The organism is Photorhabdus tasmaniensis (assembly GCF_011189505.1).
Taxonomy (GTDB): Bacteria; Pseudomonadota; Gammaproteobacteria; order Enterobacterales; family Enterobacteriaceae; genus Photorhabdus; species Photorhabdus tasmaniensis.
In genome coordinates this window covers 57,672-115,342 of sequence record NZ_PUJU01000008.1, presented here as the reverse complement: position 1 = coordinate 115,342, position 57,671 = coordinate 57,672, and the positions used below count along the sequence as shown (strand labels likewise).

At 49.1% G+C, this 57,671-nt stretch carries 47 protein-coding genes and 2 pseudogenes (2 of these 49 cut by a window edge); 7 read left to right on the top strand and 42 right to left on the bottom strand.

Annotated features, from left to right (window positions below):
* From C5471_RS24220 to C5471_RS05405, 18 genes are all read right to left on the bottom strand, one after another.
* Window positions 1-1,023: the beginning of a phage tail-collar fiber domain-containing protein gene (locus C5471_RS24220; RefSeq protein ID WP_242688585.1), read on the bottom strand. Its footprint begins 1,086 nt before the window's first position; 1,023 of the gene's 2,109 nt are visible here — the first part of the coding sequence; the start codon lies at window positions 1,021-1,023; its stop codon lies off the left edge, out of view.
* Complete coding sequence (locus tag C5471_RS05480; protein WP_133815725.1) at window positions 1,024-1,581, bottom strand: phage tail protein; 558 nt, start codon at window positions 1,579-1,581, stop codon at window positions 1,024-1,026.
* Window positions 1,562-2,749 (bottom strand): baseplate J/gp47 family protein, encoded by a 1,188-nt coding sequence (locus tag C5471_RS05475; protein WP_133815726.1) that lies wholly within the window; start codon window positions 2,747-2,749, stop codon window positions 1,562-1,564. The genes C5471_RS05480 and C5471_RS05475 overlap by 20 nt, the downstream gene beginning before the upstream one ends.
* Window position 2,750: 1 nt before the next feature.
* Window positions 2,751-3,077 carry a DUF2590 family protein gene (locus C5471_RS05470; RefSeq protein ID WP_133815727.1) on the bottom strand — a complete coding sequence of 109 codons (327 nt, stop codon included), beginning with the start codon at window positions 3,075-3,077 and terminating at the stop codon, window positions 2,751-2,753.
* On the bottom strand, window positions 3,074-5,194 hold the full coding sequence (locus tag C5471_RS05465; RefSeq protein ID WP_133815728.1) for a phage tail tape measure protein: 2,121 nt from the start codon (window positions 5,192-5,194) through the stop codon (window positions 3,074-3,076). Before C5471_RS05465 ends, C5471_RS05470 begins: the two co-directional genes overlap by 4 nt.
* Before the next feature lie 12 nt (window positions 5,195-5,206).
* The gene (locus C5471_RS25240; protein ID WP_422630905.1) at window positions 5,207-5,350 is read right to left on the bottom strand and encodes a DUF6890 family protein; all 144 of its coding nucleotides are present in this window, start codon (window positions 5,348-5,350) and stop codon (window positions 5,207-5,209) included.
* Window positions 5,351-5,394: 44 nt separating this feature from the next.
* Entirely contained in the window at window positions 5,395-5,655 is a 261-nt protein-coding gene (locus C5471_RS05460) for a putative phage tail assembly chaperone (protein ID WP_133815729.1), read from the bottom strand.
* A gap of 119 nt (window positions 5,656-5,774) precedes the next feature.
* Entirely contained in the window at window positions 5,775-6,143 is a 369-nt protein-coding gene (locus tag C5471_RS05455; RefSeq protein WP_207627217.1) for a hypothetical protein, read from the bottom strand.
* The gene (locus C5471_RS05450) at window positions 6,143-6,484 is read right to left on the bottom strand and encodes a M15 family metallopeptidase (RefSeq protein ID WP_133815731.1); all 342 of its coding nucleotides are present in this window, start codon (window positions 6,482-6,484) and stop codon (window positions 6,143-6,145) included. The genes C5471_RS05455 and C5471_RS05450 overlap by 1 nt, the downstream gene beginning before the upstream one ends.
* A complete protein-coding gene (locus C5471_RS05445; RefSeq protein WP_133815732.1) occupies window positions 6,471-6,773 on the bottom strand; it encodes a phage holin family protein in 303 nt (100 codons plus the stop codon). The genes C5471_RS05450 and C5471_RS05445 overlap by 14 nt, the downstream gene beginning before the upstream one ends.
* 17 nt (window positions 6,774-6,790) lie before the next feature.
* Complete coding sequence (locus C5471_RS05440) at window positions 6,791-7,246, bottom strand: phage protein (RefSeq protein ID WP_133815733.1); 456 nt, start codon at window positions 7,244-7,246, stop codon at window positions 6,791-6,793.
* Between the two features lie 3 nt (window positions 7,247-7,249).
* Window positions 7,250-8,428: a DUF2586 domain-containing protein gene (locus C5471_RS05435; protein ID WP_133815734.1), complete on the bottom strand. Its 1,179-nt coding sequence runs from the start codon at window positions 8,426-8,428 to the stop codon at window positions 7,250-7,252.
* A gap of 1 nt (window position 8,429) precedes the next feature.
* Entirely contained in the window at window positions 8,430-9,134 is a 705-nt protein-coding gene (locus C5471_RS05430) for a hypothetical protein (protein ID WP_133815735.1), read from the bottom strand.
* Window positions 9,131-9,625: a phage tail protein gene (locus C5471_RS05425; protein ID WP_133815736.1), complete on the bottom strand. Its 495-nt coding sequence runs from the start codon at window positions 9,623-9,625 to the stop codon at window positions 9,131-9,133. The genes C5471_RS05430 and C5471_RS05425 overlap by 4 nt, the downstream gene beginning before the upstream one ends.
* On the bottom strand, window positions 9,622-10,095 hold the full coding sequence (locus C5471_RS05420) for a head completion/stabilization protein (protein WP_133815737.1): 474 nt from the start codon (window positions 10,093-10,095) through the stop codon (window positions 9,622-9,624). The genes C5471_RS05425 and C5471_RS05420 overlap by 4 nt, the downstream gene beginning before the upstream one ends.
* A 97-nt stretch (window positions 10,096-10,192) precedes the next feature.
* Window positions 10,193-10,906, bottom strand: a complete 714-nt coding sequence (gpM, locus tag C5471_RS05415) for a phage terminase small subunit (protein ID WP_133815738.1) — start codon at window positions 10,904-10,906, stop codon at window positions 10,193-10,195.
* Window positions 10,907-10,909: 3 nt separating this feature from the next.
* Window positions 10,910-11,989: a phage major capsid protein, P2 family gene (locus C5471_RS05410; RefSeq protein WP_133815739.1), complete on the bottom strand. Its 1,080-nt coding sequence runs from the start codon at window positions 11,987-11,989 to the stop codon at window positions 10,910-10,912.
* Between the two features lie 40 nt (window positions 11,990-12,029).
* Window positions 12,030-13,061, bottom strand: coding sequence for a GPO family capsid scaffolding protein (locus tag C5471_RS05405; RefSeq protein WP_133815740.1), 1,032 nt, complete (start codon window positions 13,059-13,061; stop codon window positions 12,030-12,032).
* A gap of 167 nt (window positions 13,062-13,228) precedes the next feature.
* Between C5471_RS05405 and C5471_RS05400 the strand changes: the two genes are divergently transcribed.
* The 3 genes from C5471_RS05400 (at window position 13,229) to C5471_RS05390 (ending at window position 16,393) form a co-directional block, all read left to right on the top strand.
* Window positions 13,229-15,031 (top strand): terminase large subunit domain-containing protein, encoded by a 1,803-nt coding sequence (locus C5471_RS05400; RefSeq protein ID WP_133815741.1) that lies wholly within the window; start codon window positions 13,229-13,231, stop codon window positions 15,029-15,031.
* Window positions 15,031-16,053 (top strand): phage portal protein, encoded by a 1,023-nt coding sequence (locus C5471_RS05395; RefSeq protein ID WP_133815742.1) that lies wholly within the window; start codon window positions 15,031-15,033, stop codon window positions 16,051-16,053. Before C5471_RS05400 ends, C5471_RS05395 begins: the two co-directional genes overlap by 1 nt.
* A gap of 73 nt (window positions 16,054-16,126) precedes the next feature.
* Window positions 16,127-16,393 (top strand): Ogr/Delta-like zinc finger protein, encoded by a 267-nt coding sequence (locus C5471_RS05390; protein WP_133815743.1) that lies wholly within the window; start codon window positions 16,127-16,129, stop codon window positions 16,391-16,393.
* Window positions 16,394-16,555: 162 nt separating this feature from the next.
* Here the strand turns inward: C5471_RS05390 and C5471_RS05385 are convergent, their stop codons facing one another.
* The 10 genes from C5471_RS05385 to C5471_RS05340 form a co-directional block, all read right to left on the bottom strand.
* A complete protein-coding gene (locus C5471_RS05385; RefSeq protein WP_133815982.1) occupies window positions 16,556-18,871 on the bottom strand; it encodes a replication endonuclease in 2,316 nt (771 codons plus the stop codon).
* 2 nt (window positions 18,872-18,873) lie between these two features.
* Window positions 18,874-19,878: a phosphoadenosine phosphosulfate reductase domain-containing protein gene (locus C5471_RS05380; protein WP_133815744.1), complete on the bottom strand. Its 1,005-nt coding sequence runs from the start codon at window positions 19,876-19,878 to the stop codon at window positions 18,874-18,876.
* Entirely contained in the window at window positions 19,871-20,683 is an 813-nt protein-coding gene (locus tag C5471_RS05375; RefSeq protein ID WP_207627215.1) for a DNA adenine methylase, read from the bottom strand. The genes C5471_RS05380 and C5471_RS05375 overlap by 8 nt, the downstream gene beginning before the upstream one ends.
* Window positions 20,684-20,693: 10 nt before the next feature.
* The gene (locus C5471_RS05370; protein WP_133815745.1) at window positions 20,694-20,915 is read right to left on the bottom strand and encodes a TraR/DksA family transcriptional regulator; all 222 of its coding nucleotides are present in this window, start codon (window positions 20,913-20,915) and stop codon (window positions 20,694-20,696) included.
* Window positions 20,908-21,162, bottom strand: coding sequence for a DUF2732 family protein (locus C5471_RS05365; RefSeq protein WP_133815746.1), 255 nt, complete (start codon window positions 21,160-21,162; stop codon window positions 20,908-20,910). The genes C5471_RS05370 and C5471_RS05365 overlap by 8 nt, the downstream gene beginning before the upstream one ends.
* A 66-nt stretch (window positions 21,163-21,228) precedes the next feature.
* On the bottom strand, window positions 21,229-21,573 hold the full coding sequence (locus tag C5471_RS05360) for a DUF5347 family protein (protein WP_133815747.1): 345 nt from the start codon (window positions 21,571-21,573) through the stop codon (window positions 21,229-21,231).
* A gap of 165 nt (window positions 21,574-21,738) precedes the next feature.
* Window positions 21,739-22,326 carry a hypothetical protein gene (locus C5471_RS05355; protein WP_133815748.1) on the bottom strand — a complete coding sequence of 196 codons (588 nt, stop codon included), beginning with the start codon at window positions 22,324-22,326 and terminating at the stop codon, window positions 21,739-21,741.
* A gap of 13 nt (window positions 22,327-22,339) precedes the next feature.
* Window positions 22,340-22,633 carry a hypothetical protein gene (locus C5471_RS05350; RefSeq protein WP_133815749.1) on the bottom strand — a complete coding sequence of 98 codons (294 nt, stop codon included), beginning with the start codon at window positions 22,631-22,633 and terminating at the stop codon, window positions 22,340-22,342.
* A gap of 210 nt (window positions 22,634-22,843) precedes the next feature.
* Window positions 22,844-23,047: a DNA-binding protein gene (locus C5471_RS05345; protein ID WP_133815750.1), complete on the bottom strand. Its 204-nt coding sequence runs from the start codon at window positions 23,045-23,047 to the stop codon at window positions 22,844-22,846.
* On the bottom strand, window positions 23,029-23,268 hold the full coding sequence (locus C5471_RS05340) for a hypothetical protein (protein ID WP_242688581.1): 240 nt from the start codon (window positions 23,266-23,268) through the stop codon (window positions 23,029-23,031). Before C5471_RS05340 ends, C5471_RS05345 begins: the two co-directional genes overlap by 19 nt.
* Before the next feature lie 60 nt (window positions 23,269-23,328).
* On the opposite strand from C5471_RS05340, the gene C5471_RS05335 reads away from it, so the two are divergent.
* Together C5471_RS05335 and C5471_RS05330 are read left to right on the top strand one after the other, a co-directional pair.
* A complete protein-coding gene (locus tag C5471_RS05335) occupies window positions 23,329-23,691 on the top strand; it encodes a helix-turn-helix domain-containing protein (protein WP_133815751.1) in 363 nt (120 codons plus the stop codon).
* Window positions 23,692-23,774: 83 nt separating this feature from the next.
* Window positions 23,775-24,779, top strand: coding sequence for a phage integrase (locus tag C5471_RS05330; RefSeq protein ID WP_133815752.1), 1,005 nt, complete (start codon window positions 23,775-23,777; stop codon window positions 24,777-24,779).
* A gap of 330 nt (window positions 24,780-25,109) precedes the next feature.
* Here C5471_RS05330 and C5471_RS05325 read toward each other — a convergent pair.
* Window positions 25,110-25,250: pseudogene (locus tag C5471_RS05325) on the bottom strand (tail fiber assembly protein); the annotation flags it as partial.
* A gap of 27 nt (window positions 25,251-25,277) precedes the next feature.
* Here C5471_RS05325 and C5471_RS05320 point away from each other — a divergent pair.
* Window positions 25,278-25,562, top strand: coding sequence for a tail fiber assembly protein (locus C5471_RS05320; protein ID WP_339959204.1), 285 nt, complete (start codon window positions 25,278-25,280; stop codon window positions 25,560-25,562).
* Window positions 25,563-25,731: 169 nt separating this feature from the next.
* On the opposite strand, the gene C5471_RS05315 is transcribed toward C5471_RS05320, so the two are convergent.
* From C5471_RS05315 to C5471_RS05270, 10 genes and pseudogenes are all read right to left on the bottom strand, one after another.
* Window positions 25,732-26,610: a tail fiber protein gene (locus C5471_RS05315; protein ID WP_133815754.1), complete on the bottom strand. Its 879-nt coding sequence runs from the start codon at window positions 26,608-26,610 to the stop codon at window positions 25,732-25,734.
* 479 nt (window positions 26,611-27,089) lie between these two features.
* Window positions 27,090-27,686, bottom strand: coding sequence for a tail fiber assembly protein (locus tag C5471_RS05310; RefSeq protein ID WP_133815755.1), 597 nt, complete (start codon window positions 27,684-27,686; stop codon window positions 27,090-27,092).
* Window positions 27,686-28,162 (bottom strand): annotated as a pseudogene (locus tag C5471_RS05305) (phage tail protein); the annotation flags it as partial. The pseudogene C5471_RS05305 and the gene C5471_RS05310, both read right to left, overlap by 1 nt.
* Before the next feature lie 23 nt (window positions 28,163-28,185).
* Entirely contained in the window at window positions 28,186-28,365 is a 180-nt protein-coding gene (locus C5471_RS23910; protein WP_207627213.1) for a hypothetical protein, read from the bottom strand.
* Window positions 28,366-29,046: 681 nt separating this feature from the next.
* Window positions 29,047-29,898, bottom strand: coding sequence for a 3-hydroxyacyl-CoA dehydrogenase family protein (locus tag C5471_RS05295; RefSeq protein ID WP_133815757.1), 852 nt, complete (start codon window positions 29,896-29,898; stop codon window positions 29,047-29,049).
* 70 nt (window positions 29,899-29,968) lie between these two features.
* The gene (locus C5471_RS05290) at window positions 29,969-30,697 is read right to left on the bottom strand and encodes a GNAT family N-acetyltransferase (RefSeq protein WP_133815758.1); all 729 of its coding nucleotides are present in this window, start codon (window positions 30,695-30,697) and stop codon (window positions 29,969-29,971) included.
* 49 nt (window positions 30,698-30,746) lie between these two features.
* Window positions 30,747-31,085, bottom strand: coding sequence for a thioesterase II family protein (locus tag C5471_RS05285; protein ID WP_242688580.1), 339 nt, complete (start codon window positions 31,083-31,085; stop codon window positions 30,747-30,749).
* A complete protein-coding gene (locus C5471_RS05280; RefSeq protein ID WP_133815759.1) occupies window positions 31,078-32,193 on the bottom strand; it encodes a cupin-like domain-containing protein in 1,116 nt (371 codons plus the stop codon). Before C5471_RS05280 ends, C5471_RS05285 begins: the two co-directional genes overlap by 8 nt.
* Before the next feature lie 14 nt (window positions 32,194-32,207).
* Window positions 32,208-37,232 (bottom strand): type I polyketide synthase, encoded by a 5,025-nt coding sequence (locus tag C5471_RS05275; protein ID WP_133815760.1) that lies wholly within the window; start codon window positions 37,230-37,232, stop codon window positions 32,208-32,210.
* A complete protein-coding gene (locus tag C5471_RS05270) occupies window positions 37,229-43,072 on the bottom strand; it encodes an AMP-binding protein (protein ID WP_242688579.1) in 5,844 nt (1,947 codons plus the stop codon). The genes C5471_RS05275 and C5471_RS05270 overlap by 4 nt, the downstream gene beginning before the upstream one ends.
* A 158-nt stretch (window positions 43,073-43,230) precedes the next feature.
* Between C5471_RS05270 and C5471_RS24205 the strand changes: the two genes are divergently transcribed.
* Entirely contained in the window at window positions 43,231-43,464 is a 234-nt protein-coding gene (locus tag C5471_RS24205) for a hypothetical protein (RefSeq protein WP_242688578.1), read from the top strand.
* Between the two features lie 282 nt (window positions 43,465-43,746).
* Here the strand turns inward: C5471_RS24205 and C5471_RS05265 are convergent, their stop codons facing one another.
* The 3 genes in view from C5471_RS05265 to C5471_RS05255 are tightly spaced (each overlapping or abutting the next) and all read right to left on the bottom strand, a layout consistent with a single transcriptional unit that may run on beyond the window.
* Window positions 43,747-48,987: a non-ribosomal peptide synthetase gene (locus tag C5471_RS05265; RefSeq protein WP_133815762.1), complete on the bottom strand. Its 5,241-nt coding sequence runs from the start codon at window positions 48,985-48,987 to the stop codon at window positions 43,747-43,749.
* Window positions 48,977-52,138 (bottom strand): serine hydrolase, encoded by a 3,162-nt coding sequence (locus tag C5471_RS05260; RefSeq protein ID WP_133815763.1) that lies wholly within the window; start codon window positions 52,136-52,138, stop codon window positions 48,977-48,979. Before C5471_RS05260 ends, C5471_RS05265 begins: the two co-directional genes overlap by 11 nt.
* Window positions 52,131-57,671, bottom strand: the 3' portion of a protein-coding gene (locus tag C5471_RS05255; protein WP_133815764.1) for a type I polyketide synthase. Its footprint extends 1,008 nt past the window's final position; only the last 5,541 of its 6,549 coding nucleotides appear in the window; its start codon lies off the right edge, out of view; the stop codon is at window positions 52,131-52,133. Before C5471_RS05255 ends, C5471_RS05260 begins: the two co-directional genes overlap by 8 nt.

Here is a 57,671-nt window from a genome sequence, read left to right as displayed (position 1 = left end):
GTTTTTTGCTAATTTGCTGTTGGCATTATTATTTATATCTGTAACTAATTTTTGAGTTGCAACCAGAGTATTGCTACTGCCGGTCATATCGGTAAGCTGAACAAAACCTGGCTCGGTCAATGTAGCATCGGGATGTCGGCGGGATTGTTCATGCTTTTTAATCGCATCACTGATTTGATCATGCAGTGAGCCTTTTGGACGTAAGTCGGTAATGTTTCCGCGGGCGTCAATGCGGGCAACCGCAAACACATAATGCGCAAAGCCCGCATCATCCGTGTAATCAAATAAACTTTCCGCCACAGTGAGCTTGACTGCTGTTTGCCAGCGACTGGTTAAGTCGCCCATGTAGCTGACATCAACAAATACGTTAACCGCTTCCGCGGGTACACTGATGTTTTGATTGCCCTGCAATGTCGCACGCAATCCTTTGATGTACCCTGTGCCATATTTTACAAAAAACTGATCGCCGAGTTTGGCAACTAAAAAAGCGTCACCAAAGAAAGCAACCTGCCCGGCGAAGTCACAAGTGATTAACCGCTGCATTTCATCGATACCACCCAACCGGGCGGTAAAATCAATCTGCCACATCTCGGCCGGGGTGTTGATAGCCGTTTCTTTTGCCGCGCCGACAAATTCCAGTAAAAATGAACGGGTTAATACGTTCCCCTGTTCGCCGCGGGCGGTTCTGATTTTGCGCTGTGGTGGGGTATGCGCAATCATAGCCACGGTGCCGCTCGCTTTATTGATCAGCCCTATCCAATTAAAATCAAAATCGCCGGTATCAGCACCGAGGGTGACGGAATAAGCGACGGTGTTATCATTCACCGCGCCAACTTTATTCACTGCCTGCCGGCACACGATCTGACTGTCAGGCGGTAAACCCTCTTTCCGATAAATCGGCGCGGTAATGTCAAGGCCCGGAATATTGGCGAGCACAAATTCATCAAGCGCGATAATCCTCCCCTCTTTCACCTCTTGCGCTTTCCATTTCTCAAACGCCAGCGTAATGATTGACTGAGACATTTAATTTTCTCCCTGTAATTGTGCACAGAAAATGTGATAGTCAGCGGTGACATGACCGACACGCATCAGCAATGATTTGCTGGTCAGAACTTCAAAGCGATATCGGCGGCATGTGCGGCCATATTGCGAAACAATATTCATTAACAAATCGGGATAGCCGGATATCTGGCTATCGGTCACCCGTAAAATAATTACATCCCAGTCAATATCGGGTTGACGCTCCAGGATTTCGATATAACCGATCCCTAATCGCTCAAATATTCGAATGAAGCCGGCGACGCTACCGGCATCCTGGGCATTAATAAACGCGTATTTCACCCGCGCCCGGAACAACGAGAGCGGTTCATCTCTGAAACGCGTGATATCACGCTGATAAGCCAGGATCGGCAGTAACGATTCTGCGCAAGTCATGGGGTCAGACTGATGCGACGGCCACATCAACCAGCTCAACACTTTTTGCCAGAATGTGGCGCAGGCATTTTGTAGCGCCAGAGGTTCGCCTTTATCCATCCATACAGGTAACTGAAATTTCGGTAATTTATTCATGGCTGTGTTCATTCACCACTAATGTTTTCAGTCTCGGCACCGACAACGCACTCTCAATATCGTCCAGCGATAACTTGACTGACTCAATTTCTGAAAAATGGTTATGCAGTTCTTCCGCCAGTCTTGACATAGAAAATACGCTGTTCGGCCAGGTTTTTTGTACGTCATAATCCCCATTTTCACGAAAAGCACACCGGATCAGATTTTCTATATTTTTGAGCAATAACGTCCGGTGCTCCGGGTTCAAATGCTGATCGGCAGAAAAACGAACAGTGATTATCAGATCATATTGAGTTTCCGGCATTGGCAAACACAGCACATCATCGCCGTGGCCGTGGTGACCTTTTGACATGACATAATCGTTGACTACATCAATAAATGGCTGGCTGGCAACACCGGACTCCAGCAACAGATAAACATTGGCAGTACCGGGCCCACGGGGCGCATCATGCAAAAAGAAAATACGATCTGTGGTTAATTCGGCAATGCCGGCTATCATGCTGCGGTACACCGCATCAATATGATACTGACTGGGTAAATTAAACTGATTGCGCGTTCGGTCGCGTAATTCATCGTCAGTTTCCGTATCCGCCCCCGGTGTCGTTAGCCAGTTTTCTTCATTAACGGCGGAATCAATACCGGCAATCGCGCCGGGTAATATTCGGTAATAACCCGGTGCCAAGTTGTAACCCTTACCGGGATTTTCTGCTGTGACAACAACAAGTGCGCTGGATAAACCGGGCGCGATAACAACCGCATCATTTGTCAACAGTCGGTAAACCGTATTATTGATACGCTCTGTTTCGATAATTGTTTTTGCCGGAACGGTAATGTCTTGTGTTGGGTCACTTTTTGTAAAGCGGATAACACCCGCTGCGGGCTGTGCGCCTTTTCGTTCCAAATTAACCGCACGGGCAAACAGATCGATAAACGTTCCCGTGGCGGTGGCCAGATACATATTTTTCATCACGACATTAATGAGCGCGCCCTTTAGCCATATCACTGGCTGAACAACAATCGAGCTAATCAACCGCCAAAATGGCGACATCGGTGATGTGTTAGTGATGAGTCCCGACTTTTTCACTTCAGCATCAAATTCAGCCAGAATTTCGTCTTGGGTCGTCGGCATACCCTGCTGCGCTAAAATAGATTCGTAATCGATATCGGGTTTTTGCATCATGTCAATAGTTTCCTGAAATACGGCCAAAGTCGTAAGTCTCTGCTTCAATCATAAAATGGCCGCGGCCCTGATCAGTGATGATGACGGTACCGGGTACCAGTCTCGTGTCTTCTTCCGTCAGCAATTCCATTCTCAATAAAATATCGCTGCGCAATACCACGCTGCGTTCTGCTATCAACTCTTTCACGATGCCGGACTCCATGATCCGATGCACAACATCTTGTGAAATGCTCACCCGGTTATCACAAGTCACGGGCTCGTTACCGGAATTCAGCGTAAAATTGCCGTGAGTTATCAATAAATCAATATATTGGTGTTGCTTATTCATCCTGCGGCCAGTTCCTGTGATTCCATGATGCTGCTAAATGACGCGCCATTCGGCGGATAAATATTGACTTCACGCACTTCGGTTTTGCGATTGTTATTCATGTTTTGCTGATTGTGTAAAATCTGCCTGTTAATGCCCCCAGGCGGAAGCGCGGGCACTGACATTCCTGCCGGCACCGGTAACGCTGATTTATCATCCGGGATCGGGGCGGTTTTTAACTCAATATCCACGCCGGGAATAGTATTCAGTTTTGAGATAATCCAGTTGTATGAGTCTGTGAATGACTTTTTCAGCCAATCCCATAACCCGGCAAACACGCTGCCAATATCGTCCACAAAACCCAAAAATGATTCGACTGGAGATAACCCGGAAAAGAAATCCACGACGGATTGCCAGCCCGCTTTCAGTGTGTCCCACGCCCAGGCGTAAGTGTCAGCAACCTGCCCGGCGATTTTGATGATCCAGCGAAATGCAGCGTATTCCATGAGCGCGGCTTTTAGCTCATCCCAGTTTTTGATGACATACCAAACGCCGAGCGCGAGAGCGGCCAGCGCAATGATAATTAAGGTGACAGGGCTTAATAAGATTTGCATGGCAACGCCGGCGAACATCGTTGCCAGTCCATACGCGCGCATTGCGATTGCACCGACACCTAATACCAGATTCCAGGCCACGATCCCGACACGGCAGATGGCCGTCCATGCCGCCATCAGCTTGGCTTTCAGGTTAAAATTGGCAATCGCGATGGATGCCGCCAGCACGGCACCGCGGAAAAATCTCAATGCCACGGCGGTAGCGAGCAGCGTGATACGATACGCTTTGGTAAAAAACGTTACGATTTTCAAAACGCGTGCATTGATATTCAGCAACCAGATTAATGCCTTAAAGCCCGCCCTCAAGCCAACAAGAATAAAACGCATCATCCCCAACGTGATATTCAAGATGGCCCCCGCCGCGGCAACCCCCAATGTGAAGGTCGAAATGTAGCCGAGCCAGCGTGTGATATTCGGAAACATATCCAGCCATTTTGCAAACTGAGTACCGGCAGCAATAGCTATCTCAACCAACGGCGAAATAGCCGGGATTAACTGCATTCCGAGTGAAACCCGGATGCGTTCCCATACGGCACCGAGCCGTTCCCAAATATCCGCCATTTTCTGCGCCATTTCCGTGGAACGATCCAGACCGTGAGTGTTGCCTAATTCATTAATATGTTTACGCAACTTATCTGCCTGGCCCCATGACGCGGTTAGCGCTTTAGCGCCGTCGCCGAACGCGGCATTTAATGCCTTTTGCGCTTTAACATTACCGTCAATGGTATTGCCGAATTTGGTTTGCAGTTTTTGCAGAATGTCCGGAAAAGCGAGCAACACCCCTTTGGCATCAGTTAGCGTCACACCCAACTGACGGCCACCGCGCACGGCATTTTGTAAAAACGCGTCGTAATAGTTGCCGGCATCAGCGCCATGTTTTTGGCTGATCGCACCGAGTGCGGCAAATTGCTCATCCATGCCAATGTTCAATTTGCCGGGTGTCGGTGCAGACTCCAGCATAGCCTGTATATCCGACATGCCCGAGCCGAAATTCCGGGTCATGTAAGCGGTTTTTGAGGCCATCATCTCAGCAAAAGGCACCTGCCCGATTTGCCTGACGGTTGAATCAAAGCGTTTCACCAGTGAGGTCATATAGGTTGCGGCTTCGTCAGCGCTGGTTTTCGTTGCCACGGCCAGTGTGTTAATCGCTGTGGTGTATCGCGGCAATTCAACATCAGTCAATCCGGCGATAGTGCCCTTAATAACCGTCGCCGAGGCAACAAACTCGGCAGCAGATTTGCCGTAAGCGGTACTGAATGCCAGTGAGGCGCGATAGACTTTATCCAAGCTTTGCGTGCTGACATTGCGCGTAGACAGCTCATCTAACGCACTGCGCACCTGTTGAGCGGGAGACAGCAAGGCTTTCATTCCTTCCGAAACCCCCCACAGCCCTGCTGCCCCGACCGCAATTTTCTGAAAGGATTCCTGCGATTTTTTCGCAAACTGTTCAACGGATTGTTGAGCCCGCCCAAGCGGCGCGCTTAAGTTATTTTTCAAGCTCAACAAAAATGACAGTTCTTTCATGTAATCACTCGGCTATTTCCCGTTAAACGCCAGCGCAATGCCCTCTGCCGCGCTATTCACTTCACGTTGATAAAAATATTCGGCCAACCAGATAGCCCGCGCCAAATCCTCTTTATCGTCTGTGCCGTGCGGCAGAAAATGCCGCCGTAAGGTCAGATACTGTTCCAGTGGATTAGCACGGATAACCGCGGCGAGGGCGTCTATTCCTTTACTTCGATCTCAACGACCGGGGCGTACAGTTCATTCACTTTTTGTGCAATTTGTGCGGCGACACCCGGCAATTGCAGTAAGCCGTTTAAGGCTTCCCGGTGGTCTGGTACCACAATCCGTTTTAAGTAGGTATTAATCGCGCCGATCACGTCTTGCCCGGAGGCGGATTCATTCAGGCATTTGTTATAAGCCACAAGGGTGGGTGCAAACTGCACATCAGTACCGCTTACGGTCAGTGAAATTGTTTTCATCGTTCCAGTCCTCTCTCTTTTCTATTTCTGTGACTAACTGATTATGCCGTGCGGCACATGCTGCATACCCTGTGCGATACCGCCGCAACGTCTTATCAAAATCCGCCCCGGTGACCCCGTCAAGGCGCGGCAGGTTTACCGGGCAGCGCGTTTTCAAATTTTCCTGATAGGGCACGCTCTGTCTCTGTTGTCGCTTGATTGAACAGCCGGACATACTCATCAGTAGCGCAAACATGGCTAAAAACAGGCTTAACCACTTCTTTTTGAATAACGGTTTCGGTATGTACTTCATTGGCCCGAAGTGTCTCCAGCTTATTTTCGAGTTGCCGCGCCGACTGACGCGCAATGTTTTCCATATGCTGCCGGGTCTTTTCCGTGTTTTGCTGTATTGCCCGCTCAATTTCCGCCTGATGTCCGCTATGCGCCCGCCAGCCCAGCCAAAAACCACATAACGTCAACAAAAAAGCGGGGGCAGTCCGGCGCAACATCAGCGAACCCCTTGATGTTCAAGGCTGAAATGATTCCCATCCGGGCGCGATTTGAAACGCCCGCCCCACGTTCCGCCGAGGGACTCCCAGTATTCACCGAGGGGCAGATAATCCGCTGTTTGTGTCTGATAAACCCCATTAATAAATAAATTCAAGTCAACCGCCAGGCGTTGAGTATGAAGACTGTTAGCAATGCCTGCGCCCGTCTGTGCATTGATAGCAGCCTGCGCCGGTGTGCGATAGGCTTCACCAAACGTCAGCCGGTAACCCTTGTCACCTGCCCAGGTAATCAGTTGGGCTATCAGTTGGGTGAACAACTGTTGTTTTTCACTGAGTGTCATTTTTGACTTTTCCTGTCAATAAGTCGCTGCCACGTCTTCGCAACCACAATTCAACCCCCTGATGACCGGCAATCCCCAGTGCCGCCCCCAAGCCGATGACGGCAAGCGGGGATAAACCCGGTATCCAGATCAGTATTGAACCTGCGGCGACAGAGACCGCCGAACCCAACACAATCCGGCCAACAAAAAGCCGCAGGGTAATGGGCTCAGTACTGGTCAACATTTTACCGAGCGTGATGATTGCGCCCATCAGCAACAAACTTAATAAGGTCTTTTCATGCTCCTGCATCACACCTTCCTATCCAATTATCCAATGAGATCGCGCACATCCTGTGTTGACAACACCGGTACCCCGTCGATGCGGACAAAATCCGGACTGGTGACCAGATACTTCACTTTCTGTGATGCGGTATCGCCGCCTTTCACGTCGAATGATACGGGCGTTGTGACAACTAACTTCACACCAAAAACTTCCACTTTCAGTTCTTCACTGCCGGTATTGGCATAAAACAGAATGTCAGTAGTCGGAATGGCCCGGTAACTGCCTGCCGACCGTGCTGACGCCGTAATTTTTTTAAAGTTACGCGGATCAAGCTCAATCTCACCCTCGGCGCTAACGTCACCGGCTACCCAGCCATCCGGAATACCGCGCGTCTGGGTTGTGGCGGTGTTATCGGTGATATCGAGCGAAATAGTTTTGACATGGATTGTTTCGGCACCGAGTGTAATATCAAAGCTTTGGCCGCTAATGCGTTGTGACATGTTTTACCCCTCCAAAGTGGCATCTAACATAATGCCTACACTGATCGATTTAGGGCTGCCATAAGGTGTGATAACCAAATATACGGCCACTTCTTCTTTATTTGTCCAGACGATAGACACCGCATCATCCTTCGGTGGCTCAATCTCGCCAGGGAACGTCACACCATTGATCTGAGTACTGCGGGACATTTCACGCAATGTTGCAGCAAAATAGGTCTTGTGCGCCGCGATACTGGCCGGCGTACTGTTCATTGAGCGATCAGCGATTTTTGCAATCGCGCGGAGACGAATACGGCGCGCAGCTTTATCGACAATGCGCAAGTATTCAATGGCCTGAAAATCACCGCCTTTGGCATCCAGTGTTAAACCGTCTGACCAGTAATAGCCTTCATAATCGGAATACCACATCGGGACCGAATAGCGCAGGTCATGCATGGCTCTGAGTGTCGCCAGCGTCAGTTCTGTGCTTACTGCGTCAGCCGGTAAATCCGCGCTGTCAGCCCCCAGGCCAATTAGCGCGCCGGTCTTTACACGGGCCGGGCTGTCAGCAATCGTCACAGCCCGGTGGCACAAACGCCCGCCCAGTGCGCCGGCTTCATTGCCCCACAGCGACGGCACTAACTGTACACCTGGGGCCGCCATGCCGTTTTCCAGATTGGCTAAAAAAGTCAGGTATTGCGCCCAGGTTAAGCCTGGATCTTTCCCTTCGGTGGACGGGGGCATTTTAGCCGCCGCACAGACGGTCAAAATAAACCACATCCAACGCCCTAACTTGCCAATCAGCTCATTGCGTAATGTTGAAAAAGCGTTAATCAGATCGCGTCCGGTGCTGAGGTTATTGATATCAGCGACAACAACACAGCCCTCGACTGAAATCACGTCTTGTACCGCTAAGACTTCGGGCACCCAATTTTTAAGATCGCTGTCGGGTGACATTAATACCGCATAAGCCTGCCAGTTCTGGCCGGCATTGCGCTGGGCCGCAAGCACATTCGCCCGTAACGCCGGACTCGCATGACTCAATAATCCGCTGATATCAGATTGCGAATTAAGTGTAATGAGCTCGCTGGACTCGTTGAGATCGGTTGTTGCATACCCGATAAAGAGCAATGTTCGCTCAATCTCATTAATATGCCCCTGCTGCTGATTTAACTGATTAATCGTGACGGTCGGCCAAGTCATTTTATTGTTTCCCTTTGATATCTTGCGCTTTCACATCCCAGCCAAACCCGATGGCCTGGAGTTGACGCGCCAGAATTTGATTCAGTTCATCATCACTGACACCCAGAAATACCCGGGCCGGGATGTCAATTTGCCAACGGGTTTTGGCCGGCTTCTGACTCAGCTTGCGGATAAGCAAACCGGCTTGCGCCCGGCTCATCGTGTCTATAATGATTTTGCTCGGCACCGGCACATATCGCTTACCGTTCCAGCGTTTGTAGCCCAATTTGCGTAACTTTTTCGCCTGTCGGGGCAACGCGGTCAGCCCGCGTTGATCCGGGCGAGGTGCCTGGCTGGCATTCATCGTAAATGACGCGCCGTATTGCTGAACCGCACCAATTAACCCGGCAGCCACCGCTTTATTGCCGTTTTTGTAATGTCCGCCCTTAAAATAAATTCTGACGGCCTGATGTTCAGGCAATTCTTTGACATGCATCAGTTTTGGTAACTGGCGCAACATCTTTTTTTTGCCGCGCTTACGCTTCGGCCACGGATTGCCATTCGGATCGGCTTGATTACGCTGATGGCGAACCGCGGCTTTAATAATGCCGAGTTTGGCAATACGCCAGAGCAAGCGCTGGCGCTGCTTCGGCTGTAAATCCCGTTTGCTCAGTGCTTCGCGTAACTGTTTGTGCTGCTTTTTATCCAGACCGCCGGTTATTTTCATGATTTTTTATCCAACGGAGCGCCGTTCTGGTCAGTGGCATATAACCAGCCCCGGGTTGCTGTCCACAACGCGGGATTTGCCAGTGAATAGCGCTTTTCATCAATCAGAATGTCACCATCTTCACTAAGGCAAATATCAACGCTGTCGGCCAGCTCCAGAGTGATCTCAAGGGGTGATGTGAATTCTTCATCAAATTCGATATCAACAGTCGGGGCCGCCACATCCAGCTCTTCATACAATTCATTGCTGAACTGCTCAATCCATATCAGCACCAGCGCATAAAGCCGCGCAGGCGGGCAAATCCGGTACGGGAAATCCCCCCAATTCAACACCGCGGTATAGCGAAAAATCCCTAAGCGGCGCTGATCCAGTCCGAGATTTTTTGCTGCGGGGATCAGTGACGCATTGTCCACCGCACTACTGAATTGCTGCATTGCCCGGGGCGGCATGTGTTCAATTAAAAACTCAGTCAAGCTTTCAATCTGGCTCATAACAAGTACACTCCCACCCGCGGTAACTTCTGCATGTTGCGCAGCACGGAGGCGGTTTCAGCCAACAAATTCCCGCGCGAATCGGTTGATTCCTGCCCCGGGTGCGTTTCGCGCCGGCCGATAATGGCAAACTCGCCCATCAGATCGGCTTTTGCGCGGGCGTAAACGGCTTTTCTGTATTGTGCGGTCAGTTGATTTTCATCACCCATTTTTGCCCCGGGAACATCACACGCCCGGCTTACCCCGCGTGAGCACCAGTATTCTACAACCTCGGTCAAGCTGTCGTTGATTTCAGCTATGGCGGCGAGAATAGCCTGACCCGCGGTATCAGCCGGGAGCTCGGGCGGAATAGTGCGCGCCCGCTGGAACTCCGCTAAATCCAGATCAGGCCAAAAATCCACGCCATTGATGATCGGGGTATGCTGATAGTCAATCGGTTTGCCACTAAATCCCAGACTCGGTGCCGTCATGATTATTTATCCTTGGTAAAAAAGCGGGCTAACGGTTTCCACGGCGAGAAAGCCAAGGCTGTCCCCCTCCACCGCGCCCGCTTGGCCTGCGGTGTTCTTATGATTGTGAGGTTAATGCGCGAATGCGGGCCGCAATTTTCTGGCGCTGGGTATTCACCCCGATTTTCCGATCAAAGGCGGCGGCTTGAGCCAATAAAGCCTCGGCTTTTTCCAGTGTCGCCACATCATCAACTGCCGTGACGCCAGACACACCCTGGCAATTCTTATCACGAAGCAGCATCAACCCGGCGAATTTGAACCATTTGGCGTTAATTTCTTCGTGTAAGCGCCATTTTTCCCTGACATTGTTGAAGGTCCGGCTAAAATACGGCTCTATGCTGTGACCCTGCTCGGACTGAGTGCGCGCCCAGTCCAGCACGGTATCCGCAGCGAACGCCGCAAATTCACGCCGAATGTTGCCCGGGGTTTTTTGCCCTTGCGAAATCGCGATATCAACCCAATCCAGCGCCTGATCATAACTCCCGACATCAAATAACCAGATGACGCACCACGCAAATACCGGATTGGCGTAAACGTTGCTGCTGTTGATGTAACATTCGACAGTCGGCGTCCATTTCGGCAACAGTTCATCACGTTTCATCTCAACACGTGCCGCATTATTAGGCAGATCACTTAGCCGCAATACATCCGCTTCCAGCTCATAAATCTGTAAATGCAGGCTGGCGGGCTCCGGGGCTAACGCCTCACACTTTTCCAGTGCTTGTTGTGCACGGTGGCGTTGGCGGTGACGCTGGCACGGAGTTAATACCATGATTTAGCCCAAATCCGTGTTTGCCTGGCTTTCGATAGCGGCCAGTTCATTTTCTGTGAGTGACTTCTCAGGCTCTTTAATCAGACCGTCGCCGATCGTGACTTTATCAATCGACGCATATAATTCATCGTATTCAACGGCATAGCCTTCCATGCGCAAGTAGTTATTCTCAAATTGCTTGCGGTCATCAATCCAATCCGACCGGCGTTGCCGGGTACGTGCCTGGGTGTATAAATGCAAATTTTTGAGTGTCGTGACGATAATCCGGCCTTCGGGCATGAACGGCGGGGAATAAGCTTTTCGCCCCGCTATTTCTCGATTAATCAACTGTGCGGCGACTTTTTCGGTCGGGCGGTCAATGCGATTCATCATGCTTGTCGTATCCGCCCCGATTAAATCAGCTGACACGAGTACAACTAAACGCGGGTCTTGTCGAAACTGTTCGGGAATAAGCGTATGAATCAAATCAGTGGCTACGGCATCTATTGAAACGAAATCCGCGCCCGTTCCGACGCGATCCAGGACCACTTTGTCGGTGACAATCTGACCGGGGCTGCGGACTTTCACAATTTGATGCCAGCCGATGTTCACATCCTCGCCACTGGGATATTTCTCCGGGTCGGTATCTTCCGCGATAAGCGTACCGTTAAACCCGACTCGCAGCATATCGAGCGCAAATGATTCGGTACTGAACGACTGAATGCGCTCAAAAAATTCATTCTCACTGCCGGCGTTGGCCCAGGTCACTAACGTGTCATAGGGCAAGAACGAACCGGAGTCTGTTTCGACTAATTTATAGTCATTTCCCGTGGGGCCCATTTCGCGCATAAAACGCCCGCCTTTTTTACGCCCGGTGAACAAACCGGGGTTACCCGTCGCGATAACCGAGCCACTGATTTGCTCAACGTCCATCACCGTGATCAAACCCAAAAATGTCGATTCTTGAAGTAACGCGTCCCGAAACTGAATTTCGTGCGGCTCGGTCAGAGAGAAAAACCGCGCTGTTGAATCGACATGAGACGTTTTTGCGAGTCCGGCAGTGTATTTTCGTAATAACGCTTCCGCTTTCGGTGTTAATCGCATTGCTTTACCTGCTTAAAATTGTAAGTGGTTCCGGTGCCAATCAAAGAAAAGAAAATTTATCGCCAGTGCCGGGGGCACCATGAGGTTTGAGTGTCTGACGATTTTCCATCACGCTAAATTTTTGCAAAATTGTACTGAGCTGGCCTTTGATGTCAGTCAGTTCGTTATCTTTTGCCGTCGCGGCGGGCTTACGCGGCGGATGTGAATATTTACGCACGCGTTTGGCGGGTTTTTGATGTGTATAACGCCGAATAACCCGATCTAATTTCGACTTCGCAACAGAAAATTCAGCGGCTTTCACTTCGTCTTCGGGGTTTTCTGCCACTTCATCCGCCAGATCAGCGACTTCGCCAGCCACATCTGAAATTTCCTCAGCGATATCCGCAACATCCGCCGCGGCCTGCTCAGGGTTTTCGGCTTCACCGCCCGCTTTCGCTTCCAGCGCGTCAATGCGGGCCATCAATGTTTCAATCAACTGTTTTAATTCGTCCATTTTGGCTTTATCCTCACCTGTAGGTTGTGTTTCTTGTGGGTCTTGTAGGTCTTTGCCCAGGGCGGAAAAGAAACGCCAGAAAAAACCCGTTTTCTCTTCTTTTGGTCTGGTTTCACCCAGATCTAAGATTTCAATATTCCCGCCAATACAGTCTTGTTTTTTGCCATTAATAGAAAACAGGAACCTTTGTGTACCCAGACTGGCGGGCACATCTGTGGCGGCCAAACCCACCAAATAATTGCGTTCAGCATCACCAAAATTCGGCCAAATCTCGACAGAAGAAAATAATTTCTGTCCTATCTTATTCGCTTCAATTAAAAACTGGTTCGGGATGACTTTGGCAAACAGTTTAATTTTTCCATCGTGCTCTTCATATTTCAGGGTGTCTACTTCACCCAAATTAAATGTAAAATCCCGCACTTTCGGATCTTCTTCGTGACGCGGCCAAATTAAAGCCGTATAAGTGTCACGATTATACGTTTCGGCACAGTCAATCAGCCACTGCGGATCAATGATACGACCGTCGACTGTCGGGCCGGATGTCGCAATACAAATCCAATCCGAAATTACTTGCGCCATAATCCCTCTATTTTAAAAGAGTCGTTTTATTTGTCTGATTGATTATTGCCGCTATTTTTTTATTGTGCACGCATCACTATTTTGTTTTATTCGGTTATCACCGGTTATCCGGATTTATCAACATTAAAATTATGAATATTGCTTATTTGAACCTTCATAATAGAACAATGAGCCGATATTCCGATGAAATAATAGAAGCCGCCAAGACTTTATATATTAAAGGCTGGCCAGCAAAAGATATTGCGCGGGAATTAAATATTCCGGCGCGAACAATCTACCATTGGTGTGATAAACATCAGTGGGCTTCACTATTGCCGCTTGAATCGGTTGAAACGGCGCTTGCCCGTCGTATTCATATTTTGTCAAAACGGGACAATAAAACCGCGCTGGAACTTGAAGAGCTGCGCGATTTAGTGGCGCAGCATGTCAAACTGATGGCACAACGCAATAAGCACGCGGAGAAAATGGCTGAAATTCAGGCGCGGGCGGTTTCATCTTCGTTAAGCGGTGATGAAGAAGGCCACGAGCAGACGGGCAAGCGTCGCTACAAAAAAAATGACGTGGCGAGCGTCACGGCTGACATGATAGAAGAAGCCGCACAAAACCATTTGTTTGATTATCAGCTGCATTGCCGGGCCAATAAATGTCAGGATTTCCGCTTTATTTTGAAATGCCGGCAAGCGGGTATGACTTATTATTTCGCCTGGGAAGCTCTCGAAGATGCGATCCTGACCGGCGATAATCAGGTCTTTTTCTCTGCGTCGCGCAATCAGTCCGAAATCTTTCGCTTCTATATCGTAGAAATTGCGCAACGGCATTTTGGCATCACGCTGACGGGCAATCCGATTAAGCTATCCAACGGCGCTTTACTGCGCTTTCTATCGACAAATGCCAGTACTGCGCAAGGCTTTAACGGCCATTTGTACGGTGATGAAGTGTTCTGGATACCGAAATTTGCCCGGTTCCATGAAGTAGCGTCAGCAATGGCGACACATGACAAATTCAGAACCACCTATTTTTCCACCCCGAGTGCCAAAACCCATCAAGCCTATCCGATTTGGACCGGGGAGGAATGGCGCGGCGATAACCCGAAGCGGAAGAAAGCCCGCTTTCCCACAGTCAGTGAAATGCGAGACGGGGGGCGGCTTTGTCCCGATGGCGTTTGGCGTTATGTCCTCACGATGGAAGATGCGATCAAGGGCGGACTGGGTGCGCTGGTCAGTATTGAGAAGCTACGCAACAAATACAGCGAGACGGCGTTTGCCATGCTCTATATGTGTGAGTTTGTCGATAGCAAAGACGCAGTATTCAAATTTTCAGAATTGCAAAAATGTGCGGTAGAGGCCGCACTTTGGCAGGATTTTGACCCCAGCGCCGCCCGGCCCTTCGGCAACAGAGAAGTGTGGGGCGGGTTCGACCCGTCCCGTTCCGGGGATAACTCAACGTTTGTGATTGTGGCACCGCCGATGTATGACGGCGAACGGTTCCGGGTACTCGCTATTTATTACTGGCAAGGACTGAATTTCAACTGGCAAGCAGAACAAATCAAGCAATTAATGCGCCGATACAACATGACGTATATCGGGATAGACGTCACCGGCATCGGGCGCGGCGTCTATGATTTGGTGACGCGTTTCGCTGTCCGTGAAGCTTCCCCTATTTTGTACAGCGTCGAAAGCAAAAACCGGCTGGTCATGAAGATGATTGACCTGATCACACGCAAGCGGATTGAGTGGAGTAAAGACGCAGTAGACGACATCAGCAAAGAACGGGCTGAAATTATCCCGAGTTTTATGGCAATACGCCGGACCGTCACACAATCCGGTAATGCGCTGACGTTTGTGGCCGAACGCTCCGAAGCGACCGGGCACGCGGATGTATTTTTTGCCATTTCACATGCGGTGATAAATGAACCGATTGATTATGAATATGACCGCCCGTCAACATGGGCATTTGGGAAAGCGGCATAATGACCAAAAAACGAAAAAACAGCAGAAATAAAAATAACCAGGTGGAACAAAACTACAGTATTCAGCGTCCGGGGGTCATCTCGTTTGGTGAACCCGAACCCATTTTAACGACCGGCACTGACTATAACCATGTTTACTATGATAACAATTACGATTACTGGCAATTACCGATTGACCGGTTGTCACTGTCACAGTTACCAAATCTAAATGGGCAGCATGGCGGCGTGATTTATGCCCGGCGCAATATGATAACCTGTGATTATCTTGACGGCGGACTATCTGCCGAACAGCTCGAAGGCTGCCTGCTTGATTACCTGCTCTTTGGTGACGTTCCTATATTAAAAGTGCGCAATGGGTGGGGAGAAGTGATCGGGCTTGAACCCCTACCGTCGCTGTATATGCGTCGGCGCAAAACCGAGGAATTTGTGATCTTGCAAAAAGGGCCGCCGCTGGTTTACCCGCCAGAGGATATTATTTTTCTGAAACAATACGATCCGCAGCAACAGATTTATGGCTTGCCGGATTACATCGGCGGTATTCATTCCGTTTTACTGAACAGTGAAGCGACTATTTTCCGGCGTCGCTATTATCACAACGGGGCGCATATGGGGTTTATCTTGTATGCCAATGACCCAAATATCAGTAACGAAGTGGAACAGGAAATCAAAAATAAAATTGAACAAAGTAAAGGCGTCGGTAATTTCCGTAATATGTTTATCAGTATTCCGAAGGGCGATCCGGATGGCATAAAAATTATCAATATTGGTGATGTCAGCGCGGCTGATGAATTCAGTAATATCAAAAGCATTACGGCGCAAGATGTGTTTACTGCGCACCGATTCCCTGCCGGGCTGGGCGGGATTATCCCAACCAATGGGGTGGTCATGCCGAACCCGGAGACCGTTCGCGATACCTACAGAAAAGATGAAGCTATCCCGGTACAGCGCAAATTTGCTAATGCTATCAAATCCGATCCTGAAATTCCGGCCAGCTTGCACCTGTTGTTTAAAATTACTGATTAAACCGGGATGAAAAATGCGTCATAACGCGCTAAAATTGAAGAAATTCACTGAATTATGTTTCGGGGTTGTAAATATGCGCGTATTTAAAATCCATTGCCCGGAATGTCATGCCCCCGCCATCATCAGAAAAACAGAGTGGAAAGATAAAAAAGTGGCCGATCTCTATTGTGCCTGCACCGAAGTTGAATGCGGTCACACTTTTGTCTTCAATGCCACTTATTCACATACACTAAGCCCCAGCGGGTTAACGGGTAATCAACTGGTCAAAACCCTGCTTGAACGGCTACGACCGGAAGAAAAACAAATGGCCCTGGATCTGCTGCAAAGGCAGCCGGTGTAAATGAACAAAACCCGCTAAAATGCGGGTTTTTTAGTTTCAGTCACCCGGTTTTAGATGAGCAAACTGCTCAATATGTTTCATCACTTCAGCGCGTACCGCAGGGTGCTCCCAGTTGATATGAATCATTAAGTGTTTCATTTTTACCTCATCATGTTAAGTAATTTACAACAACGCATTGTGACCAATGTCTTTTAACCTATTCATGATTGCTTTTACGCTTTTTCTATGTTGTTTGGTTTCTCTCTGCAAATAACCAAACATAGATAAAGAATAATATTGATCACGAATGATGATACTTCCCCCATTAAGTAATGAGCGGGCTAAAAAATCGTCCATTTCGATGTTATTGAGTGCTGCCGACTCATAAATCCGTTTCACTTTTTCATCAAAATGCATCATCGGGTAGTTTTGATGAAATTCATTCACCAATAGATCATCGTAATGTCTGTCAATTTCTCGCTTAATTTTGTTTGAATTTTGAACCACCGGAGAGTTATTGACAGAACTCCAAGGGGCGGCGGGGCCGCTAAAAGACAAAGACCCAAAAGACAAACCTACTGAACCCGAATCAGCGTCGGCGTTGTGATTAATATTCTTCTTAGAAACAATTTTCCATTTTGTAACCCGGGTACATACGCGTGAATCTTCGCCCAACCGTGGCGAATAAATACCATAAATCTTATCGACGTTTTCACCATAAGCGTTGGGTTCATCATTTTGCTGATACGCAAGATGAACCGCGTAATCTTTACGCGGGATTAGCACGCCGCCTTGTTTCATAATATATGTTGCAAAGCACCCCGCGTCGGCGGCAGCAGTGACTGCATCCATTAGCGGATCGCTTAACAGTGCCTGCCCGCGCTTAAACTCACCCGAAATTTTTAATACTGATGTCAATTGATTGCTGAGTTTTCTCAGTTCACGCCAGACAGTAATAGGTGGAGTACCGATAGCCTGGTACTGACGAATGCGATAACGTGACGCCCACGCCATAGCGAATTTGGCCGTCTCTTTTAGTGGCTTACCCGTTTCTTTATCGCGCTCTCCGTCAAGTGCGTAACCGTCGATATTTTTCGAAATATACTTAGCCACGTAAGCAGTGGCACTGCCTTTCTTCGGATCGAGTTTCTTTGCGGTAAACCGGGCGCTTGTTCGTTTACCCAGTTCTTGCCGGTCTTCTTTGATGGCATAGCTACGCATAATATCCGTAATAGCTTTACGCTCATCCGGGCGCATAAACAGCAATAAATGCCAATGCGGGGTACTGTCATGATGCGGCTCAACAACCCGGAAGCCATAAATCCGCAATCCGTCTCGATCCAGTTTTGAACCAATATTGGCCCACACTTTGCGTAAATAGCGTTGTGCCTGAACCGGTGTTGAATGATCCCACTTGGGATTGGCGTGGCCGCTGTGATTATTGGCGTGATACTTTGACGGGCAAGTGATGGTATAAAAAACGCCAACGTCGCCACGCTCTTGTGCGACAAATTCAATGCCCTGCATTCTGTTCATCAATTCATGGCGACGCAAAACCGGATTACTGATGCTTGCATAAACCATGCTTTCTAACGAAACCACGTTACCGGCTTCGTCAACCAAATCGTGCGCTTTAAAGAACTCAGTATTGCGGCGACGTTGTTCCTGCCAGTCTGATACCGCTTCGTAACTTAAGTAGGGATGGGCCTTTTTATTCACCTGATTTGCGGCGCGTAACTGACTTTCTCGCCAGTCACAGCGCAGACGCCAGAGCTGACGCTCCCACCACTTTGCATCAATCATCCTTGCCATTGCAGAAAACGGCGATAGCAGCGGCGGGGTAATATGCAAAGAATAGACTTCTGCGGCAATATTGCGATAGATCAACAGGAAATCATCATGAGATATCTCTGCCGTATTGCCGTTTTCGTCTTCGGTTTCAGTACAAAACATCTCATTGACGCGTGCCGCAATTTCATTCGCCAGCGACTTAATCCGGCGCTTATTCATTTCCGCGAGATGGCGGTAAACACCCTGATAATAAGCAGCGAGTTCACAGTAAGGCTTGACGCCTTGCTTTTCGCTAACCGCATCTAAACGCAGCAATGCACTCTTAACTGTTCCCAATAAAAATGCATTGCTGTGTTTAATACCGCGATTTTTTCGCAGCCAGATTATTTTTTTCTGAAAATACGATTTAATAAAATGCGGCTGTTCGTTTAAGTAAGACTCAACACCCGCGGCAGTTTCCTGCCACGAGTGGTGGCTTTCTTCATAAGCCTGTTTCTCTTGCAAAGCAAATAGGCGGCGAGATTCTTGTTGAGCGGGCGTTAAGACCTGGCTGTGCAGTAAATCCCGCTCGATTAAGCGGGTGAGATACTTTTTCACATGTGGATGCTCGGACGTCATTTCACCCTTTGATGACAAAACATCATCAAGATAAGGTGACGCTATCGCCGGACGAGGTTCATTCCACGGAAACGCCCATTCACATTGCATACTCACTCACACACCCCAGCATAAACAGAACTACACGCCTGATGTAAATTTTCTTCGGCCAATAAATCAAACTGACGCCCCCCCCTAGAAGTCATCGCCCAGTCACGGTATGTTTCAATACCGTGGGATTCCAAAGTGACGCACTCAATGCGGCGTTCCCGTTTTACGGGGTCTTGATGGGAAGGAAAAAAGGTTGAGTTGCCGCGGCGGGAACAAGCCGCAACCATGCGTTCCCATCGTGCGACACGAGCAATCTCATCAGGGAAACGAACGAATATCTCCGCCAGTTCAGATTTACGGACATGGATGCACGGCATACACCCAACCCGGGAGCAGCCTTGCTGATATAAAGGATTAGGTTTAATGCCGTGCTTTTTCGCCAATGCAAAAACTTGCTCATGCGTCCATGACAGGATCGGGCGATAAACAGATAGTCCCGCAGTATCATCAATATCCGATTCCCAAACAGGTAAATCCGCACGCGCTGGCGACTCTTGCGCTCTAACACCCTGCCATGAAATAACTTCGTCAAATAGAGAGAGCAGAGGTTGAATAATTTGCTCGGCAATAGGTTTATGCTTTAGTTCGAATGTACAAAACCGTGCCTTGGTTGATGGGAAGCGTCCTTTTAACATGCACAGATCAAGAAACGGGTTATTGGTAGGAAACAAGACCTTGAGTGCAGCAATGATGCGATTTTCTGCCTGTGCCTCAGTCATTCCACATTCTGTGACCAGACTGATAGGCCAACGTGTCTTGATAAACTCCCGTTTAGCATTTATTTGATTCGAAAAATTTGCGCGTACCCGTTGGATTTTGCCTAGTCGGTTTTCCAGATAATCCAAATATTCCATAGTTTGTGGGTGTTCATGCCCTGTATCTGCGAATACAGCAATATGATTTATGCCGTTTTCAATAGCCAACAGCCACTGAGCTAAAGAATCTTTACCGCCTGAAACAGAGATAACATTGATGGTACTATCTGCATGACACCGGATATCAATCATTAGCCACCTCTATCAACAGACTGGCAATAATTTCTGCCGCAGGTTTTCTGCTATTGCTTGATGCAGCAATAGAACGTTGAGCTGTAATTTCTGTAATATCAAAATCTTTATAAATACCTTTTGCTTCCATACTGTTTGATACAACAATAGGATTACCCGATTCGTTATGTAATATGATTAACGCATCAGTTAATTCATGCTGTTCACTGACGCTGAAATGATTACTGTAGTAGCCGGTGAATTTATCAAGATAGGGCGGATCGCAATAGACAACATCATCAGCTTTGACAAGCTGCAATGTCTCTTTCCAATCAGTGCAAATAAACGTTGCTCGCTGCGCTTTTTCAGCAAACGCACGAATTTCATTTTCCGGAAAATACACCGATTTATATTTACCGAATGGCGTATTGAAATGACCACTTTTGTTATATCTGCATAAACCATTGAAGCAATGACGATTCAGATATAAAAACCAGACAGCACGAATAAGCGAGGAACGACATTTTGGTAACGCTGAGTTAAACTTGTCTCTCAACAGATAAAAGCCATGCTCATCATTATAGAACTTAAAAAAATCTCGTGAGAATTCTATAAATAATTCAACATTATCTTTAATTTGCTGATACATATTAATCAAGTCTGAATTAATATCAGCAATTAAATACTCGTCATAATCGGTATTCATCATGACAGCACAGGAACCCGCGAATGGTTCTACAAACCTTTTCCCTGCGGGCAAGTGAGGCAGCAACTTATCAATAATGCGGGCTTTGCTGCCGGCCCATTTCAGAACAGTTTTATTCATAATATTCCCCTCACACACTCTTGTAATGTTTATTTTTAAGTTCAAGAATTGACTGGCATGTCATACAGCGAGTGACCCCAGCCACAGCTTTCCTGCGTTCTTCTGAAATAGAATTGCTACAATCTTCACACTCAAAGGCTGAAACGCTAATATAACGGCTAGTAACAGCCTTGATCTGGCGCTCTAAAATTGCCGCGATATGCTTCTCAGCGATATCAATAGAATCAGACATAATTCCATTCCTCCGACTGACGTTCGATTTCCCGCGCTTCGTCGGTTAACAACAGAGAAGCATTGGCATAATCAAGCTTATGCTTCAGAATGCGTGTTGAGAGTTTGACAAGACGGGCAGAGAAGCGAGCCGCGCAGCATTGCCGCTCGTCTGTGCGTGCGGCGTTGAGCAATTCTAACAAAGTGCTTTCTTTATATTTTGGAACTGTTCCACCTACTTTTATATTTCTCTTTTCGATATTTTTCATTTTGATTTTCCTTTATTCAGGTAATAAAAGGCCGGGCGGGTTTACGCCATTAAAATTAATCATCAATTAACGTGGCATAGATAATCGGTCCGGAAATATGCTAGCCACGACTTTCAAGTGATTAATGGTTCGTACTAATGATTTTTTCTCATCATGAGTGAATTCATTAAAGCTAATGTCATGTCGCTCTTCGGGAATATTAGCGAGATTGAAAATAGCAACAAGAACTTGTCTGTTAAATACGAAGCTGCCGGGCCACTCCCACTTATCCCGCATTAATGAAATAAACTCACTTAATGCTTTTTCATTCTCTCCGAAGTGCTGACATCGTATTGCTGATAACTTGTTAAGTGCATCAGCCCGGCTTCCCATTGCCATTTCAGCAAAACGGAATGCTTCTGTATTTGCCATAATTCCCCCATGTAAAATATAGGAAAGTTTATTTCAGTAAGAAAATAATCGCTGATGCAACACACAACAGAACGAACGGATAAAATAAACCGTCTGTCGGCTTTGGTGATTTAAAATCAGCACCCGTCAACTTATACTTGTGCGACATCTTTTCTAATGAGTTCATTAGAATTCTCCCTTATTTATCTTAATTAACGCTTCTAAATGTTGCTGAGCGGCATCTTCTGTTAAATGAATAAGGCCTTGCTTTAAGAAATTTCTAAACATCGGTGAACCGTTATGCCATGTAATGCTATGAATATTAATATTACTGCGTATAGCAACAACATAACATAAAGTGTTGAGAGCAGGGGCTTCACTTATTGGCTTTAGAAAACTCACAGAACCGACAGTGATTATTTCTGGTTTGCGACGATATTTAAATTTTGTGTTCCAGGCAGGACTATGTTTGCATTGCTCCCAGCTGACTGCATGAAATCGTTCCCACCTCTTCCACGGTTCATCAGACTTCATAGCATCTTGTGCATATTGCATCATCAATTGTGCGTGCACATGTTTTTTACTTGCATCTGATTCTACCGGTTCGGGTTTACGGCGATATTCCCAGCCGACAACCCATTGCGGATGGGCGTAAAGATCATGCCACATTTTGCCGCTGTCATATGATACCTGCCACAGCAACCACGGTTTACGCGATTCAATTGCATCTTGTGCATATTCAGCCATTAATTTAGCAAATGGATGTTTTGACATAGTAGACATATTATTAACCCTCTATATTAACAAGCTTATAATTTTCACCCGTGCTGATCTTCATGAATGATTCAAAGATTGCAGTCACATCAGAAAGAGATAACGGGGTGTTGTCTCCCGCATATTGCAGGACATCTGTTATTCGGCGCACGATGGTTAAATGAAGATCGGCGCGTTCAATGTGTGATAATGATTTTGATTCTGGCAATGTTGAATCAGTTGTTAAACGTTGCGCTGAGTAAACAAGGCGGGTACCATGAATAACGGTATCCCCTACTTTATACTTTGTTTTATACGTGCCATTCATTGTCTGCTCCTATATAACTGCCTAATTTGGCTCATGGCTTGTTCTTTTGAATTAAACTTGCCGTAAGAATATTCGCCATCATTAATTTGGTAACATGTTGTTTGATTAATCTTATTTCTCGGCAGCCGGATAATTGCAAAAGCGCCGTAACTCTCTATGTGATTTCTGACCGGTTTTAGAATGAGATTTGTGTGATTCATCATTATCACCTCAGCTATTTTTAATAGCGTCTTTCAACATTGCTATTAAATTTACTTCGATTTTTTCTTTTGATTGTTGCTTTGGCCTAATAATAATTCGACCGTCTCCAACCATTCCACGGCACGTACAAACAGGAATACCAGTCAAACGTGAATACTCATCAATTGATACATACGGAACAGGAACACTGATATTTATTGTGATGCTTGACATACAATTTCATCTCCGTTTTTAGTTCGTTCAAGTTCAATAGCTGCCATCCCAGCAAGATGAACGATTCTTGCCATGCTTGAGATTGAGCGACTTTCTTTCTCTGCAAGCATTTCCAATTTCTGGCGCTCATCAGGGGAGAGACGCATTGGTATGGGATTTTTCGATACAACCCCTCTAGGAATACTTGATCGTTGAACATGCTTGACTTGTTTCATATTCATAATGATATATTGTGATCCATTAAGTTCCTGTACAACACAATCTAAGGAAGATTTATTCTTATGTCAACAAAAAAAGAGGAATTATTGTTCCTTATCGGTTCTAGATTGCGCGAAGAAAGGGAAAAAACAGGTAATAGCCAAGAGGCCATAGCATCTGTTTTTGGTATCTCTACGCGCACTTGGGGAAAGTATGAGAGAGGAGAAACAATGCCTGATGCAGTAACAATTACTCTTCTTGGCGAGAAATTTGGTATAGATATCTCATATGTGCTTACAGGGAGGCGTACCCCTCAAACAAACATAACAAATGAGGAGCAAAAGTTAATAGAAAATTACCGCGCTATGAATAGTGCGGCGCGCTTAAACATACAGGCGGTTGGCGATTCGTTCGCTCAATCAAAACCAAATAAAGATGTAGGATAAAAACAGTTAACTTAAATTTAAGAAAATTAGGGTAATTACTTTCTTATGTTATTGCTTTGTACGCGTATTTCTAGGAAATTTCTATGGCAGTAAGAAAATTACAATCTGGCAAATGGATTTGTGAATGTTACTTAAATGGACGAAACGGAAAGCGAGTAAGAAAACAGTTTGCAACAAAAGGCGAAGCACTTTCATTTGAGCGTCGTATTACCCCCAAAGAATCATTAAATATTTCCGTCGAGAATACACAAAAGTTAAGCGACTTGGTTAGTCGATGGTATGAACTGCATGGCAAAACTCTACGGGATGGTACAGCACGTAAAGCAAAGTTAGATGCTGCATGTGAGCGATTAAATGATCCACTGGCTACTGATTTTGATAAGAATATGTTTGCCGTTTATCGTGAAGACAGATTAAATGGTAAATGGAATTCAAAAGGACGCAAGTCTCCCAGTCAATCTACAGTAAACAGGGAGCAATCATACTTACATGCCGTCTTTTCTGAATTGACCCGCCTAGGAGAGTGGGAAGGAAAAAACCCGCTTAATGGTATCCGACAATTTAAAGAGTCGGAGCAGGAACTGGCATTTTTATATGCCGGAGATATTAAGCGCTTATTAGTTGCTTGTGATAATTCCAGTAACAAAGATCTCGGCCATGTTGTGCGTGTTTGTTTGGCAACTGGGGCACGCTGGGGAGAAGCTCAAAGCTTAAAGCAATCACAATTGATGAAATATCGAGTCACCTTTACGAAAACAAAGGGCGGTAAAAACAGAACCATCCCGATATCCCAAAGGTTATATGACCGTCTACCAAAAAAACGTGGAGCGTTATTTTCAAACTGTTATGACGTATTCGAAACAGCGGTAAAGAAAGCATGTATTGATTTACCCGATGGTCAATTAACGCATGTTCTACGACACACATTCGCCAGCCATTTTATGATGAATGGTGGCAATATTTTAGTTCTACAACGCATATTAGGTCATAGCACAATTAACATGACTATGCGTTACGCACACTTCGCCCCAGACCACCTTGATTTTGCCTTAACACTTAACCCCTACGATCAAATTGAAAATGACTAATTTCAAATGGCGACAACGCACTACATAGTTTCATATTAATACGCATAGAGAAAATATAACCAAATGATTTTACTTAACTTATTGTTTTATAAAATGTGTTGATGGTTTTTAAAATCCCTCGGCTGTAAGGCTGTGCGGGTTCAAGTCCCGCTCTGGGCACCAAATAAAAACTTGCTGTAAAACAGTGAGTTAGGGAAAAGAAAAGGCCACCGCAAGGTGGCTTTTTTATGACACAAATCACATTTCACTATTCGTTCACTATATTTTTTCGCTATATTTTCACTTCGGCACCTCTGCCATTTATATAAAGCCGGTCACCCGGCTTTTGTCTTATTTCGGCACTTCCGGCCACTCGACATTAGGTGCTTGTGAAGTATCTACACGAGTGAGTAATACCCGGTATTTCTTCCACTCAAGTAGAGCGGCTTTCTCTGAGTCTGTCGCAACTTCTAAGTCAACTGAGTCTTGCAATAGAGACAGTGTTAACTCTGTTGGGAAATCTTACCTGACTACCGTGGGAAAACGGCTTACGACACGCAAGCCCGCGCGGCTACTGAGATATCTGAAATCGGGGAATTGCCCGACACACTCACATTCAAAAAACCGCCCACCGATTTTGACAAGTGGAACGGTAAAGAATGGGTAGTAGATAAAGACCTTCTCAAATCGCATCAGATTGATGAAGCCAAGCAACAGCAAGCAGCACTGTTACAGCAGGCAAATGAAACACTACGACAAACGACCTCATCATCAGATTTCGGTAACTCAGGAGCATCAGAATAAGCACCGGCTGATAGGCTGACACCAAGCATGACATATTCGATATCAGAGCTCGTGAATTCTCGTGTGATTTGATTAGAGTGATAAACCTTTATCTATCCTGCCTGAATAGCTAAGCCATCTTTACCCAATACGGCTGTTTCATGTTCTAAAGAGTATTTTTGTTCTGTCATTATGCTGCTCTCACTATGTAATTAAAGGCAATGTTACGAGGGCGAGTAACACCAACAAAATTTGCATCCGCAATCCAAGTTGCCACTGCTGTTACCGCTCGTACACGTAATTGAATATTCCCGGTAGGAACATCCCAGTTCAATTTTTCTTTATTATTTAGCGAGAGACTAACAACATTATCAGGCGGATTATTAACTTCTTGTGCTAAATAAGACCCTTCTTGCCATGACAATAATGAACGAGATGAATCCACCCCTCTTCCATCATCCCATCCCCGGATAAACTCACCTCTTAAATCAGGCAACCTACCATCAGGATAAGCTTCCGCTAATTTCGGGTACTGTAATTTATTAAAAGCTGAACCATTACAAGTGAAATAACCAATAGGTGGGTGGGGTAGCGGCCACGGAATAGGAGAACCGATAGGAATTTCATTGGCTGTTTTAATCCGGTTATCTATCTCTTCGCGGGTATACTCACGTAATGAATTTATTACTTCCTGAACAAGCTTTTGTGTAACCGCCAATATGTCGCTATTGCCAATCACATTGGTAAGTTGAACAACACCTTTTTGTGTTAATGAAGCACTGGGAATATCTGTTGTAATTTTTTGCTCTAACGCTTTATTTAATTGAGCAGTGAGTTTGACTATGTTTCCATCATCCAGAACATCATTACCAGATCGTGTCGCAATAAAATCAGCCACGACAGATGATATCGTTGACGCTTGACGTAATACTTTATTTAACAAGTGTGTGGGAACATCATTTGGTGGAAATCCAGTTGACAAACGTTCACTTTCTTCATATTTTTCCTGACTCACTACATTCGCATTATCATTAATAGAAAAAGCCTTAAAGTCATTCTTGTGACTCATATACATCCCTTAAATTAAATGATGTTATAATCAATATATTGAATTATTGTAAAAATAATCCTCTGTAATTCACGACAATCAAAGTCTAGTTCAGAAAAATAATAATGCAGTATCCTTATTAATTACAAGGTTAACTGTTTTTATATAATTACGGCAATAAGTAGCTCAACATTTTGGAGTCAAAAATATATCCAGAGATTTATATTAAACATCTGAAAACTATTTTTCTTTTATTCCTTCCATCTCTTCCTGCAACTCCCGCTGCTACATTTTTCATCATGAAAGAAACAAACCCCGTTCTTTTAAACGAGGTTTGTCAGTAGTCCGAAACCACCGTCAGGCAGCTTTTTTATCGATTTAGATCACATTCAGAATATAATTTCAAAATATGTTCTTTCAAAATTGAACAAACATTCATCCACTGCGGCTATCTATTAACAAATTATCAACAGCAATCAGAGCCACAATGATCCTGTTTATCATTCCGGTACCTCCGGCCATTCAACATCGGGAACCTGTGAAATATCTACCCTACTTAGTAATACCCGGTATTTCTTCCATGCCAATAAAGCGGCTTCTTCGGACTCTGTCGAGATTTCCAGGTCAACAGAGTCTTGGAGTAACGATAGTATTTCACTCGCTTGTCGTAGCAGTGTTGCTTTCTGCTGCTTGGCTTCTTCAATTTGATGGGATTTCAGTAGGTCTTTATCAACTACCCACTCTTGACCATCCCACTTATCGTAATCGGTGACAGGTTTTTTGAAAGTCAGGGTTTCAGGTAGCTCACCGATTTCAGCAATTTCCTGCGGCAAACGTGTCTGCTTGTTGTAAGCTGTTTTTCCACGGTAATCGGGTACAATCAGCCAATGGGTTAAATCAGATGAACGGCAAGCGACATATCCCTCCTTAATATCAGGTGGTGCATCTGTGCAAGCATTAGCAGGAAGACCGACACCAATAGGAAGATACTCATCAGTACTGTTTAAATATTCCAGCGTAATCGCATCGTAATTAAACACAATGATACTTCCGGTACTGATAGCAATATTATTTTTATCCAGTACAGCCTTATTCATCAGGCAACCCTCACAATGTAATTAAATGCTACGTTTCGCGGACGTGTTTCTGTTCCTGTTGAAGCAGCAACCGCATTATCCATATAACCGAAACCACCCGATCCCATTCCGATAGCAATGCCTAGTCCGCGAGAATCAATCCCGTAGTTAACGTTTTGGTAGACACTATTGAGAATACGGCTTGGTGTACCCAAACCCTCGGCTCCAGCATTTGAGTTGGACCACATCCGACCAATCCTGTGACTATGTGGAGCAATATCTGCCAGTTGATTGGAAAGTAGATATCGATTAACGTCCACCCCACGCCCATCATCCCAGCCACGAATAAATTCACCCCGTAAATCGGGTAATATGCCACTAGGATAAGCTTCCGCTAATTTTGGATATAAAGATTTATCAAAGATAGCGCCATTACATTTCGCCCACCCATTTGGTGGTATGTTAGTCGGCCAAGGAAGTGGTATTCCTACCGGGATTTCTTCAAGTACAGATATATTCATTATGCTGCCCTTACAATATAGTTAAATGCTATGTTTCGTGGTCTTGACACTCCTATAAAACTAGAATCCGCTAACCATTCTGTTCCAGTTGAATAATTTACAGCTTTTACTGAAAAATAGGGCAACAGCCACGGATTAGCATTAATAGATAAAGCTTTAAAATTATTTTTATTGCTCATACATTCCTCTTAAATTAAATAATATTCCTATGTAATAAGCATATTAAGTTATTGAAAAAACACTGCCTATGCAATTCATACCAATCAAAGTCTAGTTCATGAAAATAATAATGCGGCATTCCTATTTCTTATAAGATTAACTGTTTTATATAATTAGCAGCAATAAGTATTTCAATATTTCGTAGTCGAAAATATATTCAAAGTTTACATTTAACATCTGAAAACTATTCTCCTCCTCCATCTTTTCCCAAAACCACTACTTCAGGTTCTAAAGAGTATTTTTGTGCTGTCATTTTGCTGCTCTCACTACGTAGTTAAATGCGATGTTGTGAGGACGGGTTCGCTTGCTAAACGCGTCACCCGTGATGAATCGAAGTCTGCGGCATACGATGTTCCAACTTCTCTAACAAGAAACAGTGTCCTCACATCAGCTTCCCGAAATGCACCGCTGGTGGAATCATGTGGTCGTGTCATATCATCAGGGAATTCTTTTCTTTTAACGGAGCAGAGAACTCAAAGGTATTATTTACATCTGGAATATCAATTTTTACTTTTTTCTGAGAGCCGTCTCCGAATATATTTAATATTGCTTTCCCTATAATTGGCTGATTATTTAACTCATTAAATGCCCCCCGCTGTCAGGAGCACTGTATTTAAAGTGATTACCTGATCGCCAAGGATTTAATAGGTGTAAAAACCCCTGCCGGATTTACGTCCCAAATGACCTGCATCGACCATTGTCCGCATCAGTGGGCAAACCCGATATTTTGAATCCTGAAACATCTGGTAGAGCACATCAAGGGAATTTACTACCGTGTCAATGCCAATCAGATCCGCCGTTTCAAGCGGCCCCATTTTATGACCGAAGCACTCTTTAAATATGGCGTCCACGTCCGCAGGTTGAGCTACGCCGTCCTGTATGGTGAAAGCTGCTTCATTCATAAATAAATGGGAAATCCGGTTAGAGACAAAGCCAGGACCGTCCTTCACCACAACGGCTTTTTTACCCAGCATACCCAAGATTTCCAGACACCGATCTTTGGTTTGTTCGGAAGTGTTCAGACCGACGATAACCTCTACGGTATGCTTAAGATAAACCGGATTCATAAAATGCACGCCAATCACCTGAGAGGGCGTTTTATGGTACGAACCCAGTTTTGTGATAGGAATGCAGGAAGTGTTCGCCGCCAGCACTGTATCTGGCGCGATAAACTCAGACATTCGCGCATATAACGACTGCTTAAGCTCTATATTTTCCGTGATGTTTTCCACCACAAATGCACAATCGGACAAGGATTGCAAATCTTGAGACCAGATGATGTTGGACAGCATCTCCTCAAGTGCTTTTCCTTTAGCTAGCGGGCTGAACAAAGGAGCGTAACCGGCGGTTTCCGTGATGCGCGCCCGGCTCTGTTCGCAAGAAAGAGTGTCTTTTTCAATAACAACCACATCATGCCCCCGCAGAGCACAATCAAAAGCAAGACTGGAACCAATATTTCCGCCGCCAACCACGGCTATTTTAAGTTTTGACATAGTGACTACTTTTTTATTAGGTTTTAACAGGTTTCTATTTCAGGTTCACTTCTTGGATGACAACCATCGCTCAATCAGTGGAATCGGGAGAGATCACTTCCCACTTGCCAAACAGCGTTAAACCCGCTGCTTTAGCCAGCGACACAGACGTCTGGTTATCAAGCTGGCATCGGTACTGAGGTTCATATCCCTGATCACAGGCGTACTTGCTAATTGAACGTACTACTTTGCGGGCGTGACCTTGCCCTCTAAAGGGCGTTAGAGTCAATACGCCGAGATCCGCAATTGGCGCATTCTCCCAAGGATACATGCTGGCGGCGCTGACCAGACGTTTTTGCTCAAAAGAGCCAAATACCGCCCAGTGATCCAATTCCACATAAGCGTCGTCCAAGTCTTGTTCCGAGGCTGAGGACTGGAACTCGGAGAAAACCGCGTCATCTTGCTCTGTTAACCGACGCAAGACACCTTCCAGGTTCTCTTGCAGCAATACGTTCTTATCAGCTTTTGAAAAGTAAAAAAGATAATCTGCACCATGTAGAGTGACTCCCGCTTCATTCAATTTCCGACGAAAAATCAGCTCAGACAGGTCTTGTCGCTGATACAATCTTAACTTATCGGCCAACGCAGGTGTCAGGACCGCCATAACCCGACCATCGGAAGTTTCCAGCACCATGACCCGACGGTCTTCGCTCAAACCAGGGTTGATGGCAACAGTAAAGACTTCATCACTATAAAGAACGTCTCCGTTCAAAAATGGCGTCCACCAGAAGTCAGTTATCGTTTGTGAAAATAAAGACATATTTCTTACTCAACTTGGTTGGAGTCATTGAGAGCATAATCGCGCTCAGTTAAAGGACAGGAGAAAGACAGAACGGAGGTTTGTTCTGATAGGCAAGCTCCGCGCCCAGACTGTGTCCGCACAGCAGCAAGGGCTTATCTTCTCCCAATCCCGAATGTTTTATCGCAGCAAGAATATAAGGCAGCACCGTTTCAACGTCTGCCTGGAAAGGCTCGGAAATGCGCGCGCCTCTGCCCGCCAGTTCCAGACAATAGACTTCAATTAATCCGGATAGCTTGTGAGCCAATTGCAGATAAGGGTAACTGGAGCCACCGGCATGGTGTAAAAACACCAGCTGAACTTCGGCTTCCGGTCTTTTAATCGCAGGAAATAAAATTGGATTAGACAAGGTTAAGTCCTTTAGTTGTGTTGACGGGGAATGGGTTACGCTGGTGAATGAGAGCGAACTCCGGAACGGCGGCAATTGGTGCACTAGCTATCCAGCCCGAGCCGCGCTCGCTTTTGAAATTGAAATAATCCCGGTATTCCGGATTGGTGACAAAGTTATAAGTCAAAGAAATGCTGGGCGATAAGGTATGCACCTCATGAGCGAGTCCTTTGGGTATCAGCATGATCTCACCCGGCAACAAATCGAATCGCCATATTCGATCTTCGCTGTGAGGTTGGCCTCTCTGATTTTCCCCACCAGCGGATTGTGATGGAGCGACACGGCCCTCGGCAGCGTTTCTGGCCGCATTCTCAAGCGAGGCAGAAAAGATCCAGCCAGCTTTTTTACCCGCGACTTGGCACAACACGGCATTGGTCCGCATACCATCAACGTGTAAACGGGTGCAAGCACCCGGAGCGGAAAAGTAGAGCCCCCAATCCTGGCACATCCGTTTGTTGGGATGCAGAGACCCTACCTGGACCCAAGGAATCTTATAACCGCCATCCGGCAGGAAATAAGGTCTGCGCCAATGGTCCTGAATATGTTGAAATGCCAGGAAGCTGAACGATTTAGTGTTCACCCAGTTGCCAAATCCCCAAGTGAATAGCAAGTGTTTAAAAAACGAGTCGTAAGTGTATCGCAGATAATCATGGTCATTCCCCATCTCTCCCAGTTCAACGGCAGGCAATGAAGCGATTTCCCACAGGTAAGCGCACAGCTCGACGCACTTTTTCGGTTTGAATCCGGCATCCTGCAACTGCACGGACATATCACCGAACTGCTGGCAAAAGTAGTCAAAACTCCAAATCTGCTTCGCTCGCCAGTCTCTCAAACCATCGGCGATAATAACCGGCTCGTTTTTCATCAAGTAGCGTTCACTGAACTCGGCGACGGAAATATCCGAGACTTTCTCCACGTTGCGGTATTCGGCCGCCTCAAGACGTGCCAGCGCGTCGTTGCTTCCCGTTTCCCGTGGCCTCCCTTGTTTGCGCCGATAAATACTGACTTCTTCGAACGTCCACATTGCGATATCGCCGAGCGCATTCCATGTATTACCGAAAAAACTCATGTTTCACTCTCCCCCTAAAAATTAAACTCTAAATCCACATCCCGGTCGGTCGCCTGAGCAGACTCATCCAGCGTATGCTCATAGCTAAGGCTCTTGAGCAGTTCCTGTATTTCCGCGTCAGGATCGGCAAGCACCTCATCTATCAAAGTGAAGAAGTACTCAAACACCGCCATAATGGTTGCTTCGCTAAACATGCGTTCGCGAAACTGTATAGTGCAATCAAAGGCTTCTCCGGTTTCAGACACTTCCATCAACAAATCAAACTTGGCCGTATCCGATGCCAGTTCAAGTCGGGAAAATCCGGGCCGCCAGGCCGCTTCATCAGCGCCGTTCAGACTCAGGGGCAGGTATCCGAAAACCACGTCAAACAACGGATGCTTACCTTGACGGCTTTGGCAGTAGCGTTCAACGCTCAGATCTTCCAGCAATGTACTCATCGGATAAGTTTGATAAGGCGCGCTTTCAGACCACTGCGCGTTAAGCTCCAGGAGATAATCCGCTATGAGAAAGTCCGCATCCGGCTCAATTTTCAGAGCCAACATGTTGACAAGGTAGCCGACCAGAGCCAGCTCTTCCGGCTGTGTACGTCCCGTGACCGGAACACCAAGCAGAAAGGACTCAGCACGGGCGATTTTCGTCATCAACACACCGAATGCCCCGAGGAAAAAGGTAAACGCGGGCAAACCAAACTCACGGCAAAAGCGCCTGATTTCTTCACTGGTTTGTGGAGAAAGACTTTTAACCCGCGTTACACCCCGGTGACTTTCAGTACCGACATGCCCGTCATAATCATCCACTATCGGCAGCGCCAGCGGCGCTGGCAAAGGCAATAGGTTGGCAAGCCAATAGGCTTTATTTTTCCGTGCCTGCTCCTCATTTCCGGACTCTAGCTGGTAGCGCCGATATGCAGCGAAACTATACTCCGGTGCAGGTAACCGCCGTCCCTCAAGCATACTTTGAAAATCATGGGCGAGTATGCCCAGAGAAACAGCGTCGCATACAATGTGGTGAACAACGATCAGCACCTGATGAGACTGGCCTGCGTCCGCGTCTTTTATCATCATGGCGCGAATTGGAAATTCAACATGCAGGTCAAAAGGCGTCCTGGCAAACTGTTCGAGGCGAGCAAGGTTTTCCTCCTGAGTCGATCCAGCCTCAAACACGGTCAAGCTGACTTTAGCGTCAAGCTGAGGCAGCATCACCAGATTGGCGTTCTGTCTTTTAAACAGACATTTCAACACCGGATGCCTGTCGACAACCTGTTCTATCGCCGCGGCGATGGAGATTGCGCTGACCGAGCCTGGACATTGAAAAGCCACCGGCATGTTATAGCTGGCATCGGCAAAAGTTGTCTGATGTATGTACAGCAACTCCTGATCCGCACTGGCGACAATCGGCTCAGACAGATCGACAGCCAGTAAGGCCGGATGGAAAGCCTCCTGGTCGTTGATAAATTGCCGTCCAATCTCGCGAATGGTGGGTTGCGCGAAAAAGTCCTGAATGGAAACTCGCTTACCAAGTTTTTTATACACTTTTTCCGCCATCACAATAGTCTTCAAACTATCGCCACCCAGTTCCATGAATCTATCATCGATACCGACGCCATCAACGCTGAGGATGCCGCTCCATATAGCAGCGATTTCCTTCTGTATATCATTAGCGGGAGGTTGATAAACAGAAGTCAGCGTTCCCGGTCTGGGCTTCAGTTTGACGCCACCTGCCAACTGCGCTTTGCGATCGCCATTAATAGTGCGCCTTCCTCCCCAGGCGTACAGCCTGTCCATAAACTGACCGGCAGAGAAGATTTTCTGATTTTCGTGGTCGTATTCACGCAGGCTACTCTCGAACAAGGCAGGAAACTCAGCGCCGGTGAAAGCGACTTCGTTGACGCCCCAAACAAGCGTATCGCCTCGATGCCCCTCTTCAAAGTGGACAGTTTCCCAGTTCACAACAACCCAACGAGGCCCCACTGGCCGTCTGTTTTGAATCTGTCCCCAACCGTCCAGGAACAAGTTGGCCGTTGCATATGCCGCATGTGCAATGCCGCCGAAAAACGCCGACATAGAAGAAGTTACGAAGCAATATTCGACAGGAATAGTTTCAAATACTTTGGCGAGAACTTCCGCCACCCGGGCTTTTGGCTCGAGTTGTACGCGGTAATGGTCAGCATTGAGCTGAACCAACGGAGAAAAGGAGTCCCCATCCGTGACGCCGGCAGCGTGAATAACCACGCTAATATCGCCCAAACGATGACGAATGGACTCAAACAACGCCAATGCATCGGCTTCTGACTCCAGGACATACGGGAAAATCTCCACCGCCCCAGCGCCCGCTTCCTTTAGCTCCTCCTGCAAGCGCTTCATGGCAGGAGAATCAGTAGACTGGCGGCTGATTAACGCCAGCCGTCCCTGAAAACGTCGTGCGATCACCCTCGCCATCGCCCCGGCCATTCTGCCGCCGGCACCGGTTATAACATAGGTTTTCCCCGTGAAGCGCGCTTCATCCAATACCTCATTCTCTTCCACATCCGGGCAACGGAAATCTTCAACAAACAGCCCCTCGTCATTAAGTTTCAAAGGCCCATGCAACGGGGTTTGCAGCAGTCTGGTCAGAACCGCAGGCGTCCAATCCTCACTTGGATTCTGAATACACAAAAACGCGCAATTGATGCCAGGGATCTCCTGGGGCAACACTAAAGCCAGCGCTTTAAGCGCTGCCATCGTCAATACCGATTCAGTCAGACATCCGCTATCACCTGTTTTGGAGAAATAAGAGGTGATCAAGTAAATATGCACAGAAGTAAACGCGGAGAAATCGGCCTCCGCGAGCACCTTGCCTAATTCAGACAAAGTTTGGAACGAAGCTGGGGAGAAAGAAAACCCATCCGTCGGGAACGCCAGCGACAGCACCAGAGACGGGTTCTTCTGCAAGCTGATAGACAGCCCCGCGAGAGCACTTCGCACTTGCTCCGAACACAGCATATTCAGGCTGACGGTCTCAATCTGATTTTTGTCTGCCAACCCACCGGTAAAAAACGCTAAAGATTGGTCAACCAGCAGCACGGCGCGCGGCTTATCCTCTTGCATCGGTTCTCCCGGCAAGCATACAGGCCGCCAGAATGGCGCCAGCAGACCAGGAGCGTTTTTAGACAAGCTTTTACCATCAGGCGCAGCGACAATGTTAGTGATTTGCGCCCAAGTCTTATCCGTAATATGCCCTGCGCCATGCTCTTCGCGAATGAAAGCATATCCGGGCACATCCATTAACAGTTGTCCGTTAAAGGGGCTGAAAAGCAGTTTTCCAAGCTCTTTCGTCTTACCGGACACCCAGTTGGAGATAGCCTCAAGCTTCTCTGAGAGATTATCTGGCAACGTCGTTTCTAAGACTTGTTTTTCCAAGGATTGTCGAATCAATACCAGAACATCAGCCTCTTCATCAAGTGCCAGATATTGTTCAATTTGTCGCATCAGAGCAAACTTCGAATCCGCCGCGAACATCACTCGACACGGAAAACTATGTCGCTTGCTTAAGGTCTGGGACAACGCACGTAAATCTGAACCGGTTTGCGACACCAGCCAATGAGATACCGACTCCAATTGCAGCGCCAGAGAAGCTTTGTTTTTAGCTGAAAACGGGAAGAAACAGACTTCGGGCCCTTTATCGCCGCCGCTCGCATCACTGGCCTCCAGAGGGAAAATATATTGCTGGAGCACCATGTGCGCATTAGTTCCGCCGATGCCGAAACTACTGACGCCGCCGGTTCTCAATTTCCCCTCTTTTGACGGCCAAGATTCAGCGCGGGTGTTGATATAAAATGGCGACTGCTCAAACTCCAATTGAGGATTGGGCTGTTGGAAATGCAGCGTAGGCGGGATCACTCCGTGTCTGAGCGCCAATACCATTTTAATGAAACCGGCAATGCCGGCAGCGGCGTCCAGATGCCCAATGTTGGTTTTAACCGCACCCAGCGCGTATTGGTTTAACACACACGGATTCAACGTCTCCGCTGCACTAGCGGAAGATCTCCCTTCATTGAAAACTTCACGCAACGCCATGAATTCGATGCTGTCCCCCAAAGAGGTCGCCGTTCCATGACACTCGATAAAATCCAGCTCCGCAGCGTCGATTTCGGCCATCTGCAAAGCGGAGCGAATCACTTCCGCTTGTCCCTTAACACTGGGTGCGGTGTAGCCTACCTTGCGGGTGCCGTCATTATTAATGGCGGAGCCTTTGAGAATGGCCCATATAGGATCTTTATCGGCGATAGCGTCCCCCGCCCGCCGCAACACTACCGCACCCAAGCCACTACCGAACACACTGCCGGTGGCCTCCGCGTCAAACGCCCGGGTCTTACCATCTTTTGAAAACAACATGCCATCTTGATAGGTATGGCCATTTTGTTGCGGCAGCAACAAACTGATTCCACCGGCAACGGCGAAATCACACTCGCCGCTCAACAAACTCTGTACGGCCTGATGCACGCTAACCAGACTGGTTGAACAGGCAGTCTGGAGGGTGAAACTGGGACCTTCCAGCCCAAGCTTCCAGGAGATCAGCGTGCTCATCGCGTCTTTATTGGACAACTGAGAAGCGAGAAAGCCGCCTACATTCTCAACCTGTTCGGACAACATCGCCTGCATGGTCCACTGCACCGTGCTGCGTGCGCCCAAGAACAGCCCGATCTTGCGGCCCCGTTTATCAGGATCGACGCCAGCGTTCTCCAGAGCATGCCAGACGCACTCCATCATCAAACGGGTTTGCGGATCCAAAAGCGCCGCTTCCGCCTGACTGTAGCCAAAGAATTCCGCATCAAAATACTGCGCGCCTTCAAGCACGCCGTTGACTGGCATAAAGTCTTTATTGCGTATCTTACTGGCGTCATGCCCCGCTTTAAGTAACTCATCCTCCGTAAAACGGGAGATCCCATCCACTCCCATGAGTAGATTTCGCCAAAATTCACCACAGTTTCCGGCCCCCGGAAATCGACCTGACAAACCGACGACGGCGATATCCAAATCTTCTCTTATTTCTGCACTCATAATGTCTTTCCTTGTTCCGGGTCTATAAAGTCATTGGGAGTTAATTGTTTAACGAATTCAAAGTGATCGCCACTTTTGCGATGGATAGCGCAACATCCTTTTAGTTTTTGCATAAGCTCATCAATACATTCTCCGTCTGCGTCGTCGGAAAAGAACATGGTGACGGAGAGATTCTTTAACGACAGCGCCAAAATTCGCTCATGGAATGTTCTCCCTTCAAGGATCTGGTGCTGCAACCGGTAATAACACCATTCCTGATGGAGCGCAGGGAATTCCCTCTGCAACGTCTCAACATCAATGCCGGAATCAATCCCGGCGCTATCGCAAGTCAGGCAATTGACGCCGCGAAAGAATTCAACGAACTCCGAATACAACTCATCACCGCCAAACACTTCGGTTTGCAAATTGGGATCGAGAAATACCAGCTTATTGATGTGTTGCAACAATTCCGGTTGTTGCTCCAGCAACACCGCCAATACCTCAGCCCCGAGGGAATAACCTCCCAACCACAGCGGCCGTAACGAATGGGTGTCCTGCACTTTAATGCGTGACGTCAAGGTACTTAACAACGCCTCTTTAAACCCCTGTTCCGGCAAGTTTTCAACGGTGCTGGGTTCCGTCGTCAAAACAGATACTGTCACTCGCCCCGCCAGCTTGTCCGCCAGAGCCTGCAATTCAATAAGCCCACCTAACGCCGGCGGCAGCAGCATGAGTTTGGGAATGCCCGGCTCATCAGCGTTCAGGAAACGCTCCTCTAATAGTGTATCGCTCGCCCTATTCAGGTCCCGCCGTCCTTTGAGCAATGACCATTGTTCGCCGAGCGTAGGGTGGCGGAACACATCGACGGGGCTGAACGTAACACCGAATAACGTTTCTAGTTGACTAGCCAGGCGTACAGCGCTCAGGGACGATCCGGACACCAGGAAGAAGTCGGAATCCAGCGTCAGCGCTCCTTTATATTCCAGACACTTCCTCCAGCAAGCGAGAAGTGTTTGCAGCTCCTCATCCATCGTCGAAGCCTGTTCTTCCATCGTTTGATGCGTGTATTCGCTCCACTCCTGAAACAGCGCCACGATCCGCTGCCGGTCCAGCTTGCCTATTTCAGTTCGGGGCAAATACGCCACCGGAAATATCGCTGATGGCAGATGAGATCGGGTGTAATGTCGGGCTAAATACTGTTGCAGACCTGACTGAATATTCTCCTTTCCTGCACTCATCTCTCCTTCAATCGCCAGAACCAAACAGGCCTCCGACGTTCCGGCGAACGCCACCGCGGCACCTGCCGCGGTCACGCCCGGATATTGTCCGGCTTTGTTCTCCAGTTCTCCCAGGCCGATAAAATTGCCCCGTACCTTACAGCTGTCGTCCATGCGCCCTTTGAGGTAAAACAGTCCGTCTTTATCCGCCATGGCTAAATCGCCGGTGCGGAAGAAAGCCCCCTGATCGTCCTGACCAAATTTACGCGCAGTAAGCGCCGGATCATTCAGATAGCCGTGACGCTCAAAATCCCCATAAATCACCAGCTCTCCCCATTGACCAGGCTGGAGCCGGATACCATCTGGGTCAACCACGGCAAAGGCAACATGACCAAATGGTTCGCCGATGGAAAGCGCTGCTCCTGACGCCAACCGTGCACAGTTCACCATCGACACGGCAATGCAAGTTTCCGTGGGGCCATAACTGTTCCAAATCTGCATTCGTCCAAGCAACTGGCTGATATCTCCAGCGGCGAGGAAATCGCCGCCGGAGATACAGACCTTGGGCAAGGGTTCCAAATCCGGCATACGGTTCCAGGCAGAGAAAAGAGCAGGAGCGGCGGAAATGACATCAGGCCGGTAGTGAGCTAAAAACGCCCTCGCCTTGCGATCATCCAGCAAACTGTAGCGGTCGGCCACTACGCTCGTCCCTTGCAACGCCCAGGCCAACAAAACTTCTTCAAGATAGCCGTCAAAACTGGGAGAAAACTGCTGTGCCACCCGCAATCCTTGTTTCAACCCCAGCATATTGACGAGAGAATCCACATATTGCGCCGCCGTATGTGCAGCAACGCAAATGCCTTTAGGTCTGCCGGTAGTGCCGGAGCTATACAGTATCCAGGCAATAGGATTATCGTCGCGGCATTTCACACTTTGAAAGTCGCGCCAATCTATGGGAAAAGAATCAACCGTAACGTTATCCTGCGATTGTGCGCATCCATCCAGCGCAACAGCACCGGTCTTAACCACGAGATCCGGCTCCGCATGGCGGATAACTTCCTTAATACGCGCCTCCGGCGTCCCCGTCTCCAGCGCCAGATAGGTCGTGCGCGTCAGGAAACAGGCCGCCAGAAACGCCTGTAACTGACGCCCCTGACGCTCCAGGATTAGCACCCGCCGGATCGTGCTCTGATTTAAAACCCGCGTATACACAGTGGTCAACTCGGCGAACTCCCCCCAAGTGACAACGCCTTCGTCGTCAATAACCGCGGGTCGGTCGGACAATGTCAAAAACGCGTTAATCAGCATTGTATCAATTTGGGTATATGACTCACGCCGTTGAATCGGCCGAAACGCCTTTTTAACTGCCCCGGCGGACACGATCAATTCATCAACCTGCAAAGTGGAAGGGTCGTGACTCAGGACTTGCTGTAAGATTTCCTGATAGCGGGTGGCGATGGCTTCTATCTGTGAATCAGTGAAGGCGTCAACCTGATACTCCAGAGTTAATCGGCAGTTTTGTGCGCTATGGGTTACTGCAAGATTGAGCGGCCCGTGCGCTTCCACCAATAAATCATCTGCGCCCGACGCTTCATGCTCCCCCTCAGCTATGTCAATGTAGGAATAAGCGACATTGAGCAGCGGATTGCGGCCAAACATCCGCGGGTCACGACTGAACAACGCAAAGGCTTCCTCAATCGGGAAAAAAAGATGATCAACCGCACTCCACTGCTCACCCGCCAGCTTTTTGATAAATTCATCCAAAGTCCCTACCTGCTGATCAAAGCGAAATGCGCAAGGGGATAATGAAACGAACATGCCCACCGTCTCCAGCGCACACCTTGGACGAAACGCATTAGCCACTGAAATGGAAAATGCATTGCTACGCCCCGCACGCGCTACAGCAAGGCCCCACACCGCAAGGAAGAATGTAGCCGGGGTCACATTTAATGCCCCGCAAAGACGTTTCACTTCGGCCATGTTCGTCGCCGACAGGTGCCAGGACACAGTTCCCATCTTGCTGCCAGCGTCCACCGCACCATGCCCGAACGGATCGAACTCAAGCCCCTCAAGATAGTTTTTCCAAAATGTCCCGGCCTGTTCCCAAACCTGGTGCTGACGGGCGTCCGTCAATGCAATAGCGTAACGCCGGTAACTCAACGCAACGGGAGCCAGCGATGCCTGCGCCAACAACTGCTCAAACTCGCTCTGGAGAATTTCCAGTGAAGGTTTATCCACTAATATGTGATGGATTTGCAACTGCAAACAGGCGTGCTCCGGGTTCACTTCCTGTAGATAGCCTCTCAGCAGAGGGCCCTCACCCAAATCAAAAGCCCGCGTCCGTACTTGTAACCACTGGTTCCGGTCATTGATCAGCACCCGGTCAACCATGAGCAACGGTAATATCTCAGCGTAGGGAATTCCTTCGTTATCTATACGGTATCGGGTGCGCAGAATATCGTGACGCTCGATCAGAGCCTGTAGCGCTCGGGACACCGCATCAGCAGAGACCTCCTGCGATAAAGGAATCTCCAGAGCCAGAATATAAGCCAGTGATTCCGGATGCAGACGATATTGCGCATAGAGCCGAGCTTCTTGTGCCGATAATGGCCCACGCCCGTCAGCCGAAAGCTGGGGAGCTGTTTCCAGTAGGCTCGATAAGCCGTTCATCGTCATTCTGTCTTCGCCGATAAGTCGGGCATCGATTATTTTCGCCAGACTCTCGATCGTATCGTTTTGGAAAAACGTCAACAAAGACACAGCCTGACCAAATTCATGTTGAATTTCCGCCAGAACTCTCGCCGCCCGTAACGAGTGCCCGCCCAAGGCGAAAAAGCTTTTGTCTACCGATAACGCACCAACCTCCAACTCCAAATATCGCGCCCAACAGGCTGCCAGCCACTCTTGGGTTGGACCACTGGGCCGGATGATATCGCCATGTGCTGTTTTGCCAAGCGCCTGTTTCAGCGCTTGTCGATCTAGTTTGCCATTGCGCGTCAGCGGCAATTCCGACACCAGAACAATCTGACCTGGAACCATATAGGCCGGCATCCGGCTTAATAATGCTTCTCTTACGTTTTGCTCCGTTACCCGGCTGTCCGTCACAACGATAAAGGCCCCCAGACGAGCATGTCCCCGTTTGTCTGTTATGCCGATAACCGCTGCCTGTGACACTGTCGGCAGTTCCAGCAGGCTCTTTTCAATTGCATCCAGTTCGATGCGAAAACCGTTCACTTTCAGCTGGCGATCGCGTCTCCCCAGGATTTCAATCTCTCCCCAGACGTCCCAACAACAGAGATCTCCACTACGATAATATTTACCTTTCAGCCACTCTGTATCCAGGTTTATAAATACCTTTTCAGTGAGCTCCGGGCGATTCATGTAGCCCGCACCCACTCCGACACCGCCTATCAACAGCTCGCCCGGTACACCAATCGGGCATAGCTCTAAGGTTCCGGGAAACACCACAACGCACTGACTGCCACTAAGCGGCTTACCGATTGTGATTTTTTGGTCATTGCGCACTATGGATAAATAGGTGGTAATAACGCCAGTTTCGCTGGGACCGTATACATTAAATAGCGCGTAATTATTCTTTTGAAACGTCCTCAGACTTTCGCCGCCGAAATACAGTTGACGCAAACCAGGGATATCGCCCAGTTCCATGATCTCTTCCGCCAGCACCGTCGTGGCAAATAACATATCAATGCGGTTTTCACGTAGGAATTTGACACACTTCCCGGCGTCTGTACGCGCCTCTTCCGGCAACATGACCAACACGATGTCCTGTACCAGACACTGCACACACTCCAGTACGAAGTAGTCAAAAGTATGGTTCGCCATAGAGGCGACCCTGAAGCCAGCCGTGCGATACAGGGTTTGCTTTTCATCACTGAGATTGAGTAATGCTCTGTGAGTATTAACGCAACCTTTCGGTTTACCCTCACTGCCAGAGGTCATCACCACGCACAGTGCGTCGTCGGGGCTGATTTCCTCACCTTTGCGTAACAGAGCAGACAAAGTTGACGCATCCTCTATACGCGCCATACCAGCCAGAGAAACCGAATTATAGTGCGGCAGCATGACAACCTGACAGCCTTGAGTGCGGAAGAATTCCTCCATCTCGCAGACACTTTCCTGCAACAGAACCGTCCCGGTGTTATGTATCTCGATGATATCCAATAACTGCCTTTCTGGAGCACTATGCGATTGCAGGCAGAATGGCTTACCGATGCGCATACACGCCATAGCGGCAAGCATGGTTTCCACTCCCTTGGCTCCAACGATAAGCACACAATCGCCTAATGATTCCCACTGGGGTAAATGGGGATCAGTTAACAAGTCTGCCGTATACTGCCCCAATTGCTTAAAGTTAACGGTCTGACCATCACTCTCCAGAAACAGAGTTTCTGCTCTGTCACGGATCGAGACCGTAATGGCCTGCGCCACATTTGTGTACGTCAGTGGCTGCGCCGGTACCAGCGCGGATAGAGCAGCGACTCGTTCCTGCTCTTGCTGTGGCATCCAGAGCATCGACGCAAGCGGAGCGCCAGGCTCAGACACCATGCCGCTTAACAACAAGGCCAAGCGGTCCATCAAAAGCGATATCAGTTCTGCGTCCACCCTCGCTGGGTCGAATCGCATGTGTAGGCAAGTCTCCTTGGGGTGGGCTTGAATCCAAATGCCCAGTGAATAACTCGTCGTATCTATGTTCTCAAAGGGCGACTGCGTTTCAGAGTAACCCACCAGAACTTGCGGCAATTGCGACATGACAGAAGACACCGATTGCGGCGACATACCGGATGTCAACACAGCAACTTGCTTCCATTGCGCAAGCTCATCACCAAACAGGCGTTTTACCGGTTGCGCCAGCTCCGCTTCCGTCAGGCACCATTCGGCAGGAACGAGATAAACGCCCGCGGGACAATCAGCGGATAAAGCCGCCGATGTTACGTTCCCCGTCATGTCTTCCGCCCCGATGGCCCAAGTCAAGCACCCCTCCGGCTCACGGCAGTGTAGAAATGCGAGATATTTGATGCAGGCGGAAAACAGCGACAAACGATGCAACGGAGACGCCGCTGCCATGGTGAAAATTCTGTCATTCAGTTTTTCCGCCAGTGCGAATGACGCAGTGACTACCGCTGTGTCCGACGCCGGTGGTGCCATCACAAAAAAGGGACACCCCTGATATTCCGCATCCAGTTGTTGACGGGCATAATCTTTTAGTGCTTGTTTTCTTGCATTTATTGCAATGGGATCATTAGCGAGCATTTCCGCGCCTTCCTACTTTACTTTTTATAACAGCCAAAGTTTTCATATCACCCAACACTTAACGCACTTTGCAAAATCGAGTTAAACAGTGCTTCCCAATCCCTTATATCGCTTCCCACATTGAACGAGAGAGCTTCCAGATGTACATCAAAACCAGCAGCATGTTCAGCAACTTCACATGTCAGGTTCCAGTGCGATTGTTCGCCTGAAACGTTGAGGAGCTCCAATTGCTGACAGGACGCGCCAGCGATACAACCGTCAAAACCCGCTTTTTGGAAGTAACCGAAAAAGGCCGTGGGCGACAGCGCCCTCTTGGAAAGCTCCGGATATAGCGCCGCTAATTCTTCAGCGTCAAACAGGTAATTTCGGCAGGCTTCGCGCACCGCTGCACTCACTATCTCTAAGTTATTTATATCGCACAGTGTCCCCTGCTGCGCCACCTCACTCCGCAACCTTACCCGCACGGGCAAAACCGCCATCAGCGGAGCGATAACCTCCTGCTGTTCCAACCGGTCCCGGCCATGAAATATCATGGAGGTAAGTTGATCTGGTTGATTATCCAAACGAGTTTTAAACAGCAAAAATACCGCCATGAAGAATTCAGGAACCGTGATCTTCAATCGTGACGTGAGCGCTTCAACCTGCACTTTACGTCTAGCATCCAGGGTAATGAGACAAGTACGTGTGACCAGTTGGGTGTCTTCCACATGAACAGGAGGTGACCAACCCTGCAACTGTGCTCGCCAGAAATCCGCGTGTTCTTGCCGCAGAGTCGCAAATCCCCTGCTATAGAAAAGCTGAGAATAGGTCGCCAAACTGGCGCCCAAGGGAGCTTCATCGCTTTCAGCAGCCAACTCGTTAAGTATTTGCATCAAACCAGAACCATCAATGCAAGCATGAGAAAAATCCAACAGCAAAAGTGGACGCCGTTCATCGACCACCCACCGTCCGCGGACATTCATGCCGTCCTCCAGCGAAAATGGACGAATAAAATCGCGCAGGTCTTCTTCCAGAGAGCCCAGACTTTGACGTTTCTCCAGTCGGAATACGAAACGTCTGGCAGACCGCAAATAAAGTTCACTGTCTGCAAGAATGAATTGCGCACTGAGGCTTTCATGACGGGAAAATACCGACTGCATCAGGTTGCGCAGCTGTTTAAGATCAGGTTCATCTTCACCATCAAACGACAAAGCGATAAAGCTGTTGTTACTCAAGTCTTGAGGATTAAGTTTTACCGCTTTGTATATAGCTTTCTGCGCCGGTAACGCCCGAATCCAATCCACAGGCACCGCCCCGGTTTGCTCCGGTGAGTGCGCAAATTCAGGCTTCCGTTTCTCGCTTCCCCTTGCTATTTCAGCATCGATGAGCCCGGCTTGCGATGCCAGATCCAAATGCCTTACGATCACGCCCAGAGACAATGATACGCTGAACGTCTGCTGTATCCGCGTCATTAGCGCAACAGCCAGCAATGAATGCCCGCCAGCTTCAAAAAAGTGGGATTGACGCCCAATCGCATTCGTATTGAGCAACTCAGCCCACAGTTTAGCCAATCTGGCTTCCGTCCCGTTGCGGGGAGGCTGCGCCGTCGTCGTTTGCGCTATTGACGCATCAGTAGGAGACGGCAACGCTTTGCGATCCAGTTTGCCGTTAGCGGTAAGAGGAAACGCATCCAGCCAAAGGATGTTGGACGGCATCATAAACATGGGTAAACGTGCCTGTAAATGTGCTCTCAGTGCTTGATTCAGCTCCTCTAGGCACCTATCAGCATAGTCGGCGACCGACATTACATAGGCAACCAAACGGGCATCCCCCGGAATATCCTCACGTACCAGCGCCACACACTCTTTCACACTGTCGTGTGATAACAACGCGGCTTCCACTTCGCCCAACTCAATGCGGAAGCCGCGTAACTTGACCTGGAAATCATTACGCCCCAGATATTCAATGTTGCCGCCAGGCAGATACCGAGCCAGATCGCCGGTCCGGTACATGACGTGTCCTAACACTGGATTAAAGGGATCTTTGATGAACTTTTCCGCTGTCAGTTCGGGTTGGTTCAGATACCCGCGCGCCACGCCCACCCCAGCGATATGAAGCTCGCCCGCTACGCCAACCGGGCACGGCTGGCTATAAGCGTCGAGAATATAGAGCTGGATGTTATCAATAGGCCGACCTATCGGGATCACCCCTCCCGTCTTGGCAAGACCGCAATTCCAGGCGGTTACGTCAATCGCCGCCTCGGTCGGCCCATACAGGTTGTGTAATTCAACATTGGCGAACCGCTCCCGAAACCGATGCACACTGCGCGCCGGCAACGCCTCGCCGCTGCAAAACACCCGTTGCAGACAAGCGCCAACTTCTGGCGAAGCCTGATCCAAAAAGACGGACAGCATTGACGGCACGAAATGCAGGGTGGTTATCCGATGTTTCCGGATCAAAGCATTCAGATAAGCGGGGTCTTTATGTCCTTCGGGCTTCGCCACTACCAAACGGGAACCGTACATCAGCGGCCAGAAAAATTCCCAAACGGACACATCGAAACTGAAAGGCGTTTTTTGCAGAACAGCGTCATCCGCACTCAGTCGATACGCCTTTTGCATCCACACCAGACGATTGACGACACCACGGTGCTCATTCATAACGCCTTTCGGCCGCCCTGTTGATCCAGAGGTATAGATAACATACGCCAGATGGGAGGAAGTCAGCCCTCTTTCCGCCAGCAGCAGATTGCCGACGTCTTGTCCGGACCATTTCGGTGCATCCTCATTCAGGTCGATTACGTTAGCACCAGCGCCCGTGGCGTATTCAACCAACAGCGCGCGCACCGCAGCCGGCACCTCACCATGAGACAGCAAGGCCCGGGGAGCGGCATCACGCAGCATGTAATCAAGCCTATCGCCGGGATAGTGAGGATCAAGAGGCACATAAGCTCCCCCGGCTTTCAGCACGGCCAGCAACGCAACCACCATTTCTATGCTGCGCTCCATGCAGACTCCCACCAGCGTATCCGGGCCAACGTCCAGATCCGCTCTTAGAAACCGGGCCAGTTGGTTCGCTTTTTGGTTCAATTGCGCATAGCTCAACGCCTCATTTTCAAACACAACGGCAATAGCGTCCGGCGTCCGTTGCGCCTGCTCCTCAATCAAGGTATGAAGGCAAGTCTGTTGCGGAAAGTCAGACTCAGTTTGGTTCCATTGCCGCACTAGTTTGTCTTTTTCCTGTGCCGGCAACGCGTTAATCCGACCAATTCCTCTTTCCGGCGCACTTTCCAGCGCAGCGACGATTTCCTGCAACGTCGTCTGGAAGTAGTCACAAATCAGCTCAGGATCAAGGCCCTGTTCAACCTGCGCATTGATGACAAAGTCTTTGGCGAAATCATCGACATTGATAGAAATCGGATAACTGGTCCGCTCCATAATTCCGGAATAACTGAGTCCATCCATGGAGGAAGGATTCACAGCCTGAAATGGGTCTTGCGAAGGGACGTTCCGCATCTCACTGTGGCGATAATTCAGCAATGAGGTGAACAGAGGCGTCGTTCCCTGCGTTTGTGCCGATTTCTGCGCCAGCGCCAATGGAGCTTGTTCATGTTTGACCAACTGCATCAGGGTATCCTGAACACCCCAGAGACATTCAAGTACAGGAAGGTTATCCAAACGCACCCGAATCGGCAGTGTGTTGATGAACTGCCCCATTGCATTTTCGGAGCCCATGCCCGCAAACATGCGCCCCAGCAAGACCGTGCCGAAGACAACGTCGTCGCGCCCAGTCAGGCAAGCGATTAACCTGGCCCAGGCCAGATGAAAAACCGCAGCGACGCTGACGCCGTGCGCTTTAGCCTGTTGACGTATTTGATCGCACAAATGTTCCTGCAATGGCCGCCAGGCTTCCACCACCACAGCGTCGCCTCCCAAATATTCATCTGCGCCAAAAGGCGCTGGAGCCGGCTCATAATCCCGCAACATAGTGTCGAAGAATGCTTTTTGCTCTTCTGCACCAATTGCGTTGAAAAGCCCCTCCCTCTCCTGCCTGAACGAAATGGGCGAAGTCGGTTCAAGCGGTTCTGAAAGCAGTTGTGCTTCTATTTCCTGTAGCATTTTTTCTACCGTCACATGATCCACTGCCATGTGGTGGAGCAAGTGAAGCAACACCCACTCATCCCGTTTCGCGTCATAGCAATAAAAACAACGCTGTAAAGGTGCCTTGGCAATATCGAAACGCTGCATAGCGGGGTCGCAATATTGTTTCAATGCGGCCAGCGGATCGTCGCAATCCGTCGCGGGTCTCAGCTCTTGCGCTGTTAATTCTGCTTCCCGCCAAACCACTTGGACCGGCTGGGAAAGCCCTTCGTAATGGATGCTGACGCGAAACGCGTCGTAACGGGCAATAGTGCGGCGCAAGGCGTCGATATAAGCGTGCAATAAGTCTGCGTTACGGAAACGGGCAACTTGCCAGAGCACATAGGGATCTCCCGCCAAATTCGTTAGATAGTGATAGATCATTCCCTGCTGCAACGGCCCCAAGGGACAAATATCTTTAATATTGGCGAGACCGCCGGGAATGACGGCAGCCAGAGCGTCGATTTCCGTTTGGGTGAGCTGCGCCCAGTGAGACGCTTCCGCCGTAGAGCGCCGCATTATTTCGGATCCAGCCCCCAGTGGGTCGTACGCCCGCAACTGCGTCGCCAACTCGGATAATACAGGATGCTGGTACAGCGTGTGCGCATCCACAATGAATCCACGGCGACGCAGAGCCAGCATCATTTTTACAGTAAGCAGAGAGTGGCCGCCCAAGTTAAAGAAGTGTGAATTCCTGCTGATATTTTTAACGCCGAGCAGCTCGCTCCATACCTCAACCAGGGTTTGTTCCAACGCATTTTCCGGCGGCTCAAAATCCTGTTCGGTGAATTCCCCGGAGGCAACGACCGGAAAGGCTTTGCGGTCAATGTTACCGCTGACGGATAAAGGAAAGTCGCTGACAATAACGATGGCGACGGGTCTCATGTAATCTGGCGCTACACCTTCAATAAACCGTTGAATGCTCTCTTTCACGCCGTCCCGGGACTGACGCTGCAAGGCCCGCTCCGAGGCAATGACAAAACCGACCAAATGCTTCTCTTCCTCGCTCTCACCCTGCGCCAGCACAACTGCGTCGTATACGGCCGGATGCTTCATCAGGAACGCTTCAACTTCACCCAACGCTACCCGATGCCCCCGTATTTCAACTTGAAAATCCATCCGTCCAAGATCTTCATCAGGCAGCGACTGCAACAACGGCTTAGTAAGCATAACTCTTTTCCTTTAACTCAATAAGTTGACCGTTTTTCATGGTGATCAGGGCGTCAGCCTCCGAAAAATATTCGTCATCATGGGTCACGACAAAAACGATGCGTCCCTGGGCTTTCAACATAGGAAGCCATTCCTGATAAAATCTGGCTTTGGAGCGAGGATCCTGATCAGCAGCCCATTCGTCCAGAACCACCAGAGGGCTGGGATCGGCCAACAGCATGGCCAAAGAAAGACGCTTGCGTTGGCCTGTTGACAACTTGATGTTGTCGAAAGCGCCGTCACACAAAAGAGTCGCTTTTTGGGCAAGCCCCAACGACGCTATATTCTGATTGACAACTTCCCGCGACTGCAATAAAGCAGGGTCATAAACCCGTTTAAGTAACCAATTGTCGCTGAAGATTGCCTGCGTCTGCTCCAGCAATTGACGTTGGGAAACAGCTTCGCCGTTTATCTTTATCGTCCCTTGCGCAGGCGCATACAAGCCCGCCAGAATCATAGCCAGCGTACTCTTACCAGAGCCATTGCCGCCGGTCAGGAAATAGCTTTTCCCCCTTTCCGCCCTCAATGAGACTGGCCCTACACCGAAGCGCTCCCCCTCTCCTGTCGTAGCCGGGTAGTGAAAACGTACAGCAGACAGTTCGAGTGTCTTCACGTCCTGAATTGGCGATGGCGTCTCTGATGGAGAGTCGGCCTGCATCGACTGACTGAACGCCACCATATTATTCACGAGACTCTTCAGCCTAATCAGCTCAGGCATGGCCGCCATCACCGCATTAAGCGGCCCGATGAGGTAGAGCAGAATGATCAGATATTCTTTCGACGCGTCGCCGTCAAAACGGGGAATCAACAGCGGAAACGCCAAAGCCACCGCAACCAGTAACGCCGTGAGCAATGACTCACCGATAAAAAACGCATTTAAAAAGCCGCGGTCGTACTGAATTCTCAAAGCCTTAAAACGATCCGACACGACCTGTGCATGACGATAGAAACTGCGTTTTATCGCTTCACGCCGCAGTCCTTTGTAGCCTTTCTGCAAATCCTCCACGGTATCCATAAACTCGCTACGGGTGCCTAATGCCTGAGGCATGATGCGATTGGCGCGTTCGGAAACGTAGTAATAGAGCCCGATCATAGGCAATGCGCAGACCAACAGCATAGAGGTAGCCAGGGGCGACTTGAACACCATCAAATAGGAGAATAAAAAGACGATAGTTAACAAATTGGCGAAGAAAGGAACGAAAGCCAGGACGCTTTTAGCCAGCTCTTGCGAATCCTCCCCAATGACAGACTGTATTTTCCCCGGCGATAATTGCTCAATGTTTTTATAATCCGACGCCAGCAGTTTTCGAATGATCTCCATCCTCCAGCCCTGCACAAAAGAGTGCCCAAAGCGCATAATCTGTTGTTCTGCCGCTCGACGTGCGGAAATATAGAAGTAGATGCAGTTGAACAGCAGAACGGCGCTGTACAGCAAATTCGCCGACGGACTTTCGATAGCCTGGATGATGCATAGGACCAACGCGGAATTGAGCAGTCCGGAAATGACCGTCAGACCAACAACTTTGGCGATCATCAGAGAGGAAAATGTCTTGCTTGTGTATCTGCCGCTGGATTGCACCACCAGGAAAAAGAACAGCAGGACGGCGTTGATGAAGAAGATCAGCCCTATGGCAGCAACAGGCAGACTTAAGGGCCCCCAAATAAGCAGATTTGACCAGCCCAATCCTAATAACAGATGAGGGATAATCGCAAACACGGACACAAGAGCCACGTTCTGCATGATAAGCTGACAGAGGAAAGACCGCCAACCTCTGTTTTCAGCGGACTGCACGAAGCTTTCCTGTATTATCGCGCTCTCCACACGGCTCACGAGAACACTTGCGTTGTCAGCGTCAGTCTCATCACTCCCGCCTTTATCCTTTTCCCCTCTTTTATACATTACCGCCAGTAAAATCAGCGTTCCACCCAGCCAGAAAATACCCGCCGCTACCGTGGAAACCCGGTCTCCCATGTCAGCGGAGAAACTCTCCGGCAGGCTTTCCGACGAGACACTGCGCAGGTGTTCAAATATCGCCTGCCCCAGTTGAATCACTTGGGGGCTGTTGCTATTACCCAATAAGGAAACGCCCACGCCGGCCTTCGGGTCAAACGCGATATAAGCTGTGGCGTTAGGATTCTGCCCTGGGTGGCTCCAACTGGTGGTTGCTTCGGTTTCCACATCCCAGCCATAGGCGTATCCCGCGTCGCCATTCCCCCCATAAGGACGTTTCGCCTGCTCCAACGCCGCGTATAACGCAGACAACTTTTTATCGCTATCACCATCGCCGTGACTCAGCGGCAACCGGTGGAGCAAGAACTGCAACCAAATAGCCATATCCTGCGGAGTACTGAGCACATAACCTGCCGGCGTATTTTGCCAATAACGGGGCGCGTCATACGGCCGGGCGGAGATAAAGCTGATTTTATACCCCGGGACACCCGCAGGCGCAGCAGCGCCCCCCTCCACCGTCGTATCCTTCATTCCCAAAGGCAAAAAGATTTTTTCCCGCAACAGTGTCGCAAACGATTTCCCCGTAGCCCGTTCAGCCACCAAACCCAACAGGCTGTAATTCAGCGTGGCGTACTCTTCCCTGGCACCGACCGGATAGGCCAGCGGGATCGCCTTCAACAATGCCGGCAGTTGCGATAAAGCATCAGGAGCACTGTTAGGTTGCAGGAGGTCGAGAGTATCTCCTGCGATGCCGCTGGTATGGAACAGCAGGTTTTTAATCTGAATTGCGGAGTACCCCATTTCCGGGCGCTCCGCCAACTCCGGTATCCACTGCGTAATAACGTCCTGCCGGTTGAGTACGCCTTCCCGCTCCAGCACCGCAATCAGCAATCCGGTAAAGGCTTTGGAGCAAGAGGCGAGTTCAAACACACCCGCTTCCGCCTTGCCCAGTCGCAGCGTGCGAACTTTATCGCCGACTACGACGCTCATTCCCCCAGTAGGAACCTGATCGACATCCCAACGACGGCTTAGGTCACCAATAACCCGCTCCAGATCAGCGGCTTGTTTCAGGCTGATGGTGTCGGCGAAAGCGCGTCCTACCAGCGCAAGGTAGATTACAACTAAAAAGACGCCTAAGCGGATCAATCCAACGTTACTCATTGACTTCGCTCTCCTGCCCGGACACTGCACTGCGCAATTTGCGACGGGCCTGCAACGTGCGGCGTTTATCTCCCAGCCCTTGTTGCGGCGTCTGTGGTTCGCCTTCCGTGGATTGCGACGGCGCCAGCTCTTTGCTCAACTCCCGCAAGGAGGCTGCCTTAAACAACAATGCCACCGGTATCTCCCGCGCCAATCGTTGTTCCAATCTTTTGGCGAACTGAATGAGGTCCAGCGAGGTTGCGCCCAAGGTGAAGAAGCTGACGTCCACGTCCAAACCGTTAATCCCCAGAAATCCTTCCAACATGGTGCGCATCGCCTGTAGTAAGTCGTCCGCATTCGCGCCTTTAAGCGACTCGCCAGCAGATACACCGGCCGCTCCCTGTACATCCAGAGTTGAAGCGGAACTGAACAACATCTGCTGGGTATGCAGTTGCTTTTCCAGAACAGAGCCGATGGGGAGTTTGGAAACAGCGATATAAGGCAACCTGGTTTGATGAACAATCGCAGCCATAGCCACGGCTATTTGCGTTCCTTCCAGGTTAGATAATCCCTCCTTCTGCAATTTTTCAACAAAGCTGACCGCTTTGTTACGCTCTTCCATTGCGATAACAATCTTGCCGATATGTCGCCCCTGGGCCATGAACTGAAATGCGTCGGCAATCTCTTTGACGGGATAAACCTTTGTCGGTAAAGGCTTAAGCGTTTCCTCTTCCAACAGCGCCGCCACCTCAGCCCAGGCTTCCTGATAGGCAGGATGCTCGGCACCCGCCTGCACAGCGTGGAAGCTGCCGCCCTCCGCAAAAATTGACAGTCCCAATTTCCAGTTTTGCAGAATGTCCCGTAAGCCAAGCTCCAGGAATCGGCCTTGTGGTGCCAATAAGGAGATACTTTCTTCCAGCAGTTCCCCCGCTAGAGCATTGAGGATCACATCGAAAGGCCGGTCGCCCAGCTCACTGCGGAAGGCTTCTCCAAACTCCCGCGTTCTGGAATTCGCCCCCCTTTGAGCACCCATATTTTTAAGCAACCGGCGCTTCTCTTCGCTGCCCGCAGTCACCCAAACCTCTGCCCCCAAATACAGAGCGATCTGCATTGCCGCCATGCCAACACCGCTGGCAGCGGAATGAATCAGGATGCGTTCACCCTTTTTCAAATTAGCGGCATGCTTTAAGGCGATCCAAGCGGTGGTAAAAGCGACCGGAACCCCTGCGGCCTGTTGAAAACCAAGCATCTGCGGAATCGGCGCGACAACGCGTTGCGGCATAACAACGTGTTCAGCCAGACAGCTATGTCCTGCACACATCACGCGGTCACCAACGTGAACACCTTTAACCTCCCGCCCGACACGGGTGACAATACCCGCCGCTTCCTGACCAAAGGTCATGGTCGGGTCAGCGGGAGCCGGCAACACGCCGAGAGCGATCAATACGTCTTTAAAGTTAAGTCCCACCGCCTTAACCTGAATTTCCACGTCCAGTGGACCGGGCTCTTTACGTGCTTCGAGCTGCGAAGTAAAAGAGAAACCCACTCCTTCTTCTTCTCCTCCACACAGGCGCATGACAGTGTGCCGTGCTGTATCCACCCGATCATCAGCAGCAACTTGAACCAGCGCTGCCTTGTCATCCTGTAACGCAGAAGAAACGTTAACCAACAGCAGATCATTAATCGCTACCAGCAAACCGCCCTCTTCCGAATAAATATTCACCTGCAACAACTTGTTGGTGCCCAGATCCTGTATCTGGACGCGGCTTTTTACTCTGTCACACATGGGAGAGAATTGGGTGAACGCACCGATTGAGGCGGGCGCAAACTGCACATCTTCATCCTCCGGAGAAGCGATCAAGGTCGCGGTATCCAACAGCGCAACATGAAGACCTGATGCCTCTGCTTCGCCCTGGTATGCGGTTGGAAGCTGTAACAGATTCACCACTTCATTGGTTGCAGTCCGGTCAACCGAGATGACGTTTCGCCAGCGGGAGCCGAATGTCAGCACGCCTTTTGGACTGACGCCGATGTTGTCACTGGCGCTAAACAGGTTCAGAACAGGCTGAGAAGGGATGGTTTCAGAGGAAAGCGAAACATGACCGTCGCAGGGTTTAATTTTACCACCAGCATGTTTAAGCCAAGCCTCACGGGAGAACTCACCGTTGCCCGAGAATATCTCAAAAGTGCCCAAGTCGTCCGCAAAGACCACCGCAATATCAAGCTCCGCGTCGTCAGCTACCACCAGCGGTCTCTCAATGGTAACCTCCTCTAATGAGAACGCTTCCACTACCGAAATTCGCAATTCGGTCAATGCACGATGGACCAGAACCACCATTCCCATAGCAGGCATCACGGCAGTTGACGCATCAATACGATGCTCGTCCAGCCACCAATCGTCCCTGGCATACAACGGTTGCCGCCAGATTGAAGTACCGGACGTCGCAGCCTTCACCGGGTTCTTGAGCGCAAGATCCAATTGTTGCGCGGAGCGTGTCGCCATACCTGATTCCGCCCAATCATCCCAGGCAATAGCCAGCGCTTTACCGCCTTTGCCACGGACCTGATCCGCATAAGCTTCCAGACAGGCGTTGGCTGCAACATAGGCGATCTGCCCAACCTTTTCCTTAGGCAGTAAATTGCCCAGACTGGAGAACAACAACAGCGCCGGGTCGCCAAGTCTATCCAGGTTATCGCAGAGGAAACGGGTTCCTGTCACCTTAGGTGCCAACGTTGCAACAGATTCCGCCTCAGAACGCATCTGCAACATCGCTCCCTCTCCCCGGCCAGCGGTATGGAACACGTAATCAATTCCCACCCCTTGCGCCGCCAATTGGAATACCGGCGCAAAAGTTTTCTCTAGAGATTCATCGTCGCCCAGATCCGCATGCAACAACTCTACTCTGCTTCCCCTGGCTTCAAGACTCAGCGCCCATTGCAGCAACTCCGCGTGGGGGCCATTGCTTTCAATCTCCGCCATCCAATCTCGTTTTTTCGGCAGAAACTTCCGCACCAACAGTAAAAGATTACAGTGATAAACCTGCGCTAAATGTTCAGCGATAGCCGCGCCCATGCCGCCATTGGCACCGGTGACAAGCACCCAACTGTTGCGACTGATGCCCGGCAGAGCGTGCGTCAAAACCTGCTTTTGCACGCGCGAAGTGACTCGCCGCTGCCAAAAGCCATCCAGGCGGTAACAGTAGAACTGACCGCCGTACCCGTCCTGATCTATCCAAGGTTGTAATCCACGCGCAACGTTCTCCGCATCCGAACTCTCCAGATCCACACAGAGGGCGGTAATATTGGGATACTCTTCCGGTAGGATCAGCAACGAGCCAAGAAGCTGGTTTTTTTCTGCATTCAGCGTCTCCGCACCATTCCATGCAACCATTTCCGTCGCAGGAAAGAACAACCGCATTTTCGGCGCAGATTTTTTTGATTCAGAGTGTTGGGCTGCGCTCCATCTCGCCAGAACAGTGGGCAGCCAGAACGCCCAGAACTGTGCCTGCCGCGCGTCCAGATTATCCAGCAATCCGGTGACAATGACATCCATAGCGGCAGACGCCTGTAGCCCTTGTTGCGACAACCACTCTTCCAATTCTGTGTAAATGTTGGCGAAGTCGCCCCGCCAGGACGAACATTCGATAAATTTCAATTTACCGTTATTCAGCCCCAGTACCCCGGCCAGGCTAAGTTCTCTTTCCGTGATCTGTTGGCAAATTATCCAGGTTGCCGGCATGTCCTCCGATTTGGTTGTACCTTCTGGCACAGCCGCATTCACTTTTTCCCACTCCAATCCATAATAATGCGAGCCGAAAAACAGAGATGAGAGGGTCTGAGCCACCTTTACGCCCGGTTGAAAAGTGCGCTCTTGCTGGAAACAGATATGACGTTCAAAAGCATGGCCGGGCAAGTGCATTTTCTTTATGGGGCGTGTTATGGAACATTCAGCAGATGCGTGCGGATGAATCCTGACCCACTCAATGCCGCCGCCATGCGTCCAGATCTTGGCAATAAACTGTAACGTCGCATTCACCTCGTGATCCGCTCCGCCGGCACCGAAGGTTGGAACCAACCTTTCCACATCCAGACGCAACCATTTACGTGCGTGCTGCAACAGGTCCATACCAGCGCCTATTTGTGCAAAGAGTGACGCAGGATGATCCTGCTCCATTTGCTTTAAGGCGGCACCCCATTGCACAGGGGCCAGCATTTGATTGATCCAGTATTGTGGATCACGCATCTCATCCGCTTCGATTTTCCGTCCCAAAACGGTTGAATAGACAGCACACTGTGCCGGTTGCAGATTATAGTTTTCCAGCAAGTCACCAAACGCTTTCGCCGCCGGCTCAATCAAAGGGGTATGGAAGGCGTGGGACACTGCCACTCTCTTGAAAGCAATGCCTTGCTGCGTTAACCAGTTTTCTGCGTCTGCGGCCATCCCTTCTTCTGTAGCCAGCGTCCAGGTTCCCGGACTGAGTTCCGATATGCGCCAAAGCGTTGCCGGAAAGTCGCCGTCAAAACCTTTCTTACCACTGACTGCAAAGACGGCACCTTTTGGCATGGAGTCCATCAGCCGCGCCCGAGCGACCACCAACTCCATCCCCTCCTCAGGGCTGAATACGCCAGCAATTGCCGCCACAGCGAATTCTCCTAGGCTAAACCCGGACAGAGCTGCGGGCTTACAGCCAAGCCTCTGCAACCAAACGCCTAACGATACTTGAGCCGCGTATAAAATGGGCTGGAGGTAATAGGTTGACAGTTGTTCAGGCTGCTTAACGCATTCGATTAAGGTCTCTTTATTAACAGACAATAAGGCCGCTGCTTTATCCAACAGACCAAGATAGATGTCGCCGAACTCCGGATATTCCGCCGCCAGGCGCAGGCCCATTTCCGGCGATTGCGTACCCTGCCCAGGAAATAGCCAAATAAGCGCCGTCATTGTTTCATAAGCACCGTCCATCAGAGTCCAGTTATCAAGCTGCCGTTTCCAATCGTCGCTATTGTTAGCGACAAAGGCAGCACGACAAGGGTATTCGGTCCGGTTTTCCTGCAACTGCCGGGCAATGACTTCCAGGTTAGTAGATCCCTCTTTAACTACGCTGAGGTGGGTCGAATAAGCCTCCGCCAATCGCGCCAGCGCCCAAGGGGATTTGGCCGAGAGCGGCAATATCTGCGCGGATTCCTTGTTCTCTACAAAGCCAGTATTGCTTTTTAAGTAAAGAACGTTGTCTTTACCCACGGCTTCCGGCGGCTGTTCAAGCAACATATGGACATTAGTTCCACCTATGCCGAATGAGCTGACGCCAGCGCGCCGAATCGCCTGAGGTGCCGGCCAATCAGCGGTTTGAGTCGGCACCCAAAACGGCGTCTTATCCAGCGCCAGATGCGGATTTGGTTTATTGAAGTGCAACGAAGGCGGAATTTTACCAAAGCGGACGCTCAAGGCCGCCTTTATCAGTCCGGCGATACCGGCGGCGGAATCCAGATGCCCCATGTTGGACTTAACACTGCCCACAGCACAGCGGAATTGACTGAGTTCGTCCGGAGAGAG

Excerpts from the sequence above, each read along its gene's own strand:
- C5471_RS05425 (WP_133815736.1), bottom strand. The coding sequence starts at position 9,625 with ATGAGCCAGATTGAAAGCTTGACTGAGTTTTTAATTGAACACATGCCG.
- C5471_RS24205 (WP_242688578.1), top strand. The coding sequence starts at position 43,231 with ATGTCAACACAGCAACTTGCTTCCATTGCGCAAGCTCATCACCAAACA.
- C5471_RS05470 (WP_133815727.1), bottom strand. The coding sequence starts at position 3,077 with ATGAATAAGCAACACCAATATATTGATTTATTGATAACTCACGGCAAT.
- C5471_RS05465 (WP_133815728.1), bottom strand. The coding sequence starts at position 5,194 with ATGAAAGAACTGTCATTTTTGTTGAGCTTGAAAAATAACTTAAGCGCG.
- C5471_RS05275 (WP_133815760.1), bottom strand. The coding sequence starts at position 37,232 with ATGAGTGCAGAAATAAGAGAAGATTTGGATATCGCCGTCGTCGGTTTG.
- C5471_RS05260 (WP_133815763.1), bottom strand. The coding sequence starts at position 52,138 with ATGAGTAACGTTGGATTGATCCGCTTAGGCGTCTTTTTAGTTGTAATC.
- C5471_RS05440 (WP_133815733.1), bottom strand. The coding sequence starts at position 7,246 with ATGTCACAACGCATTAGCGGCCAAAGCTTTGATATTACACTCGGTGCC.
- C5471_RS05435 (WP_133815734.1), bottom strand. The coding sequence starts at position 8,428 with ATGACTTGGCCGACCGTCACGATTAATCAGTTAAATCAGCAGCAGGGG.
- C5471_RS05365 (WP_133815746.1), bottom strand. The coding sequence starts at position 21,162 with ATGAAAAATATCGAAAAGAGAAATATAAAAGTAGGTGGAACAGTTCCA.
- C5471_RS05405 (WP_133815740.1), bottom strand. The coding sequence starts at position 13,061 with ATGGCGCAAGTAATTTCGGATTGGATTTGTATTGCGACATCCGGCCCG.
- C5471_RS05350 (WP_133815749.1), bottom strand. The coding sequence starts at position 22,633 with ATGAATGGCACGTATAAAACAAAGTATAAAGTAGGGGATACCGTTATT.
- C5471_RS05280 (WP_133815759.1), bottom strand. The coding sequence starts at position 32,193 with ATGAGTTTTTTCGGTAATACATGGAATGCGCTCGGCGATATCGCAATG.
- C5471_RS05340 (WP_242688581.1), bottom strand. The coding sequence starts at position 23,268 with ATGAATATGAAACAAGTCAAGCATGTTCAACGATCAAGTATTCCTAGA.
- C5471_RS05380 (WP_133815744.1), bottom strand. The coding sequence starts at position 19,878 with ATGATTGATATCCGGTGTCATGCAGATAGTACCATCAATGTTATCTCT.
- C5471_RS05445 (WP_133815732.1), bottom strand. The coding sequence starts at position 6,773 with ATGCAGGAGCATGAAAAGACCTTATTAAGTTTGTTGCTGATGGGCGCA.
- C5471_RS05290 (WP_133815758.1), bottom strand. The coding sequence starts at position 30,697 with ATGTCTTTATTTTCACAAACGATAACTGACTTCTGGTGGACGCCATTT.
- C5471_RS05370 (WP_133815745.1), bottom strand. The coding sequence starts at position 20,915 with ATGTCTGATTCTATTGATATCGCTGAGAAGCATATCGCGGCAATTTTA.
- C5471_RS05400 (WP_133815741.1), top strand. The coding sequence starts at position 13,229 with ATGAGCCGATATTCCGATGAAATAATAGAAGCCGCCAAGACTTTATAT.
- C5471_RS05310 (WP_133815755.1), bottom strand. The coding sequence starts at position 27,686 with ATGAATAAGGCTGTACTGGATAAAAATAATATTGCTATCAGTACCGGA.
- C5471_RS05270 (WP_242688579.1), bottom strand. The coding sequence starts at position 43,072 with ATGCGATTCGACCCAGCGAGGGTGGACGCAGAACTGATATCGCTTTTG.
- C5471_RS05330 (WP_133815752.1), top strand. The coding sequence starts at position 23,775 with ATGGCAGTAAGAAAATTACAATCTGGCAAATGGATTTGTGAATGTTAC.
- C5471_RS05395 (WP_133815742.1), top strand. The coding sequence starts at position 15,031 with ATGACCAAAAAACGAAAAAACAGCAGAAATAAAAATAACCAGGTGGAA.
- C5471_RS05450 (WP_133815731.1), bottom strand. The coding sequence starts at position 6,484 with ATGACACTCAGTGAAAAACAACAGTTGTTCACCCAACTGATAGCCCAA.
- C5471_RS05420 (WP_133815737.1), bottom strand. The coding sequence starts at position 10,095 with ATGACGGCACCGAGTCTGGGATTTAGTGGCAAACCGATTGACTATCAG.
- C5471_RS05315 (WP_133815754.1), bottom strand. The coding sequence starts at position 26,610 with ATGAGTCACAAGAATGACTTTAAGGCTTTTTCTATTAATGATAATGCG.
- C5471_RS05375 (WP_207627215.1), bottom strand. The coding sequence starts at position 20,683 with ATGAATAAAACTGTTCTGAAATGGGCCGGCAGCAAAGCCCGCATTATT.
- C5471_RS23910 (WP_207627213.1), bottom strand. The coding sequence starts at position 28,365 with ATGAGCAATAAAAATAATTTTAAAGCTTTATCTATTAATGCTAATCCG.
- gpM (WP_133815738.1), bottom strand. The coding sequence starts at position 10,906 with ATGGTATTAACTCCGTGCCAGCGTCACCGCCAACGCCACCGTGCACAA.
- C5471_RS05355 (WP_133815748.1), bottom strand. The coding sequence starts at position 22,326 with ATGTCAAAACATCCATTTGCTAAATTAATGGCTGAATATGCACAAGAT.
- C5471_RS05410 (WP_133815739.1), bottom strand. The coding sequence starts at position 11,989 with ATGCGATTAACACCGAAAGCGGAAGCGTTATTACGAAAATACACTGCC.
- C5471_RS05265 (WP_133815762.1), bottom strand. The coding sequence starts at position 48,987 with ATGCTTACTAAGCCGTTGTTGCAGTCGCTGCCTGATGAAGATCTTGGA.
- C5471_RS05335 (WP_133815751.1), top strand. The coding sequence starts at position 23,329 with ATGTCAACAAAAAAAGAGGAATTATTGTTCCTTATCGGTTCTAGATTG.
- C5471_RS05475 (WP_133815726.1), bottom strand. The coding sequence starts at position 2,749 with ATGATGCAAAAACCCGATATCGATTACGAATCTATTTTAGCGCAGCAG.
- C5471_RS05390 (WP_133815743.1), top strand. The coding sequence starts at position 16,127 with ATGCGCGTATTTAAAATCCATTGCCCGGAATGTCATGCCCCCGCCATC.
- C5471_RS05460 (WP_133815729.1), bottom strand. The coding sequence starts at position 5,655 with ATGAAAACAATTTCACTGACCGTAAGCGGTACTGATGTGCAGTTTGCA.
- C5471_RS05480 (WP_133815725.1), bottom strand. The coding sequence starts at position 1,581 with ATGAACACAGCCATGAATAAATTACCGAAATTTCAGTTACCTGTATGG.
- C5471_RS05295 (WP_133815757.1), bottom strand. The coding sequence starts at position 29,898 with ATGTCAAAACTTAAAATAGCCGTGGTTGGCGGCGGAAATATTGGTTCC.
- C5471_RS05345 (WP_133815750.1), bottom strand. The coding sequence starts at position 23,047 with ATGTCAAGCATCACAATAAATATCAGTGTTCCTGTTCCGTATGTATCA.
- C5471_RS05385 (WP_133815982.1), bottom strand. The coding sequence starts at position 18,871 with ATGCAATGTGAATGGGCGTTTCCGTGGAATGAACCTCGTCCGGCGATA.
- C5471_RS05455 (WP_207627217.1), bottom strand. The coding sequence starts at position 6,143 with ATGTTGCGCCGGACTGCCCCCGCTTTTTTGTTGACGTTATGTGGTTTT.
- C5471_RS05360 (WP_133815747.1), bottom strand. The coding sequence starts at position 21,573 with ATGGCAAATACAGAAGCATTCCGTTTTGCTGAAATGGCAATGGGAAGC.
- C5471_RS05430 (WP_133815735.1), bottom strand. The coding sequence starts at position 9,134 with ATGAAAATAACCGGCGGTCTGGATAAAAAGCAGCACAAACAGTTACGC.